The 57671-nt window shown below is 65.3% G+C and carries 46 protein-coding genes, 2 tRNA genes and 1 pseudogene (2 of these 49 only partly in view); 28 read left to right on the forward strand and 21 right to left on the reverse strand.

The genetic code is table 11. The features are described from left to right. From VH326_RS01335 to VH326_RS01350, 4 genes are all read left to right on the forward strand, one after another. Nucleotides 1-1927 carry the 3' portion of a TonB-dependent receptor gene (locus tag VH326_RS01335; RefSeq protein WP_329629990.1) on the forward strand. It extends 245 nt beyond the left edge of the window, so 1927 of the gene's 2172 nt are visible here — the last part of the coding sequence; its start codon lies off the left edge, out of view; it ends in the stop codon at nt 1925-1927. Between the two features lie 105 nt (nt 1928-2032). Further along, a complete protein-coding gene (locus tag VH326_RS01340; protein WP_329629991.1) occupies nt 2033-2800 on the forward strand; it encodes a hypothetical protein in 768 nt (255 codons plus the stop codon). A gap of 227 nt (nt 2801-3027) precedes the next feature. Continuing rightward, the gene (locus VH326_RS01345; RefSeq protein WP_329629992.1) at nt 3028-6060 is read left to right on the forward strand and encodes an HsdM family class I SAM-dependent methyltransferase; all 3033 of its coding nucleotides are present in this window, start codon (nt 3028-3030) and stop codon (nt 6058-6060) included. Further along, nucleotides 6035-6775, forward strand: coding sequence for a hypothetical protein (locus VH326_RS01350; RefSeq protein WP_329629993.1), 741 nt, complete (start codon nt 6035-6037; stop codon nt 6773-6775). The genes VH326_RS01345 and VH326_RS01350 overlap by 26 nt, the downstream gene beginning before the upstream one ends. On the opposite strand, the pseudogene VH326_RS01355 reads toward VH326_RS01350, so the two are convergent. Next, nucleotides 6744-6984, reverse strand: a pseudogene (locus VH326_RS01355) (hypothetical protein); the annotation flags it as partial. The gene VH326_RS01350 and the pseudogene VH326_RS01355 sit on opposite strands and share 32 nt — an antisense overlap. 27 nt (nt 6985-7011) lie before the next feature. Here VH326_RS01355 and VH326_RS01360 point away from each other — a divergent pair. After that, nucleotides 7012-7278 (forward strand): antitoxin, encoded by a 267-nt coding sequence (locus VH326_RS01360; protein ID WP_329629994.1) that lies wholly within the window; start codon nt 7012-7014, stop codon nt 7276-7278. A gap of 118 nt (nt 7279-7396) precedes the next feature. Here the strand turns inward: VH326_RS01360 and lepA are convergent, their stop codons facing one another. The 3 genes from lepA to pnuC are packed head-to-tail and all read right to left on the reverse strand — an operon-like array spanning nt 7397 to nt 10386. Further along, the gene (gene lepA / locus VH326_RS01365; RefSeq protein WP_329629995.1) at nt 7397-9208 is read right to left on the reverse strand and encodes a translation elongation factor 4; all 1812 of its coding nucleotides are present in this window, start codon (nt 9206-9208) and stop codon (nt 7397-7399) included. Between the two features lie 42 nt (nt 9209-9250). Beyond that, the gene (locus VH326_RS01370; RefSeq protein ID WP_329629996.1) at nt 9251-9784 is read right to left on the reverse strand and encodes an AAA family ATPase; all 534 of its coding nucleotides are present in this window, start codon (nt 9782-9784) and stop codon (nt 9251-9253) included. Then, nucleotides 9781-10386 (reverse strand): nicotinamide riboside transporter PnuC, encoded by a 606-nt coding sequence (gene pnuC, locus VH326_RS01375; protein WP_329629997.1) that lies wholly within the window; start codon nt 10384-10386, stop codon nt 9781-9783. The genes VH326_RS01370 and pnuC overlap by 4 nt, the downstream gene beginning before the upstream one ends. Nucleotides 10387-10574: 188 nt before the next feature. Between pnuC and VH326_RS01380 the strand changes: the two genes are divergently transcribed. The 6 genes from VH326_RS01380 (at nt 10575) to VH326_RS01405 (ending at nt 18189) form a co-directional block, all read left to right on the forward strand. Beyond that, a complete protein-coding gene (locus tag VH326_RS01380) occupies nt 10575-11321 on the forward strand; it encodes a penicillin-binding protein activator LpoB (RefSeq protein ID WP_329629998.1) in 747 nt (248 codons plus the stop codon). 67 nt (nt 11322-11388) lie between these two features. Then, nucleotides 11389-12687, forward strand: coding sequence for an FAD-dependent oxidoreductase (locus VH326_RS01385; RefSeq protein ID WP_329629999.1), 1299 nt, complete (start codon nt 11389-11391; stop codon nt 12685-12687). A gap of 105 nt (nt 12688-12792) precedes the next feature. Next, a tRNA-Pro gene (locus VH326_RS01390) sits at nt 12793-12869 on the forward strand. Nucleotides 12870-13023: 154 nt separating this feature from the next. Then, a complete protein-coding gene (locus VH326_RS01395) occupies nt 13024-16425 on the forward strand; it encodes an autotransporter domain-containing protein (protein WP_329630000.1) in 3402 nt (1133 codons plus the stop codon). Between the two features lie 145 nt (nt 16426-16570). Next, on the forward strand, nt 16571-17752 hold the full coding sequence (locus VH326_RS01400; protein WP_329630001.1) for an SET domain-containing protein: 1182 nt from the start codon (nt 16571-16573) through the stop codon (nt 17750-17752). 212 nt (nt 17753-17964) lie between these two features. Continuing rightward, nucleotides 17965-18189 carry a hypothetical protein gene (locus VH326_RS01405; RefSeq protein WP_329630002.1) on the forward strand — a complete coding sequence of 75 codons (225 nt, stop codon included), beginning with the start codon at nt 17965-17967 and terminating at the stop codon, nt 18187-18189. Nucleotides 18190-18313: 124 nt separating this feature from the next. On the opposite strand, the gene VH326_RS01410 is transcribed toward VH326_RS01405, so the two are convergent. The 4 genes from VH326_RS01410 to VH326_RS01425 form a co-directional block, all read right to left on the reverse strand. Beyond that, a complete protein-coding gene (locus tag VH326_RS01410) occupies nt 18314-20188 on the reverse strand; it encodes a CHASE4 domain-containing protein (protein ID WP_329630003.1) in 1875 nt (624 codons plus the stop codon). Continuing rightward, a complete protein-coding gene (locus VH326_RS01415) occupies nt 20188-22074 on the reverse strand; it encodes a GGDEF domain-containing response regulator (RefSeq protein ID WP_329630004.1) in 1887 nt (628 codons plus the stop codon). The genes VH326_RS01410 and VH326_RS01415 overlap by 1 nt, the downstream gene beginning before the upstream one ends. 72 nt (nt 22075-22146) lie before the next feature. Then, nucleotides 22147-23037 carry an ROK family protein gene (locus VH326_RS01420; RefSeq protein ID WP_414714239.1) on the reverse strand — a complete coding sequence of 297 codons (891 nt, stop codon included), beginning with the start codon at nt 23035-23037 and terminating at the stop codon, nt 22147-22149. Between the two features lie 114 nt (nt 23038-23151). Further along, nucleotides 23152-23970, reverse strand: a complete 819-nt coding sequence (locus VH326_RS01425; RefSeq protein ID WP_329630006.1) for a CoA ester lyase — start codon at nt 23968-23970, stop codon at nt 23152-23154. A 61-nt stretch (nt 23971-24031) separates the two neighbouring features. On the opposite strand from VH326_RS01425, the gene VH326_RS01430 reads away from it, so the two are divergent. Together VH326_RS01430 and VH326_RS01435 are read left to right on the forward strand one after the other, a co-directional pair. Further along, the gene (locus VH326_RS01430; protein ID WP_329630007.1) at nt 24032-25216 is read left to right on the forward strand and encodes an acyl-CoA dehydrogenase; all 1185 of its coding nucleotides are present in this window, start codon (nt 24032-24034) and stop codon (nt 25214-25216) included. Between the two features lie 130 nt (nt 25217-25346). After that, nucleotides 25347-26462 (forward strand): CaiB/BaiF CoA-transferase family protein, encoded by a 1116-nt coding sequence (locus VH326_RS01435; protein WP_329630008.1) that lies wholly within the window; start codon nt 25347-25349, stop codon nt 26460-26462. Nucleotides 26463-26474: 12 nt separating this feature from the next. Here the strand turns inward: VH326_RS01435 and VH326_RS01440 are convergent, their stop codons facing one another. Both VH326_RS01440 and VH326_RS01445 read right to left on the reverse strand, forming a co-directional pair. After that, a complete protein-coding gene (locus VH326_RS01440; RefSeq protein ID WP_329630009.1) occupies nt 26475-27767 on the reverse strand; it encodes a sugar MFS transporter in 1293 nt (430 codons plus the stop codon). A gap of 77 nt (nt 27768-27844) precedes the next feature. Beyond that, nucleotides 27845-28645: a class III extradiol ring-cleavage dioxygenase gene (locus tag VH326_RS01445; protein ID WP_329630010.1), complete on the reverse strand. Its 801-nt coding sequence runs from the start codon at nt 28643-28645 to the stop codon at nt 27845-27847. A gap of 78 nt (nt 28646-28723) precedes the next feature. Between VH326_RS01445 and VH326_RS01450 the strand changes: the two genes are divergently transcribed. The 8 genes from VH326_RS01450 (at nt 28724) to VH326_RS01485 (ending at nt 39199) form a co-directional block, all read left to right on the forward strand. Next, nucleotides 28724-29260: a (2Fe-2S)-binding protein gene (locus VH326_RS01450; RefSeq protein WP_329630011.1), complete on the forward strand. Its 537-nt coding sequence runs from the start codon at nt 28724-28726 to the stop codon at nt 29258-29260. Between the two features lie 237 nt (nt 29261-29497). Beyond that, complete coding sequence (locus tag VH326_RS01455) at nt 29498-30373, forward strand: RcnB family protein (RefSeq protein ID WP_329630012.1); 876 nt, start codon at nt 29498-29500, stop codon at nt 30371-30373. Between the two features lie 85 nt (nt 30374-30458). Further along, complete coding sequence (locus VH326_RS01460; protein WP_329630013.1) at nt 30459-31151, forward strand: 2OG-Fe(II) oxygenase; 693 nt, start codon at nt 30459-30461, stop codon at nt 31149-31151. A gap of 43 nt (nt 31152-31194) precedes the next feature. Beyond that, nucleotides 31195-32952 carry a single-stranded-DNA-specific exonuclease RecJ gene (gene recJ / locus VH326_RS01465; RefSeq protein ID WP_329630014.1) on the forward strand — a complete coding sequence of 586 codons (1758 nt, stop codon included), beginning with the start codon at nt 31195-31197 and terminating at the stop codon, nt 32950-32952. Between the two features lie 47 nt (nt 32953-32999). Next, a tRNA-Glu gene (locus tag VH326_RS01470) sits at nt 33000-33074 on the forward strand. 225 nt (nt 33075-33299) lie between these two features. Beyond that, nucleotides 33300-34517 carry an efflux RND transporter periplasmic adaptor subunit gene (locus VH326_RS01475; RefSeq protein ID WP_329630015.1) on the forward strand — a complete coding sequence of 406 codons (1218 nt, stop codon included), beginning with the start codon at nt 33300-33302 and terminating at the stop codon, nt 34515-34517. A gap of 6 nt (nt 34518-34523) precedes the next feature. Next, a complete protein-coding gene (locus tag VH326_RS01480; protein ID WP_329630016.1) occupies nt 34524-37700 on the forward strand; it encodes an efflux RND transporter permease subunit in 3177 nt (1058 codons plus the stop codon). Continuing rightward, nucleotides 37697-39199 (forward strand): efflux transporter outer membrane subunit, encoded by a 1503-nt coding sequence (locus tag VH326_RS01485; protein WP_329630017.1) that lies wholly within the window; start codon nt 37697-37699, stop codon nt 39197-39199. Before VH326_RS01480 ends, VH326_RS01485 begins: the two co-directional genes overlap by 4 nt. Nucleotides 39200-39235: 36 nt before the next feature. Here the strand turns inward: VH326_RS01485 and wrbA are convergent, their stop codons facing one another. Both wrbA and VH326_RS01495 read right to left on the reverse strand, forming a co-directional pair. Next, entirely contained in the window at nt 39236-39838 is a 603-nt protein-coding gene (gene wrbA, locus VH326_RS01490; protein WP_329630018.1) for an NAD(P)H:quinone oxidoreductase, read from the reverse strand. A 94-nt stretch (nt 39839-39932) separates the two neighbouring features. Continuing rightward, the gene (locus tag VH326_RS01495) at nt 39933-40649 is read right to left on the reverse strand and encodes a pirin family protein (protein ID WP_329630019.1); all 717 of its coding nucleotides are present in this window, start codon (nt 40647-40649) and stop codon (nt 39933-39935) included. 95 nt (nt 40650-40744) lie between these two features. Between VH326_RS01495 and VH326_RS01500 the strand changes: the two genes are divergently transcribed. The 3 genes from VH326_RS01500 (at nt 40745) to ctrA (ending at nt 43559) form a co-directional block, all read left to right on the forward strand. Continuing rightward, the gene (locus VH326_RS01500; protein ID WP_329630020.1) at nt 40745-41653 is read left to right on the forward strand and encodes a LysR family transcriptional regulator; all 909 of its coding nucleotides are present in this window, start codon (nt 40745-40747) and stop codon (nt 41651-41653) included. Then, nucleotides 41650-42687, forward strand: coding sequence for an AI-2E family transporter (locus tag VH326_RS01505; protein ID WP_329630021.1), 1038 nt, complete (start codon nt 41650-41652; stop codon nt 42685-42687). Before VH326_RS01500 ends, VH326_RS01505 begins: the two co-directional genes overlap by 4 nt. 170 nt (nt 42688-42857) lie before the next feature. Beyond that, on the forward strand, nt 42858-43559 hold the full coding sequence (gene ctrA / locus VH326_RS01510) for a response regulator transcription factor CtrA (protein ID WP_299429046.1): 702 nt from the start codon (nt 42858-42860) through the stop codon (nt 43557-43559). A gap of 76 nt (nt 43560-43635) precedes the next feature. On the opposite strand, the gene VH326_RS01515 is transcribed toward ctrA, so the two are convergent. The 3 genes from VH326_RS01515 to VH326_RS01525 all read right to left on the reverse strand — a co-directional run bounded on the left by VH326_RS01515 (nt 43636) and on the right by VH326_RS01525 (nt 47116). Then, nucleotides 43636-44430: a uracil-DNA glycosylase family protein gene (locus VH326_RS01515; RefSeq protein ID WP_329630022.1), complete on the reverse strand. Its 795-nt coding sequence runs from the start codon at nt 44428-44430 to the stop codon at nt 43636-43638. A 158-nt stretch (nt 44431-44588) separates the two neighbouring features. Beyond that, on the reverse strand, nt 44589-46253 hold the full coding sequence (locus VH326_RS01520; RefSeq protein WP_329630023.1) for an amidohydrolase: 1665 nt from the start codon (nt 46251-46253) through the stop codon (nt 44589-44591). After that, nucleotides 46250-47116, reverse strand: coding sequence for an NAD(P)-dependent oxidoreductase (locus tag VH326_RS01525; RefSeq protein ID WP_329630024.1), 867 nt, complete (start codon nt 47114-47116; stop codon nt 46250-46252). Before VH326_RS01525 ends, VH326_RS01520 begins: the two co-directional genes overlap by 4 nt. A 54-nt stretch (nt 47117-47170) precedes the next feature. Here VH326_RS01525 and VH326_RS01530 point away from each other — a divergent pair, with 54 nt between their 5' ends. Continuing rightward, on the forward strand, nt 47171-48403 hold the full coding sequence (locus tag VH326_RS01530; RefSeq protein WP_329630025.1) for a threonine ammonia-lyase: 1233 nt from the start codon (nt 47171-47173) through the stop codon (nt 48401-48403). On the opposite strand, the gene VH326_RS01535 is transcribed toward VH326_RS01530, so the two are convergent. Beyond that, the gene (locus VH326_RS01535) at nt 48400-48885 is read right to left on the reverse strand and encodes a hypothetical protein (RefSeq protein WP_329630026.1); all 486 of its coding nucleotides are present in this window, start codon (nt 48883-48885) and stop codon (nt 48400-48402) included. The two genes, VH326_RS01530 and VH326_RS01535, sit on opposite strands and share 4 nt — an antisense overlap. 255 nt (nt 48886-49140) lie before the next feature. On the opposite strand from VH326_RS01535, the gene VH326_RS01540 reads away from it, so the two are divergent. Then, entirely contained in the window at nt 49141-49944 is an 804-nt protein-coding gene (locus VH326_RS01540; protein WP_329630027.1) for an arginyltransferase, read from the forward strand. Between the two features lie 2 nt (nt 49945-49946). Here the strand turns inward: VH326_RS01540 and VH326_RS01545 are convergent, their stop codons facing one another. From VH326_RS01545 to VH326_RS01560, 4 genes are all read right to left on the reverse strand, one after another. After that, nucleotides 49947-50636 carry a transglutaminase domain-containing protein gene (locus tag VH326_RS01545; RefSeq protein WP_329630028.1) on the reverse strand — a complete coding sequence of 230 codons (690 nt, stop codon included), beginning with the start codon at nt 50634-50636 and terminating at the stop codon, nt 49947-49949. Next, nucleotides 50636-51571, reverse strand: a complete 936-nt coding sequence (locus VH326_RS01550) for an alpha-E domain-containing protein (RefSeq protein ID WP_329630029.1) — start codon at nt 51569-51571, stop codon at nt 50636-50638. Before VH326_RS01550 ends, VH326_RS01545 begins: the two co-directional genes overlap by 1 nt. After that, complete coding sequence (locus tag VH326_RS01555; RefSeq protein ID WP_329630030.1) at nt 51571-53043, reverse strand: circularly permuted type 2 ATP-grasp protein; 1473 nt, start codon at nt 53041-53043, stop codon at nt 51571-51573. The genes VH326_RS01550 and VH326_RS01555 overlap by 1 nt, the downstream gene beginning before the upstream one ends. Nucleotides 53044-53115: 72 nt before the next feature. After that, nucleotides 53116-55110, reverse strand: coding sequence for a protein-disulfide reductase DsbD family protein (locus VH326_RS01560; RefSeq protein WP_329630031.1), 1995 nt, complete (start codon nt 55108-55110; stop codon nt 53116-53118). A gap of 77 nt (nt 55111-55187) precedes the next feature. Between VH326_RS01560 and VH326_RS01565 the strand changes: the two genes are divergently transcribed. Both VH326_RS01565 and VH326_RS01570 read left to right on the forward strand, forming a co-directional pair. After that, nucleotides 55188-56819, forward strand: a complete 1632-nt coding sequence (locus VH326_RS01565; RefSeq protein WP_329630032.1) for an alkaline phosphatase family protein — start codon at nt 55188-55190, stop codon at nt 56817-56819. Continuing rightward, complete coding sequence (locus VH326_RS01570) at nt 56816-57169, forward strand: VOC family protein (RefSeq protein ID WP_329630033.1); 354 nt, start codon at nt 56816-56818, stop codon at nt 57167-57169. Before VH326_RS01565 ends, VH326_RS01570 begins: the two co-directional genes overlap by 4 nt. On the opposite strand, the gene VH326_RS01575 is transcribed toward VH326_RS01570, so the two are convergent. After that, a protein-coding gene (locus tag VH326_RS01575) for a right-handed parallel beta-helix repeat-containing protein (protein ID WP_329630034.1) crosses the window boundary here: on the reverse strand, nt 57166-57671 show its 3' portion. The gene runs 442 nt beyond the window's last position; the window shows 506 of its 948 coding nt (coding positions 443-948); its start codon lies off the right edge, out of view; its stop codon occupies nt 57166-57168. The genes VH326_RS01570 and VH326_RS01575 overlap by 4 nt on opposite strands.

Below are 57671 nucleotides of genomic sequence, written 5' to 3' on the forward strand. Positions count from 1 at the left end.
GGGCGGCGTCGATCGCAATCTCGTCCAGGTGCTGGTGCAAGTGCCTGGCGTCACGCTCGACAGCTATGGCGCGGTCCATGTCCGTAACGAGCATGCCAATCTGCAGTATCGCTTGAACGGCGTGATCGTGCCGGAAAGCATTTCCGGGTTCGGGTCGACCTTCGACCCGCGCATCGCCGATTCGATCGACCTGCTGACCGGTACGCTCCCGGCGCAATACGGCTATCGCACATCGGGCGTGGTCAGCCTGAAGACTCGCTCCGGCGCCTTCGCCAATGGCGGCGATATCGGCTATTACGGCGGCAGCCGCGGCACCATCGAGCCGAGCGCCAGCGTTCGGGGATCGAGCGGCGGGCTGAACTATTTCGCGTCGGGCAGCTATCTGCAGAACGATCTGGGGGTCGAGAACCCGATTTCGTCGCGCGACGCGATCCACGACCGCACGCGCCAGTATCGTGGCTTCGGCTATCTCTCCGATATCGTGTCGGAGAGCAGCCGCCTGACCGTTTTCGGCGGCGCCTCGATCGGCTATTTCCAGATCCCGGACAATCCCGGCCAGCCGGGCGCCTATACGCTGAATGGGGTTTCGAGCTTCGATTCGGCCAGGCTCGACCAGAACCAGCGCGAGATCACCTATTACGGCGTCCTCGCCTACCAATATGCGGGCGGGCCGTTCAACCTCCAGATCGCGCCGTTCGTGCGCTATTCGCAAACGCGCTTCACCCCCGATCCGCTGGGCGGCGATCTCATCCTCAGCGGCGTTGCCGATCGCTCGCTTCTGTCGAGCCTCACCGCCGGGGTTCAGGCCGACGGCAGCTACAAGCTGTCCGATGCGCACACGCTGCGCTTCGGGATCTTCTTCCAGAACGAGCGCACGCGGTCGATGGTGGCGTCGCGCGTGTTCGCGGTCGACGCTAACGGAGGCCAAACCTCCGACGTTCCGTTGTCGATCATCGACACGGGCGGGCGCGACGGCCAGCTCTACGGCATCTATCTGCAGGACGAATGGTCGCTGACTCCGACCCTGACCTTGAACTATGGCGCCCGTTTCGACGCGGTCCGCGCCTATACGCGCGAGCAGCAGGTCAGCCCGCGCGTCAATTTGGTGTGGAAGCCCGGCGACGGCACGACGTTCCACCTCGGCTATGCGCGCAACTTCACCCCGCCGCCGCAGGAGCTGATCGCGGCGCCGACGCTCGCGCTGTTCGCCGGCACGACCAAGCAAACCGAGATCGGCGCCGCCGGTCCGGTGCGCGCCGAGCGCGAGCATTATTTCGACGGCGGTTTCCAGCAAACGATCGCGCGCGGATTCAAGATCGGCGTCGACGCCTATTACAAGATCAAGCGCAACCTGCTCGACGAGGGGCAGTTCGGTCCCTCGCTGGTGCTCTCGCCGTTCAACTACGCCAAGGGCTACGCCTGGGGCGTCGAGCTGAGCGCGAACTACACCAGGAAAGCGCTCGATCTCTACGCCAACGTCGCGCGCGGGCAGGAGAAGGGCAAGGCCATCGTCTCCAGCCAGTATTTCTTCGCGCCCGACGAGCTGGCGTACATCGCCAACCACTACATCTTCACCGACCACTCGCAGCGCTGGACGGCGTCGGGCGGCGCGAGCATCACGATCGGCGACGGGATCGGCAAGCTCGTCCCCACGGTCGACTTCCTCTACGGCGACGGCCTCCGTGCCGACGAGCCGGCGGGGATCGTGCCGAACGGCGGCAAGCTGCCATCCTATTTCACCGCCAATTTCGGCATCGCGCAAAACCTCGACGGGCCCGGCGTCCTAAAGGGCGTATCGATCCGCCTCGACGTGACGAACGTGTTCGACAAGGTCTATCTGCTCCGCGACGGCTCTGGCGTAGGGGTCGGCGCGCCGCAATATGGCGCTCGGCGCGGGGTCTTCGCGGGTATTCGAAAGACGTTCTGAGGACATGCCGCGCCGCCGCTTCGGACCGCGGCGGCGTTGCCATCAGTGCGCGGAGTGAAACTTTTCATTTTCCTACACGAACCTATTTGGTTTATGACAGTGCGGATGAAGAACCTCACCCCCACGCAACCCGCGGTCCCCGACTTCACCCCGGTCCCGCGCAAGTACCGCTATGATGGCTGGACCGCCGAGCGCCAGCGCGGCTTCATCCACGCGCTGGCGGAGACCGGATCGGTCAAGGCCGCGTGCGCGCGGATCAACATGAGCAGCGAGGGCGCCTATTACCTCCGCCGCCAGCCCGGCGCCGACGAATTCCGCGCCGCCTGGACCGCAGCACTCGATCACGGCGTCCAGCGCCTCACCGACATCGCGATCGACCGCGCGACGGAGGGCGTCGCCATCCCGATCTTCCACGACGGCGTGCAGGTCGGCGAGCGCCGCTGGTTCAACGACCGGCTGCTGATGTTCATCCTCAAGCACCACATCCCGCACGTCTACAGCCCGCCCCAGCTCAAGACCGGCACCCAGCATGTCGAGACGCTGCGCCGCGAATGGGAGAACGAGCAGTTCATGGAGCGACACCGGCGCGGCGAGCAGGCGACCGCCAACATCTGGCGCAAGATCGACGCGATCCGCGGCCACTTCCTCTCCGGCCTGGTCGGCGATCCCGCCAAGCGCGCCGCGTGGGATCTGATCGTCGGCCCCACCGACTGGACCGCGGTGGACGGCTGGGACGGCGAGGCCCCGACCGAGTTCGACGGCGACAACATGACTTTGCCGAGCACCATCACCACGCTTGCGGTGCAAGTGGGGGTGGGCGAACGGATGAGCGACCTGATGTTCGCGCGGGGTGGGGATGAGGACGAGGAGTAGCGCGCGGGCCGCCGCCTGAGCGGAGCTTGGAAGGCGCACCAGCCCCGCGCCCGGCCGACGGCCGGCCGGCAAAGCCGTGTCGATCGACGACGCGGCTTTGCCGCGGCGGGGTGTGGTGGAGCCCGTTCACTGTTCGTACTTTTTTTGCTTTCCGAACCCACCCGACAGCCATATAGATAACGCGAACCCCGCGCGGCGGGGTTTTTGGCGCTGGTCGGAGAGGAACGATGAATTATTTGTCATCCTGGCTCGACCACTTAGGATATCAGGGTTCTGAAAACCTGATTTCGACAGAACATCCGAAAAATGATCGACCATATTCCGCTGAGATCGAAGACATGTTGTCTGCCTCACGTGGGATCGGCGCATCCCATGTCTATTGTGTCGGGGACGTTCCGGTAGTCTGCTTTTTCGCTGCCGCAGTGAAACCGGAATTTCATAGCCTCAAAACTTGGGCTGACCACATCAGGGCTAAAGTGTGGAATCAGGGGTTAGCCAGCGTTGTCATTATTTTCCAGGAGGACGAGCTTCTGGCGTTCTCCACGCTTCGGACGAACGATCAAGAGCTGCGTCTTGGCCTCAGCGAGGCGACACCTACAGGGCCGTGGTCTGCATATGACTTCTCCTCCAGCGCAGTTCAGCAACGACTGCCGGAATGGTTCAATCCAGAACTACGGATTGATCAACGTCTGCTGATGAATTTGAGCAAGGTTGTCAGTCAGATTCAGCAACATGGCCTGTCTCGAGAAGAGGCCGAAGCGCTGATGGCGCAGGTGATTTTTATTCTCTACCTCGAGAGTCGAGGCATTGTTGGAGATTGTTATAGGGCGAAGCATCATCTGACCTCATTTTCTACTCTCGTTACTGAAGGGGACGGCGCTGGATTGGACACGCTGATCCGCACGCTCGCGAAAACGTTCAACGGCGATTTTCTTAACGATCACGGCAACGGCCCCCCGCTGTGGCGCGACGTCAACAAGCGCGTCTTCGCCGATGTAAAGCGGTTTCTTCTTGGCGATGACCTTCTAAGCGGTCAATTTAGCTTCTGGGGATATGACTTCAGTATTATACCGGTCGAGCTTCTCTCATCCATCTACGAAAGCTTCTTGGCTGACCGCCAGCGGGATCAGGGAGCATATTATACTCCACGTCATTTAGCGACCATGGCCGTGGAGGAAGCATTTGCCCGGCCGTCTATTCCTCGAAAATTTCGTGTTTTCGATGGCGCATGCGGCTCCGGTATTTTGCTCACCACGGCATTCCAGAAAATGTTGGCAATCGCCGAAGCAGACGCCGGTCGAAAGCTGAGCTTCGCGGAACGTGTCGATATTCTAGTGCACCGTATTTTTGGAGCGGACGTCGATCCTACCGCCTGCTGGATCACGGCATTCAGCCTTTACTTATGTCTCCTTGATCGACTCACTCCGTCTGACGTGGCTGTTCTGCAAGAAGATAAGGACGTCACGTTACCACCGCTCGTGAGCGCGAAGATAGGCCATGGAAACATCATGGCGGGTAAGGCAGGCGACTTCTTTGGTAAAGAACCTAAAGATAAATTCGATATATTAATATCAAATCCGCCTTGGAAAGAACAACGTGGAAGCGTTGCACCATTCGAAAAGCTAATTGTAGATAAGTATCATGGCGCGTCGATACCGGACCGGCAGATTGCCGCCGCTTATGCCTACGTCGCGACACGTCGTGTTAAAGTTGGCGGGACGATTGCTCTCGTTCTCCCCCTTAATCTCTTAATTGGCTTGGAAAGTTATCGATTCCGGCAAGCTCTTCTGGAGCTGGTTAGCATAGATCGCATAATTAATTTTGCGGATCTGAGACACTTACTTTTTCCAAAGGCAAAGAATGCTTGTGCGCTAATCATAGCACACCCGAGGAAAAAGGCGAATGGGCGGATAATCGCACCTGCCGAAATGATAGAGTATCTTTCGCCTAAGGCGGACCCTCGCCTCGCCTTAGGGGCGGTGACTATTACACAAAACGATCGTTCGTTAGTATCCCCGTTGGAGGTATATAACCATCCTAGCGTGTTCATACAAAACTATTGGGGCCGTGAGGAGGATACAGCCCTTCTGAGCAGGATCGAGAGATTTGGTACTGTTGGCTCCGCAGTGGCTCAGCGACAATGGTCTTCTGCTAAGGGCTTTCATAAGACCGATAATAACAACCACGCTATCCCCCTGGATCGCCCAGACATGCGGTGGCTAGCTGAACTCCCATTCTTAGCAACGCGTCAAATGCCAATCGATCATCCGTTGCTCGATCAGGACGCGATAATGCCATTGGTGCGAGAGAAGTTCAAGGAGGTGGCCACTCCGGGTGGCTGTAAAGGCGCGCTGTTTGATGGTCCTCGCGTGATATGGCGCAATGGTCTGTCGAGAGGACTACAGGTACGAGCCTTCTACTCTGACCGCCCTTTCGCTTTTCAACACACTGCCTGCTGCGTTGGAGGCCCGAAAGAAGACGCAGAAGTTCTACAGTTCCTTAGTATCTATCTAAGATCCGAGCTGGCGACGTACTTCATAATTCTTTCAAGCTTTTCAGCTATTGCTGACCGTCAGGCGGTGAGCAAGACGGAGGTGCTGAACCTGCCGTTCATACTGCCCGCACATCATCCCAACCCGAAGCTGGCAAATGATGTTATCTCCGAGGTCGCTGAATTGTTTCAGCGGCTAGCCGCGATTCCAGATTGGCTGCGCAAATTGGAATACGAGGGGTGTTCCGACTGGCTAGAACAACGGGTCCTCGCCTACTTCGGCGTAACAGCGGACGAAGCAGACCTGGTACGACAGACCGCAAGGATTGTAGCTCCTTCGCTTCAACCTACGTCGTATAAAGGGCTATCTACCCCGTTGAATCAACGCCCCTCTGTTGAGTTTATGTCCAGCTATCTTTCTACTTTGACGGACACGCTGAAAAACTGGCAGATTGCGCGGGGAGGGCGAGGTTCTTTCAAAGCTGAAAATCTTTTTTACGACGAAGATAGGAGGTTGGGAGCTGTGCACCTTTGGGTCGGGGACCGACCGGCAGCTAAAACAGAGTCGTTGAAGAATTTGGACCTTTACAGGAAAGGTGCGGGCCAAACTGGGCACATTTTGGAGGTACCGGACATCATCCTTGCGGAGGGGCGCAGCATATATTTGATAAAGCCTATGCAAAACAGGTACTGGGGCGTGCGCGCCGCATTAGCAGATAGCGAGCGCATTTTGGCCGGTTTAGATGCCGCTTCACATAGCCGGTTCTAACTCGCTTGCCGGTATCGATGCGGAATGGCTTGAGGCCATCCCGCCGATGTCGCTATCCCGCGTTCTCGACTACGTGGTCGCTACTTGGCGTGCTCTCGTGAAGGAATGGCCAAACCAGCACTGTTTTTCAAATTCGGAGCCCATCTTATCGCTCAGCTTGGGGCAACGCTTAAATGAGTTGAAGCGGAAGCGGAAAGCTGGAGTCAGCGGCGCGTTTCTCGCCGAAGCGTTAGAGCCGGTCCGGGACGGTGGGGTTGTTCAACAGCACGGTCGCACGGACATCAAGTTCGTTTTAGGTGATATAGGGGCACCGGAACTCATTATTGAGTGCAAAAAGCTCGACGGCACGGGCGCAAAGCGCACTCTATATTGTACTGAGGGGATCGCCCGCTTCGTATCCGGAAAGTATGCAGCAGACTACGGTCACGGTGTTATGCTTGGGTTTTGCCGAAATTCGGCTAGTCAGGAAAGTACTTATCTGCAAAACCTGCTCGGAACCTCTGCGATCGTGGCGACCTGCAATTCTCTTCCGTTCGGCGGAGGGCACTTTACGTTGCACCCGTCCGAGATATGCCCGACCTTGGCAAGCTTCGATACAAGGCACAAACGATCGGATTGTGTCACGCCCTTTCAGATCGCGCACCTTTTACTCGATGCGCCTGAGTTGGTCGGCGACGGAACTCCTACTTCTCCCCCATCCTTAGCGCTGCAATAAACGCCTCCTGCGGGATGCTCACGCTCCCGTATTCGCGCATCTTCGCCTTGCCCTTCTTCTGCTTGTCGAGCAGCTTGCGCTTGCGCGTCGCAGCCTGTCCTCGACAGCGATCGGGGATCGCCGCCATAGCATTTCGCGGTCACGTCCTTGCGCATCGCGCTGATCGTCTCGCGCGCGATCACCTTGCCGCCGATCGCGGCCACGGGTATTTACGCGTCAATCCCATGGAGACGACCATGGCCGTGCACCAGACCAAGACGTTCAAGTCCGGTAACAGCGTCGCGGTGCGATTGCCCAAGGGCTTCGGGTTTGCGCCCGGCACGCCGGTGACGATCCAGCGCAACGGCGACGCGCTGACGATCAGGCCGGCGAACGATCCGGCGGAGGCACGTCGCAAGCTAAGGCAGCTCGTTGCCGATCTGCGCGCGATCGGCCGGGCCGGCGAAATTCAGGGTCGTGACGAGGTCGGGATAGAGTTTCCAGATCGCCCCGGACTATATTGACGATGGGGCGCCTGCTCGACACCGGCGTGTTCATCGCGCTGCGCGAGGCATGGTAGGGCCGGCGAGACGCTGATCCTCGGCTAACTCGGCGATTGCTGCGCAATCCCCGTCCATAGCCTCAGCCCTCATCCCCCATCCTCAACGCCGCGATAAACGCCTCCTGCGGGATGCTCACGCTCCCATACTCGCGCATCTTCGCCTTGCCCTTCTTCTGCTTGTCGAGCAGCTTGCGCTTGCGCGTCGCGTCGCCGCCATAGCATTTCGCGGTCACGTCCTTGCGCATCGCGCTGATCGTCTCGCGCGCGATCACCTTGCCGCCGATCGCCGCCTGGATCGGGATCTTGAACAGGTGCCGCGGGATCAGTTCCTTGAGCCGCTCGACCATGCCGCGCCCGCGCACTTCCGCCGTGCCGCGATGGACGATCATGCTGAGCGCGTCGACCGGCTCTTCGTTGACCAGGATGCCCATCTTGACCAGATCGCCCTCGCGATAGCCGATCTGGTGATAGTCGAAGCTGGCATAGCCCTTCGACAGCGATTTCAGCCGGTCGTAGAAATCGAACACCACTTCGTTGAGCGGCAGTTCGTACGTCGCCTGCGCGCGGCCGCCGACATAGGTCAGGTTCCTCTGGATGCCGCGCCGGTCCTGGCACAGCTTGAGGATCGAGCCGAGATATTCGTCGGGGCAATAGATCGTCGCCTCGATCCACGGCTCGGCGATGCTCTCGATCTTGTTGGGCTCGGGCATGTCGGCGGGGTTGTGGAGCTCGATATGCCCCTGCCCATGCGTCAGCTCGATCTGGTACACCACCGACGGCGCGGTGGTGATCAGGTCGAGATCGTATTCGCGCGTCAGGCGCTCCTGGATGATCTCGAGGTGCAAGAGCCCGAGGAACCCGCAGCGGAAGCCGAAGCCGAGCGCGGCGCTGGTCTCCATCTCGAAGCTGAACGAGGCATCGTTGAGGCGAAGCTTCGAGATCGACTCACGCAGTTTCTCGAAGTCGTTGGCGTCGACCGGAAACAGCCCGCAGAACACCACCGGCTGGACTTCCTTGAACCCCGGCAGCGCCTCGGCCGCGGGGCGCTTGGTGTCGGTCAGCGTGTCGCCGACGCGCGCTTGCGCGACATCCTTGATCTGCGCGGTGATGAAGCCGATCTCGCCGGTGCCGAGCTCGGTCAGTTGCTCGATCTTGGGGCGGAAACAGCCGACGCGGTCGACCAGATGCTGAGTCCCCGCCTGCATGAAGGTGACTTGCTGGCCCTTGCGCAGGATCCCGTCGATCACGCGGATCAGGATGACGACGCCGAGATAGGGGTCGTACCAGCTGTCGACCAGCATCGCCTTCAATGGCGCGGCGGCGTCGCCCTTGGGCGGGGGGATTCGCTTGACCACGGCTTCGAGCACGTCGGGGATGCCGATGCCCGATTTGGCGCTGGTCATGACCGCGTCGGAGGCGTCGAGCCCGATCACTTCCTCGATCTCGTGGCGGACCTTTTCGGGCTCGGCGGCGGGGAGATCGATCTTGTTGATCACCGGCACGATCTCATGATCGTGCTCGATCGACTGATAGACGTTCGCCAGCGTCTGCGCCTCGACCCCTTGCGCGGCATCGACCACCAGCAGCGCGCCCTCGCACGCCGCGAGGCTGCGGCTCACCTCGTACGCGAAGTCGACATGGCCGGGCGTGTCCATCAGGTTGAGCGTATAGGTCTCGCCGTCTTGCGCGGTGTAGGACAGGCGCACCGTCTGCGCCTTGATCGTGATCCCGCGCTCTTTCTCAATGTCCATGTTATCAAGGACTTGCTCGGACATTTCGCGCGCCGACAGGCCCCCCGTGGCCTGGATCAGCCGGTCGGCCAGCGTCGACTTGCCATGGTCGATATGCGCGATGATCGAGAAATTGCGGATCTTGTCGAGGGGTGTGGTCATGTCGGCCGCGCCGATAGCAGGGCCCGCGCGAAAGCCAAAGCGTCAGGCCTCAGCGATCGAATTCTCGGTGCCGAGGATCGCGCGCAGCGCGGTCAGATAGCGCTGCTCGCCTTCGCCGCCGATCAGCACCCAGCGCACCCCACGCCGCTCGAGCACTTCGCGCGACAGGTCGAAGAAGCGCTGGCGCCGCTCGGGATTGCCGAACATCCGCGTGCCGTCCTCGACCCACGGCAAGTCGATGTCGAACAACAGATAGAGGTCGGCGGTCCCGGTCCAGGCGTCGAACCAGGGATCGTGCTTGCCGTACAGCATCTCCGCCCAGACCTGAGTCATCAGCGGATCGGTGTCGAGGATGACGGGGGTGCGCCCGCTGGCGACGGCGGAGCGAGTCTGCGCGTCGTGCGCCTGCGCGATCGCGACGAGATCGGCCATCGTCCAGCCGGTCCCGAACGCCTCGGTGTAGGTGCGGCCATACTCGACCACGCAGGCCGACCCGAAATGCCGCGCCAGCTCGGGCGCCATGGTCGACTTGCCGGTGCTTTCGGGGCCGTGCAGGCAGATCGAGCGGAGCTTCATGCCCGCGCCTCATGCCGGGCCGCCTGCCAGCGCGCCAGCCCCCAAATCGCGAGGCCCAGCAGGACAACGTACAGTCCGGTCGTGATCCACAATGCCTTGGCGGCGTAAAGCCCGATCGAAAGCACGTTCGCGACCATCCACAGCCACCAATTCTCGAGCTTGCGCACCGACATGAGGATCTGCGCGGCGACGCTGGTCATCGCCACGCCAGCATCCCACCACGGAAACGAAGCGTCGGTCAAACGGTGCATCAACCAGCCCCAGGCGGCGACCGCGGCCACGATGCCGGCCAGCCACGCAAGACGCTCGCCATTGCGCAGCCGCTCGACCACGACTTCGCCCGCCTCGGCCCGCGACTTGCGCCACTGCTGAAGCCCGTACAGCTGCACGACCAGGAAAAAGACCTGGAGCAGCATGTCGCTGTAGAGCTTGGCGTGAAAGAACACCCAGCCGTAGATCGCCACCCCCACGATCCCGAACGCGTAGTTCCAGATACTTCGTCGCGTGATCAGCCAGACGTTGACGAGGATCAGTAGCGCCGCGACGCCCTCGACCGCCGACATCTCGCTCAGGAACTGGCGAACGATGTCGAGCGAGGTCATGCGCGCAGCGATAGCGCACGCACTCCATGACGCAAATCGCCTATTTTGCCCCCGTCCCGGCTGATATTCGAGGCCGAGGTGCGGGAACGGGGGTCGCATGAATTCCCGCATCGGTGCCCCGCACCGGCAATGGCCGGGCGACACATTCGGGTCATCGGCCGCACCGAGTGCGGCGACAGGGAGGTTGCATGCGCAAGATGATGATGGCGGCCGCGACGGCTGCAATGATGATGGCGGCCACAACGCCGGCGGCCGCGGGCGGCGACAAGTCGTCGGGGCGCAAGGCACAGGACGCTGGCATGGCGCAAATGCCGCATTGCGCGCGATCGCTCGGCACGATCTCGATCGTCGAACCCGACAAGCAATGGTGGGTCGACTATCAACTCGGCAGCCCCGAAGCGATCCTCAAGGTGTTCGTCCAGGAATCGGGATGCTTTACGCTGGTCAATCGCGGCCGATCGATGGCGAGCCGCAACATGGAGCGCGCGATGGCCGACAATGGCGAGCTGCAGCGCGGATCGAACATGGGCAAGGGGCAGGTGCGCGCGGCCGACTTCTTCCTCGAACCCAATATCGTCAGCTCGAACAACAATTCGGGCGGCAGCAACGTCGGTGGCGCGATCGGCGGCATCCTGGGACGCCGCGGCGGACTGATCGGATCGGTCGGATCGCTCGCGGGCGGAATCAACATCAAGAAGGGCGAGGCGAACGTCACTCTGTCGGTCGTCAACGCGCGCACCACCGAGGAGTCGGTGGTCGAGGGCTACTACCGCAAAACCGATGTCGGTTTCGGCGCGGCGACCAGCGCCGGCTGGTGGGGCGGCTTCGCGGCGGCCGGCGGCGGCGGATATCAGAACACGCAGATCGGCCAAGTCATCGTGCTCGCCTATCTCGACGCCTATTCGAAGCTGGTGCGGCAACTCGGCGGCGGCTGACCGCCCTTCCTCGCTTGCCATGATGGAGCGTGGCGCTAGGTTCCCGGGCGGATAAGCGGGAGGGGCCATGCGCCACGTTGCCATTATCGGGTCGGGGCCGGCGGGCTATTACACCGCCGAAGCTTGCCAGAAGCAGTTCGGCGATGCCGTCCGCGTCGACATCGTCGACCGCCTGCCAGTCCCCTATGGCCTGATCCGCAGCGGCGTCGCGCCCGACCATCAGTCGATCAAGGGCGTCAGCCGGCGGTACGAGGCGACGGCGCTGAGCGATAATGTCCGCTTCGTCGGCAACGTGACCGTCGGCAAGGATGTGAGCATCCCCGAACTGCTCGATCTCTACGACGCCGTGGTGATGGCGACCGGCGCGCCCGCCGACCGCCCGCTCGGCATCCCCGGCGACGATCTGCCCGGCGTGGTCGGCTCGGCCGCGTTCGTCGGGTGGTATAACGGGCACCCCGACTTTGCCGGGCTGGCGCCGGTCCTGAGCGGCCCCGGTGCGGTCGTGGTGGGCGCCGGCAACGTCGCGCTCGACGTCGCGCGGATCCTCGCGAAGACGCCGCAAGAATTCGCGGGATCGGACATTGTCGGGCATGCGCTGGATCATCTCGGCGGCGCGGCGCATGAGACGATCACCATCCTCGCGCGCCGCGGGCCGCACCAGATCGCGATGACGCCGAAGGAGTTGGGTGAGCTTGGCCACCTCAGGCGCGCCACGCCGCGCGTCGACCCAGCCGACTTGCCGCCCGAGGCCGAGGACGCGCCGCTCGACCCCGGGTTGCGAAAGTCGGTCGCGCACTTGCGAAGTTTCGCTACCGCGGCCGAGGCCAAGCCGATTACGATCGACTTCGACTTCTACGCCATGCCGGTCCGCATCGAGGGCGAGGGCAAGGTCGAGCGCGTGATCGTCGAGCGCACCGCGATCGGTGCCGACGGTAGCGCGCGCGGCACAGGTGAGACCTATGCCGTCCCCGCCGCTTTGGTGGTCAGCTGCATCGGCTACCGCACCCCCCCGATCGAGGGTGTTCCATACGACGCCAAGCTCGGACGCTTCGCCAATCAAGATGGGCGGATTGGCACCGGCCTCTACGCGGTCGGCTGGGCGCGGCGCGGGCCGACCGGCACGATCGGCACCAACCGTCCCGACGGATTCCAGATTGCCGAGCATATCGCCGCCGATACGACCGGGGACAGCGGCAAGGCGGGCCGCTCCGGCCTCGACGCCCTGCTTGGCGAACGCGGCACCGACATCGTCACCTTTCGCGACTGGCAGAAGATCGAGGCGGCCGAAATCGCGGCGGCTCGCGACGGATCCCCCCGGGAGAAATTCACCAGCATCGATGCGATGCTCGCGGCGCGCGGCGGCTGACCCGAGCAAACCCCATTCCCCCGCTTGCACCCGTTCCCCGCCATGGCTATAGGCGCGCCTCCAGCGACCGGCAGGCCCGCAAAGAGGTGCCGCCCGGTACTCCGTCGGGGAGTAGCTCAGCCTGGTAGAGCACTGCCTTCGGGAGGCAGGGGCCGGAGGTTCGAATCCTCTCTTCCCGACCATTTCGCGGCTGAAACATAGCGCGACATTTAAGCAACGCTGAAGAATACTTGGCCTCGTCGCGCATCAATAGGCTTGAGCAGCGCGCGTGCCACCGTTAGCGAGTTGACCATCCAGAAAAAATCCCGCGTGGGGCGGGTTTAGTGGGGGATCAACATGTCGTTTTCGACCGCGCGCCCGTCGGCGCGTCTTCGTACTGTTCTGTTCACGTCGGCCGCGATTGCCTCGATGGCGATCGCAGGGACCGCCCGCGCGCAGAGCGTCGCCACGCCGAACCAGCCGGACGGCTCATACCTCCAGGCGCAGGGCAATGTCCCGGAGGGTTCGATCCTCGAACCGCAGAGCACTCCGCCGGAAGCGTCGACACTGGAGCCGCAGGTCGTCATTTCGCAGCCGGGCACCCCGACCACGGCGCGCGATGCAAACGACGTCACCGGTATCGGTGAGATGATCATCGACCAGAAGAACGGCTTTATCGGGCTGTGCACCGGTACGCTGATCAACCCGCGCACCGTCATTTTCGCATCACATTGCGTCAACGAAAATCCGTCCGATACCGCGTTCATGAACCCGTGGGGCTATGGTACCGGCCCGGGTCAGTTGCCGATCGCCTTCGGGTTCCGCGCGAATAACAACGCCGCCGGAAATTCCGCGTTCGGGCAATGGTTGGGCAATTACAAGACCAACGTCGCCAACTACATCTACAACGTCAATCAAGTCAGCTATAACCCGGCCTCGACCACGCTGGGGCTCGGCAACAACTTCCTCCAGGGCGACATCGCGATCGCGACGCTCGACACGCCGGCCGCCAACGTCCCGACCTGGGCGATCCTGCTGTCGCAGCTGCCCGTACCGGGAACGACCGCTGGGGTCCCCGGCACCGGCTATCACGTCACGATCGCCGGCTATGGCGACTCGGGCACCGGCAACACGGGCGATACTGCGGGCGTCGATTTCCGCCGCCGGATCGCCGAGAATTATATCGGCATCCTCGGCTCGCTCGACGATCAGGATACGTTCCTGTTCGGTGGCCCCGACGGCCTGGCGCAGAACCTCTATCAGCTCGACTTCGACGATCCGCGGCGCGGCACGCTCAACGCGAGCATCTACGACTTCAACGTGTTCAAGGACATCGCGCTGCCCAGCGAAGGCATCACCGCACCCGGCGATTCGGGTGGTCCGCTGATCCTCGACAACACCTATAACCGGAAGCTGGTGATCGCCGTGTTGTCGGGCGGCGACCGTTTCTACGGCGCGCAACGTTCGGCGAGCTACGGCACGACGTCGTTCTACCAGCCGCTCTATCTGTTCTGGGACTGGATCGCGGCGAACAACAATTATCACTATGTCGGCACCAAGGCTGGCGACGCCAACTGGAACGATGCCACCCACTGGGTCAGCAACATCGATCCGAACTACATGACGATCGTCGGCGGCAACCTGGTCAACGGCGTGCCGACGACGCTCGGCGACGGGGTCAACGGCACGTCGGGCAAGTTCGGTGAAGTTTGCTTCGACACAGCCTCCAGCAGCGACTGCTACAACCTTTCGACCGGCGTCGAGACCTACACCGTTGGCGGGGTCACCCAGACGTTCCAGTACGCACCCGCGGGCGGCGCGCCAGGCACGAGCCCGCTCCCGACGGCGACGCTCGACAACGGCCTTCCCGGCGCGACCAACTTCGTACCCAATGACCGCGATCCGAACGCAACCACGCAGACGCGCGCGGCCTATTTCGACGTGACGCTGGGCGCGGCGGGAACGACCACGCTCGACACCTCGGTGACGATCGACCGCCTTACGGTTGCCGGATCGGCGTCCAAGCTCAACGTCACGTCCACCGGGTCGCTGCGCAGCCTGATCGACATCACGCAGCTCGGCGGCTTGGTGACTGCCAACGGCACGATCACGTCGGTCGGGGACTATCTGCTGTTCGCCGGCGGCATCCAGGGCAGCGGCCGCATCAACGCGCCGTTCCTGACCAGCGTCACCGGGATGATCGCACCTGGCACCGTGGGTACGACCGGCACGCTGACCGTCGGGGGCAATCTGATCCTGTCGTCGGGCAACGTCTACATGGTCGATCTCGCGGGCAACAACGTGTCCGACAAGATCGCGGTGGTGGCCAACGGCACCAGCACCGGCATGGCCAACATTGGCGGTACCGTGTTGTTCTCGCCGACGGCCGGTTCGACGGTGCGTTTCGGCGACAACTACACGATCCTGACCGCGGCGGGCGGTGTCACCGGCACCTTCGCCACCCCGGCGGCGATCAGCGCGATCCTGCGCCCGACCTTCACCTACTCGGCCAACGCCGTTAACGTTCAGGTGGTCGCAGGGACCTATGCCAGCGTCGTCGCCAACACGCCGGTGCAGACCGCCTATGCGCAGCTGCTCGATCAGAACCGTGCGCTCAACTATAATGGTTTGAGCAGCGTCTACGGCGTGCTCGATCTTGCTACCGTGGGCTCGATCCAATCGACGCTCGAGAGCTGGGCGCCGCGCAGCGAGCAGCTCGGCTACCAGCTCGACCGCGTCGCGGTCGACAACATGTCGCGCTTCTATAACGAGCGCACCGGCATGCTCGGCAGCGGTCAGAATGGCGGTACGGTGGCGATGATCGGCCAACCGCTCGCCGTGCTCGCCGGGGCGACCACGCCGGGCATGGCGACCGACGCGCTGGCGGCGGGCCAGGACGGCACGACCACCGCGGTTGCGCCGGCGAAGCTGCCGTCGAACATGAGCGCGTATATCGCCGGCGGCTATCTGCGCGGCAATGCCACGCCGATGCCGACCGCGATTCCGATCGGCGGCCGCAACGATTTCGACGGCTATTACTTCGCCGGCGGGCTCGAGGCGGATCTCGGCGGCGGCAGCGGCATCGGCGTGTCGGGGGCGTACACGCATCTCGACGGCACGACGATGTCGGGCGGCGCCAAGACCGGGCTGGTCCAGTTCACCGTGTACGGCAAGAAGGCGCTGGGCGGTAAGGCGGTGATCGACGGCCAGTTCGGCATCGGCTCGCTCAACGCCAAGACCGTTCGCACCGCCTCGCTCGGCGGCACGAACTACACGTTGCGCAGCAGCTCGCAGCCGTTCGTGATCAACGGCGAACTCGGGATCAGCGCCGGGTTCGACCTGGGTTCGGTCCGGCTCGCGCCGCGCGCCGCGATCCGCGGCGCCTCGATCGGGCTCGACGACACGCAGGAATATGGCGGGCCGATGGCGCTGCGTATCCACCGTCGTTCGCTGCGCTCGCTCGAAGGCCGTTTGGGTGCAACGCTCGATGGCGGGCAGAAAATCCATCCGTACCTGTCGGGCTATTACGTCCACGACTTCCAGGATGGCCGCGCTTCGTTCGGCGCCAACTTCGCGGGCGGCGTCGGCCCCAACGCGCTGTTCGCGCTGAGCAGCAAGGACAAGGATTGGTTCGAAGTGAGCGGCGGTCTGGCGATCGACACCGGTCCGGTGACGCTCTCGGTTGGCGCCGATACCACGATCGCCCGCAACGATGTCGACAATCAGAGCTATCGCGGTTCGATCAAGTTCCGCTTCTGATCGATCGTCTCTCTGGACAAGGAATTGGGCCGCTTCCCTTCGGGGAGGCGGCCTTTTTCTGGGCAACACAAAAAGGAATCGAATGTCAGCTACTTAGCGACTCGTTGGAATCGCTAGGCTTTCGAATGGACGGATTCCTGGCATCATGGTAAACGCCGCGTTGCGCATGGTCGCGCGACGCGGGGGGTGGATGGTCCAAGCCTGGTTCCTGGTGGCGCTCGCCGCGAGCTTCGCGGGCTATGCGGCGTATCTGGTCGGCTTGCGCCGCAACCTGGTCGAGCCCAACCGCGCGTCGTGGCTGATCTGGTCGGCGGCGACTGCGGTCGAGGCGTCGACCTATGCCGCGGTCAATCCCGCCGGCTTGCAGCGCTGGGTGTTCCTGTTCGCCACCGTCGCCTGCATCGCCATCACCGTCGCTTTGTGGCGCCGCTCCGCCTGGAGCCCGCCGTCCCGCACCGAAAGCATTTGCATCGCGACCAGCCTGGGCGCGCTCGCAATCTGGGCAATGTTCCGCGACGCATTCTGGGCGCACATGTTGGTGGTGGCCGCCGTTCCCGTCAGCTTCTGGCCGACCTGGGCGAGCGTGTGGGGCGACCGCAAGCGCGAGCGTTCGCCGGCCTGGGGGCTATGGACGCTTGGCGACATGGCGACCTTGCTCGTCGCTGCGCGCACGCCCGGCAGCCCGGTCGGCGAGTATGCCTACATCCTGGTCGAATTGCTGTGCCACGCCAGCGTGTGGTTCATGATCGGGCTGGCGACGATCAATCCGCTGCGTTCGCTCGGCTTCCGCAACGGCCGCTTCTTCGTGCTCGACGCGGTGCGCACGCCGGCGAATCTGTTCAAGGTCGGCGAGGCTCATCTCGGCAAGGCGGTGTTCGCCGCGCAAGGCTTTGCCGAGGGCGACCGCCTGATCGAATTCACCGGCCGCCGCTTCCGCGCCGCGCGCATTCCCAGCCTGATGCGCGGCGGCTCCGACCGCTTCGTCCAGGTCACGCCCGACCATTATATGGGCCCGTCCGGGCGGATCGACGACCTCGTCAACCACAGCTGCGCGCCGACCGCCGGGCTGCGCTTCGCCGACGACGGCGTCTACCTCGTCGCGATCCGCGCGATCGCTGCCGGCGAGGAAATCACCTGGGACTATTCGACCACGCTCGCGCAATCGAACTGGCACATGATCTGCCAGTGCAAGAGTCCCGATTGCCGCCGAGTGATCGGTAACTTCGCGACGCTCAGTCCCGAGCGGCAGGAGTGGTTCAGGGCGCGCAATCTGGTCGCGCCGTATCTGCGGCGGAAGGACAGTCTGAGGCGCGATCGGGCGGCATGAGCCGACCGCTGAGCAGAATCACTCTTTCTCTGATCGGCCGCGAGGTGACTGCAAAAATTTCCAGGGAAAGCCTCCCCAGACGAACGCCAAAGCCGTAACGATACATGAACTTTTCTACTGGCATTTAGTTTACTTGCCGGTTGGGCTTTTCGTTTAATCTCAATTGCTGGGCACCCCATGGGGTAGGCCGAACTAGAGCAAGGAAGTCGACGATGACTGCAGCTTATATTGAACATCGCCCGAGAAGCACCGACCCTCCGGCCGAGACAAATCACTACACCATAGTGGTCAATGGTCAGGACAACGGCACATTTACTACGCAGAAGGCGGCAAAGGACAAGGCTTGTGCCGACGGATATGATCCAGTCCATGTCGCGCGCGTCCGTCATCTCCAGAATCGCGATCAGCCCGATCACTGGCGCAAGGACCCTTGCTGACAATCTCGCTCGTGAGCTGCTCGGCAGTTCACGAGCGAGAGGTTAGCTCGAATTGGGGTGTCAGTTTCGCATTAGCCTGAATGTTTCGCGGTCGGTTCATAGACTTTGGATTGGGCTCCCGCTCTCAGGCCGCAAGGTCCGTCTTTTCCGGTTGAGCCCTCGGCGCCCGCAAAACCAACCGCGCCACCGCGCCCATCCCCGCGCCTTCGCTCTCCAGGCTCAGGGAGCCCTCCATCGCGGTCATCGAATTGGCGCACCAGTGCAGCCCGAGCCCGCCCGATTTGTGCGCGCGCGTCGAAAAGCCGCGCTGGAACAGTTGTGGGGCGTTGCCGGCGTCGAAGCCTTCGCCGCTGTCCTGGATCGCGATCTCGACCGTCCCCTGCCCGGTCTCGACAATTGTCACGTTGATGCTGCCCGACCCGCCACTGGCGAGGATCGCTTCGGCAGCGTTCGAAAACAGATTGCCGACCACCTGGCTGAGCAGAACGCGGTTGGCCATCACCGGGTGTGATTTGGCGGGGAAGTTGAACGCGATCGAGCTGCCGTCGCCCGAGTGCCGCGCGATCGTCGCGTTCTGTGCGATGATCTGGGTCGCGTCGCATTGCTCGAGCGGCGGGCGTTCGTGCGCGAGTTGCTGTTGCGCGCCGATGATCTCGAGCACCTGACGCATCGCGTCGCGCCCGACCTGGAGTTGATCACGGCGGTCATCGCGTTGCTTGTCCTCGGCATCGAATGCGGCCGCCACGAACGAAACGAGCTTCTGGCGCCGGTCGGGCGTGGCGTCGCTCGCGATCAACTCGGCGAGCGAGCGCTCGATCAACGCGCGGTCGACCGGTGCCGCCTGCCCGATCCCCGCCGACAGGATCGTCGACACCGGATTGAGCGCGTTGCGCACGTTGTGCATCACCGCGACCGCGCTTTCGGAGCGGCCTAGCGCGAAGCTCTGGACCTCGACCTGCTCGCGCAAATCCTTGAGCTGAACCAGCATCGAATTGAAGCTGCGGCCGAGCGAGGCGATCTCGTCCTGGCGCTTGGCATCCTCGGGCAAGACCGAGAGCGATCCGCTGTCGCGCACGCGCTGCATGTGTCCCTCGACCACGCCGAGCGGCTTGAGCACCAGCCGCGCGATCATCCGGCTCAGCACCGCGAGCACCACCGCGAGCAGGATCGTCGAGCCGAGCACGGCGAGCCACAGCATGTGGCGGCCGAGCAGCGAGACGTCGCGCGGCACCGCAAAGCTTGCGGCGGCAACCGCGGCGCCGTCGGCGCCCGCTACCGGCACCGCGATTTGCAACATCTCGCGATCGGTGGTGACGACCGGTCCGACGGCGGCGGCGGGATCGAGCCGCGCCTTGACCTGCAACAACTGTCCAAGCTGGTCGGACGTGATCCGCCGCACCATGACGACGTACCCGCGTGGCGTGCCGCTGCCGTCGCTCCTGCGGACCTGCGCGACACCGACCGCGGCGACGACGTTCCCAAGCCGCAGATAGAAATGCCCCGAATGGCCGCCCTTCATCGCGGCATCGAGCCGCGTGGATCGGATCGCGGCGACCATCGCATCGCGCAGGTCGACATTCTCCGCGCTGGTCCTGGAATCGATCCAACGCGCGATCACCAGGCCCATGTCGGGGCGCAGATAGGCCATGCCCTCGACATCGAGATTGGCCATCGCCAGCGGCGAGAAGCTCTCTTGTTCGAATGCCTTGGTCGGGTGCTCGATATAATCGTAGCTCGAATTCCAGTCGCCATAATCGCGGACTGAATTCTCGACCTTGGTGGCGAAATCGGACAGCGCAGCGCGGGTGCGCTCGACATGTCCGTCGATCGACTGGCGCTCGAGCGCGTTGAAGCTGGGGGTTATGACGGCCGCTAGCAGCAAGGTCAGCGCGACGGACCCGACCAGCCCGACGCCGGCCAGGATAAAGAGCAGCTTGCCGCCGAGCGACGCCCCCCGTGCGCGCTTGAGGATGCGCGCGATCGCGCCACCCCGCGGCATTACCCGTTGGTCCCGTTACCCGTCAGGATCGCGAATTCGTCGCCATCGAGATCGTCCTTGCCGCCGATATAGCGCGCATTGGCCATCTCGGCCGCCGCCTCGGCCGGCACCGGTCGCGAGAAATAATAGCCCTGGAGATGACTCGCGCCCGCCAGCCGCAGCGCCTGAACTTGCGCTTCGGTCTCGACTCCCTCGGCAACCACGCCCAGTCCGAGCGCCTTGCCGAGATGGACGATCGAATGGACGATCGCCGCCGATTCCTTCTCGCGGCCCATGCCGTCGATGAAGCTCTTGTCGATCTTGAGGCAATCGAGCGCGAACTTGCGAATGTTGTAGAGCGACGAATAGCCCGTGCCGAAGTCGTCGAGCGCAATGCGGAAGCCCATCTGGCGCAATTTGTAGAGCGTCTCGGCGGCGCGCTCGGCATTGTCGAAGATCGCGGTCTCGGTGATCTCGATCTGGACTCGCGCGGGGGCGATCCCGGCACGCTGGACTCGCTCCATCACGTAGCCGACGAAATTCTGGCGACGAAATTGGCGCGGACTGAAATTGACCGAGACGTACTGCCCCGGCCATTGGTCGAGCACCTTCAACGCTTCGTCGAGCACCCAATCGCCGAGTTCGTGGATGAGGTTCGATTCCTCGGCGATCGGAATGAACAAAGCTGGGCTGATCGGCCCGAATTCCTCCGTCTGCCAACGCAGCAGGGCTTCGAAGCCGACAACCTCCATGTCGGCGCCCGCGACGATCGGCTGGTAGGCGAGGCTCAGCTCGCCACGCTCGATCGCCTGGCCCAGCCCGCCCTCGATACGGCGGCGGAAACGGACGCTTTCGTCCATCGATTCGTCGAACGCACGGACCACGCCGCGCCCCGATTTCTTGGCGTGATTGAGCGCCAAATCGGCGCGGCGCATCACGTCCACGGGATCGCGCCCGTCCTCGCCCTCGACCACCACGACGCCGATCGATGCCGCGCCCTGCACCGAATGGCCGAGAATACGAAAGCTCGACGCGCAGGCCGTGACGATGCGGTCGCACGCCATCACCGCGGCTTGCTCGCCGGCCGTTTCGAACAGCACGCCGAATTCGTCACCCCCAAGTCGAGCGACGATCGCGCCTTCGGGAACGTTCTTGTGCAGGATGTCGCAGATCGCGCGGATCAACTCGTCGCCCGCCAAATGCCCCAGTGTGTCGTTGACCAGCTTGAAGCGATCGAGGTCGACCATCGCGGTGGCGAACATGCCGCCGTCGCGCGATTTTTCGGCCAGCGCCTTCACGAATGCGAGCCGGTTGGGCGCTTCGGTCAGCGAATCGTGCGTCGCGAGGTGCAGCGCCTTCGATTCGTTCGCGGCGAGCTCGGCCGATTGCTCGTGGAGCTTGGCCATCGCCGCGGCGAGGTCGCGATCGAGCTGCCAGCGTTGCCCAAGAGCGGTTGCGGTCTGAACGACCTCGGCGATCTCGAACGGCTTGGCGATGTAGAAGATCTTGTCGGCGGGGCCGGCCGCCTTCGAAATCTCGATCGGCGAGAAATCGGAAAAGCCGGTGACGATGACGAGGTTGATGTTGGGATCGATCGCGCGGATTCGCGCAGCGGTTTCCTTGCCGTCGATGCCGGGCGGCATGCGAACGTCGATGAAGGCCACCGCGAACGGCACGCCTTGGGCGATCGATGCCTCGACCTCGGCAACGGCGTCGAGCCCTTGCATGCAGTGAACCGCATCGAAATCGATCACGTCGTCAATGGCGGGCGGGGTCGGCGCGTCGTCGCCGAACAGCTCGGCTGCCATGCCGCTCAGCACTTCGGCGCCCGCATTCTCCACCGGCGCGAAGCAGCGCCGATACGAGTCGTGCATGGCCGGTTCGTCGTCGACGATCAGAATTCGCACCGTGCGCTACCCCTCGCTTGGCGTCGCACACACGACGCCCCAATGTCCTTTCGCGGGGGTAAGCAGCGAGGGTTAAGGCGCCGTAAACGATCTTCCGTCGAGTGCGTGCTGGCCGAGCAGGACCGCGCCCAACGGCCCCGCTTCCGCGCCCAACGCCGCGGGAACGATGTACTCATCCAAACTGCCGAGCAGAGAACGATCGCCGTAGCTTCCCAGACTCGCGTCAAGCATCCGGCGCACGATCGGCAACAGCCACGGCACGCCGAGCGACACGCCGCCCCCGAAGACGATCCGGCGCGGGATGCCGGTGAGCACGAGCGCGTGGCATAATTGCGCAATCGGATGCGCGACTTGCGGCCAGATCGGCGAATGTTCGGCGATCTGATCGGCGCTGACCCCCGCTCGCGCCTTGATCGCGGGACCGGAGGCGAGCCCTTCGACGCAATCGCCGTGGAAGCTGCAAATCCCCGGCCAATCGTCCCCGGCCATTCGCACCGGGCGGACATGCCCCATCTCCTGGTGAGTCATCCCGACCACCGGCTTGCCGCCCGCGATCAGCCCGACGCCGACCCCCGTCCCGATCGTGACATAGGCATGATCGGCGAGCCCCTTGGCGGCTCCCCATTCCCCTTCGGCGAGCGCGGCGCCGACCACGTCGGTGTGAAACCCCGTCGGCACGCCGTAACGCCGCTGCAGCCGACCGGCGACATCGGTGTCCGCCCAGCCCGGCTTGGTCGTCGCGGTGATGTGGCCGTAATTCGCCGCATGCAGGTCGATGCCGACTGGTCCGAAGCTGGCGATGCCGATCGCGTCGAACCCCCGCCACCCGTCGAGCGCCGCTTCGATCTCCGCCATCGTGGTGTCGGGGTCGGTCGTGTCGACGCGCGCATGCTCGACGATCGTCCCGTCGCGCGCGAGCGCGCACAGACACTTTGTGCCGCCGAGCTCGACCCCGGCAATCAGCACGGCCTAACCCAAGACATACACGCTTTCCCGGCGAAGGCCGGGATCCAGTATCGGGTCGTTCGCGACTGGGCCCCGGCCTTCGCCGGGGAAGCGTTGAAGGGACGGCGACAATTATTCACCCGCCATCCTCAGAATCCTCTCCGCCTGCGCCAGATGCAGCGCCTCGACCATCTTGCCTTCGACCTGAACCACGCCGCGGTCGCTGGTCGCGAACGCATCGCGCACCTTGATTGCCCAGGCCAGCTCATCCGCGCTCGGACTGAACGCCGCGTTGCAGACTTCGATCTGGCGCGGGTGGATCAGCGACTTGCCGTCATAGCCCATCGCCGCCGCTGCTTCGCATTCCGCACGCAGCCGCACATCGTCGGAGAAGTCGTTGCACACCCCGTCGAGCGCCACCAGCCCGCGCGACCGCGCCGCCCCCAGCACCATCGCTTGGACCGGCGACAGCCATCCGCGATCGGCTCCGCGCCGCGCCCCGAGCTCAAGCGCGAGGTCGTTGACGCCGAGCACGAACGCCGCCGCGCCGGCCTCCGCAATGTCCTGCAGCCTTCCGAGCGCCTCGCAGGTCTCGATCATCAGCCATAACGGCTTGTCGCCGATCGCCTCGCGATAGCGCGCGACATCGGCGGCGTTGCGCACTTTCGGCACCAGCACCGCATCTGCGCCGCTCGACCCCGCGGCCGAGAGGTCATCCGCGCCCCAATCGGTATCGAGCGAATTGACCCGGATCACCGTCTCTCGCGCGCCGAACCCTTCCCCCGCCGCCGCGACCGCCGCCGCCCGCGCATCCACCTTCGCGTCCGGCGAGACCGCGTCCTCAAGGTCGAGAATGACGACATCGGCCGCGAGGCCGCGTACCTTTTCGATCGCGCGCGCATTGCTCGCAGGAAGGAACAATGCGCTGCGGCGGGGGCGGAAATCGCTCATCGCTTTTCCTTGCCTCAAGCCGCGCGGCGGGACAATGCGGTGGCGACCAAGGAGACGCGTCATGGCCGGCATGGGACATTTCGACTGGGCGGACCCGTTCCTGCTCGAGGAACAGCTGACCGAGGACGAGCGCATGGTCCGCGACACCGCGCGCGCCTATGCCCAGGACAAGCTTGCACCACGCATCATCGACGCGTTCGCCAACGAGACTAGCGACCCGTCGATTTTTCGCGAAATGGGCGAGCTCGGGCTGCTCGGGCCGACCATCCCGGAGGAATATGGCGGGGTCGGCGCAAGCTACGTCGCCTATGGCTTGGTCGCGCGCGAGGTCGAGCGGATCGACAGCGGCTACCGTTCGATGATGAGCGTGCAGTCCAGCCTCGTGATGTTTCCGATCTACGAATACGGCTCGGAGGAGCAGCGGCGCAAATACCTGCCCAAGCTGGCGACCGGCGAATTCATCGGCGCGTTCGGGCTGACCGAGCCTGACGCCGGCTCGGACCCCGGCGGCATGACGACCAAGGCGACCAAGACCGCCAACGGCTATTTGCTGTCGGGTGCGAAGACTTGGATCAGCAATTCGCCGATCGCCGATGTGTTCGTGATCTGGGCCAAGTCCGACGCGCATGGCGGCGGCATTCGCGGCTTCGTGCTCGAAAAGGGCATGAAGGGGCTGGCGACGCCCAAGATTGAGGGCAAATTGAGCTTGCGCGCGTCGATCACCGGGATGGTGTTGATGGACGGCGTGGAGGTCGGCGAGGATGCGTTGCTGCCCGATGTGCAGGGCCTGAAGGGCCCGTTCGGCTGCCTCAACCGCGCACGTTACGGGATTAGCTGGGGCAGCATGGGCGCCGCCGAATTCTGCTTCCATGCAGCACGGCAATACGGGCTCGACCGCAAGCAGTTCGGCACGCCGCTCGCCGGGCGTCAGCTCTACCAAAAGAAGCTCGCCGACATGGAAACCGAAATCGCGCTCGGGCTTCAGGCCAGCTTGCGCGTCGGCCGCTTGATGGACGAAGGCAAGTTCGCCCCCGAGATGATCTCGATCGTCAAACGCAACAATGTCGGCAAGGCGCTCGATATCGCGCGGATGGCGCGCGACATGCATGGCGGCAACGGGATCAGCGGCGAATATCAGGTGATGCGGCACCTGATGAACCTCGAGACGGTCAACACGTACGAGGGCGCGCATGATGTTCATGCGCTGATTTTGGGGCGGGCGATCACGGGGATCGCAGCGTTTTAGGATTGCGCCATAATTTTACGCTTCCCCGGCGAAAGCCGGGGTCCAGGATCGGGGCAAGTGGTTTGAAGGTAGCGCCAACCCATCGGAGCCTTCCCAACTGGACCCCGGCTTTCGCCGGGGAGGCGTAAAGGTGAAGGACGCACCATTAAAGGGCCTCAAGGTGCTCGAGCTCGCGCGCATCCTCGCGGGGCCGTGGGCTGGGCAAGTGCTCGCCGATCTCGGCGCCGAAGTGATCAAGGTCGAAAGCCCCGCAGGCGACGATACGCGCACATGGGGTCCGCCCTTCATCGAGAACCCCGACGGCAGCCGCGACGCCGCATATTACCACGCCTGCAATCGCGGCAAATCGTCGGTCGTCATCGACTTCACCACGCCCGAGGGCCAGGCCGAAGTCCGCCGCCTCGCCACTGAGAGCGACGTGCTGATCGAGAATTTCAAGGTCGGCGGCCTCGCCAAATACGGGCTCGACTACGCCAGCCTGTCGGCACTCAACCCGCGCCTGATCTATTGCTCGATCACCGGCTTCGGGCAAGACGGCCCATACGCGGCCCGGCCCGGCTACGACTTCATCATCCAGGGCATAAGCGGGATCATGGACTTGACCGGCGAGCCCGATGGCGCGCCGCAGAAGATCGGGGTGGCGATGGCCGACATCGCGACCGGACTCTATTCGGTGATCGGCATCCAGGCGGCGCTGATCCAGCGCGACAAGACCGGGCGCGGCCAGCAGATCGACATGGCCTTGCTCGATACGATGACCGGGGTGCTCGCCAATCAGGCCGCCAACTACTTCGCGAGCGGCGTCACGCCGCCGCGCGTCGGCAACGCGCACATGAACGTCTCGCCCTACGCGGTATTCCCGACGAGCGACGGCTGGTTCATCTTGGCGGTAGGCAACGACGCGCAGTTTCAGCGGTTCTGCGGAGTCGTCGGGATCGCACCCGAGGAGCGCTGGGCGACGAATGCCGGCCGCATCGTCCATCGCGAGCCGCTGTTCGCCGCGATTCGAGCAGCGACCGCGACATTCGAACGCGACGATCTGCTCGCCGCGCTCGAAGCGGTTGGCGTGCCGGTCGGCCCAATCAACACCGTCGAGCAGGCGCTGACCGACCCGCAGGTACAGGCGCGCGGGATGGTGGTGAAGGGCGAACGCCTCGACGGCCTGCGGACCCCGATCCGCTTCTCCGACGCCGATCTCGTCCTCGGCCGCCCGGCACCCACGCTCGGCGAGGCGCAGCGCGACTAGAGCGGCTGCGAGTTAGGCCGCCGGCCGCCGGGCGTAGATGCCGTACATCAGGATGATCGCATAGCAGACCGCCGGCAGCGCCAGCGCGAATCGCAGGCTCGATGCGTCCGCCAACATGCCGGTGAGCGGCGGGATCACCGCACCCCCGACGATCGCCGTCGACAGAATCCCCGACCCTTCCGCCGCGCGCCGCCCGAGCCCCTCGCATGCCAAGGTGAAGATCGTTGGGAACATGATCGAATTCATCAAGCCGACCGCGAGCAGCGACCAGCCCGACACCGCGCCGACGCTATTCGCCGATACCAGGATCAGCGCGATGCTGCCGGTGGCGACCGCCGCCAGCACCTTGCCCGGCGAAACGTAGCGCAGCACCAGCGCGCCGAGGAATCGCCCGACCATCGCCCCGCCCCAATAATACGCAACATGCTGGCCCGCAGTCACCGCATCGAAGCCGAGTGCGCTCTTCTGTTCGAGATAATTGACGATCAGCGATCCGATCGCGACTTCCGCTCCCACGTAAACGAAGATGCACGCCGCGCCGAACGCAAAGCGCGGTCGCTTGAGGAGGTCGAGCGAGCGGAGGATGCTGCCGCCGCGGTCATGCGTATCGGGCAAACGGTTGCGCCGGGTCCAGACCACTGCCGCGACGATCACCAGCGCGACGGCGAGCGCGAGATAGGTGTGGACCACCGCCTGGGTCTCGGCGGTGCGATACGCGCTCAGCGCTTCGCCGGTCAAAGCCTTGGCGTCGACCTTGGCCAGCCCTCCGAGGATGAGCACCGATCCCACGATCGGGAAGATCGTCGTGCCGAGCGAGTTGAAGAATTGGGCGAAGGTCAGCCGGCTGTGCGCGGTGCGCGGCGCGCCGAGCAGCGAGATCAACGGGTTGGCGACGACCTGGATCGTCGTGATCCCGATCGCCAGCACGAACAGCGCGAGCAGGAATACGATGAACTTGCCCGACGACGAAGCCGGAATGAACGTCAGGCACCCCGCGGTCATCAGCAGCAGCCCGATCGATGCAGTGCGCATATACCCGGCCTTGCGGACGATCGCGGCGGCGGGGATCGAGAACACCGCATAAGCGGCGAAGAACGCCGCCTGCACCAGCAGCGCACGGCCGTAATCCAGATCGAACAGATCCTTGAGCTTGGGGATGACGATGTCGTTGAGGCTGGTGATGCCGCCGAAGATGAAGAACAAGGCGAACACGAAGACGCGCAGATCGGGCGCATCGACGCCGTGATCGGCATCGCCGGTCGCGGCCGGATTGGTCGATGCGGTCGCGCTCGTGTCCATCGCCATCGACATCTCCATTGCCCGGCTGAATCCAGTTGGGGAGGGTGATGGCCCAGCGGAGCGCTAGCCGCAATCGCGGTTAATCAGCCGAAGCGGTAGCCCGACACCGTCCAGCCCAGCACGACGTCGTGAAAATCGCGCACCGCCGCGTCGCCCCCGCCGGCACCGAGCGCGATCATCAGCGGCAACAGATGCTCCTCGCGCGGATGCGCAAAACGGGCGTGCGGCAAGCCATCCCACGCGGCGACGCGCGCGGCGCGCTCCGCCGGATGGGGCTCGGTCACCGCATCGGTCAGCGACGCGTCCCACTCGGCCGACGGCGCGGTCGCCTGCGCGCCGCGCACGCGCAGATTGTGAAAGCTCATCCCCGATCCGACGATCAGCACGCCTTCGTCGCGCAACGGCGCGAGTGCGCGGCCGATCGCGATATGGTCGGCCGGATCGAGATCGGCACGCAGCGAGATTTGCGCGAGCGGAATATCGGCGTCAGGGACCGCGACCTTCATCGGCACGAACACCCCATGATCCCAGCCGCGCTGGCTTTCCGCGCGCACGGGAAAGCGGGAGTCGCGCAATAGATCGGCCGCGCGGCGCGCCACGTCCGGCGCACCCGGGGCGTCCCACCGCAAGCGATAGGTGTGCTCCGGGAATCCGTAATAGTCGTAGAGCAGCCCGGGCCGCTCGCCGGTATGGACCGTGACCGCATCCTCTTCCCAATGACCCGACACGAGCAGGATGGCGCGAGGCCGTTCGGGCAAACTGTCGATCAGCCCGGCGAGATACGCCTGCATTGGCTGCCACATCGGATCGGGCGGGCCGCCGTTGGGGTCTATGAAGAAGCACGGGCCGCCGCCGTGCGGGACGAAGAGCGTTGGTAGGGTCATGGACAAGATATCGTTGCGCCCCGCCCCGGCAACAATCCCGCTGGCAGAAACGCGCCGTTTCCGCCTACACCGCGCGCCGTGACCAAGTTCACCGTCAACAACCAGCCGGTCGAATATCGTATGGACCCGGCAACCCCGCTGCTGTTCGCGCTGCGCGATGCATCGAACCTGACCGGAACCAAGTACGGCTGCGGCACCGGGCATTGCGGCGCGTGCATCGTCCACGTCGACGGCAGTCCGAAAAAATCGTGCCTTGTCCCGATCGGCTCGATCGAAGGCAGCTTGGTCACCACGATCGAAGGATTGTCGCACGACCGCAGCCACCCGATTCAGGCGGCGTTCCTGGCGGAGAATGTCAGCCAGTGCGGCTTCTGCATCCCCGGCATGGTGATGGCGGCAGCGGCTCTGCTCAAGGCCAACCCGCACCCCAGCGAGGACGATATCCGCAGCGGGATCACCAATATCTGCCGCTGCGGAATTTACCCGCGTCTGGTCGATGCGATCCAGCGCGCCGGGCGAATCCAGCGCGGCGAGGAAACCGCGCCCACCCCGCGCCCCGGGATTGATCCTTCCGACGCCGCACGCGTTGTTCCAGCGTTGACACCGGCGCCTTGATGATCGGCTCTCGCCGATGGGCGGTGCCGGCCCGCTCCCCCACCCGACCGCCCAGCAAGTGTATTCTATGGGTGGTCGGGTGGGGGAGCGGGCCGGCACCGTCTGTTCAGCGCAGCGGAACCAAAAGCCAAACCTTTCATTTCGCTGACGGGTCAATTCAGAAATGGGTCATCGCGACTCGGGCAAAAGGCATTCATCGTAGGGCCGGCTCGTGCGCCGGCAGATGGAGTGATAGGGATGCGTAAGACACTTATTCTAGCACTGGCGACGGCGGCGGCGATCGTGCCGGCGATGGCGTCGGCGCAGGACCGCGGCGACTGGCGCGGCCGCCGTGGCGGCGATTCGAGCTCGAGCCAGCCGCGCGACAATGGCGGCGGACGCCGCGGTCGCGACACCAGCACCGCGACTCCGACGCCGACGCCGGCCCCCGCGCCGCGCGCCAATAGCGACGGCGCTCGCTACGGCAGCTGGGCGGGCCGCAACGCTGGCCGTGACGGCAGCTTCTCGGCGCCTAGCGACAACGGTCAGGCTCAAGCGCAGGCGCAAGCCCAGGCTCGCGCACAGGCTCAAGCGCAAGCTCAGGCTCAAACGCGTAGTCGTGACCGCGGCAGCAACAGTTACGGCGGGCGCTACGGCAGCTGGGCAGGCCGCGATGCGGGCCCGGACGGCAGCTTTTCCACTCCAAGCGCCAACGACCAGGCGCGCAGCCGTACCAACAACAATCGTTGGACCGGCAACAACAACCAGCGCGGCGACCGCAACGGCGGGAGCTGGCGCGGCAGTGACGGCAACCGCGGCGGCACGTGGAATCGCGATTGGCGCGGCAACAACCAGTATAACTGGCAGAGCTATCGCTCGTCGAACCGCAACGCCTTCCGCCTGCCGCGCTACTATGCGCCATACGGCTGGAACTACGGCTATCGCCGCTTCGGGATCGGCTCGGTGCTCGAAAGCCTGTTGTTCAACCAGAGCTACTGGATCGACGATCCCTACAATTATCGCCTGCCGGAGGCGTACGGCGAGTATCGCTGGGTGCGCTACTACAACGATGCGTTGCTGGTCGACATCTACAGCGGCGAAGTGGTCGATGTGGTGTACGACATCTTCTACTGAGGCGAACGATCGTCACGCGGGTCAGGGCTCGGGGATTTTCCCCCGGGCCCTTGCCTTTTTGGGGCAGCTGTGAAGAGAAGCCGGCATGTTCGGCAGCAAGAAAACCGGCCCCGGTGCGCCTTCCAAGGAACGCGCACGGCTCGGCCAGACGGTCGGCGCGCGGCTGGAGGCCGATCCCAACGTCCGTGCGGCGCTGGTCGGCGGCGCACAGGCTTATTGTTATCCCGATTTCCTCGACGCGGCGCAGTGCAATACGCTGATCGCCATCATCGACAGCAACCGGCGGCCGTCGACCCTGCTGTCCGACCGCCCCGAGCAGGACGATTATGGTTTCCGCACCAGCGACAGCTGCGACATGGATCGCTACGCGCCCAACGTCGCGGCGATCGACACCGCGATCGCCGACTTGCTCGGCATCCCGCCCGAACGCGGCGAGACGATCCAGGGGCAGCGTTACGCGCCCGGCCAGCAATTTCGCGCGCATCACGATTTCTTCCACGAAAACCAGAAATACTGGGCGGAGATGCAGCGCTGTGGCGGGCAGCGCACCTGGACCGCAATGGTCTATCTCAACGATGTCGAGGAAGGCGGCGCGACCTGGTTCCCGGAAGCGGGCTTGCGCGTCGCGCCGCGGCGGGGGCTGCTGTTGGCGTGGAACAACATGTCCGCCGACGGTCGCCCCAACCCGCTGACGCTCCACGAGGGCATGCCGGTGGTGAAGGGCGTCAAGTACATTATCACCAAGTGGTTCCGCGAAGGCGCTTGGCTGCTGAGCTGACACTGGATCAACGGGCCCGGCCGCCCTAGGGTCGCGGCTTGGCATGACCGACATCGTCCTCAACATCACCAGCTCGATCCTCGGCCAGCCATGGCGCTGGCGTGCGCTCGCCGCCGACGCCCGCGATCCCGGGTTCCGCCCGGACGACTTGGTCACGCAATTGCTGCTCGCGCGCGGCGTGACGCGAGACGACATCGACGCCAATCGCGCGCCCAGTATTCGCGGCTTCATGCCCAACCCGTCGATCTTCAACGACATGGACAAAGCGGCTCGGCGGCTCGCCGACGCTGTCGAAGTCAAAGAGGCTGTGACGGTATTCGGCGACTATGACGTCGACGGCGCGACTTCGGCGGCATTGATGATCCGGCTGCTGCGCGGGCTCGGTCTCGATCCGCAAGCGTACATCCCCGACCGCTTGATGGAAGGCTATGGCCCGTCGGGCGAGGCGTTGGTGCGGATCGCTCAAGGGGGGGCGGACCTGATCGTCACGGTCGATTGCGGCGCGCAAGCCTTCGAGGCGCTCGACATGGCGCGCGGCGCCGGGGTCGACGTGATCGTGGTCGACCACCACCAATGCGCGAGCGCCCTGCCCTACGCGCTTGCTTTGGTGAACCCCAACCGGCTCGACGAGACCGAGGGCAAGCGCCACGGCCACCTCGCCGCGGTCGGCGTCGCGTTCCTGCTCGGCGCGGCGTTGCTTCGCGAGTTGCGCGGGCGCGGTTTCTTCGCGGACCGCGCCGAGCCGAAGCTGCTCGACCTGCTCGACCTCGTCGCGCTCGGCACCGTTGCCGATGTCGCGCAGCTGAAGGGCCTCAACCGCGCGTTCGTCGCGCAAGGCCTGAAGGTGATGGCGCGGCGCAAGAATGTCGGGATCGCCGCTTTGGTCGAGGCGTCTCGGCTAACTCGTGCCCCCACCTGCAGCGACCTCGGCTTCGCGCTCGGTCCGCGGATCAACGCGGGCGGCCGCGTCGGGCGCGCCGATCTCGGCGTGCGGCTGCTGACGACCGAGGATCCGCAAGAAGCGCGCACCATCGCGGTCGAGCTCGACCGCCTCAACGAGGAGCGCCGCGCGATCGAGGCTGTGGTGCAGCAGGAGGCCGAGAACCAGCCTTGCGGCCGGGCGGTCGCGGTTGTTGCCGGCAAGGGCTGGCACCCCGGGGTGATCGGAATCGTCGCCGGGCGGCTCAAGGAGCGGTTGGGCATTCCCGTGCTCGTCATCGCAATCGACGAGCAAGGCGTCGGCAAAGGATCGGGACGATCGATCGCCGGGGTCGACCTCGGGGCGGCGGTGCTCGCCGCCAAGGAAGCCGGGCTGCTCGTCGCGGGTGGCGGGCATGCGATGGCCGCAGGGCTGACGATTGCCGAAGAGCGCCTCGCCGAATTCGCCGCGTTCCTCGACGAGCGGCTAGCAGCGGCGGTGACACGGTCGAACGCCGACCGCGCGCTGCTGGTGGACGCGCTGCTCGCGCCCGGCGGAGTCACCCCCGATTTGTGCGAAACGATGGACGGCGGCGGCCCCTATGGCATGGGCTGGCCGGCGCCGCGCGTGGTCGCGGGCCCGTTTCGGCTGATCAAGGTCGACGTCGTCGGCAACAGCCATGTCCGCGCGATCGTGTCGGGCGACGATGGGCGCAGTCTCAAGGCGATGGCGTTCCGCTCGGCCGACACTTTGCTCGGTCAGGCGCTGCTCCAGGCCGCACCGCACCGCAAGCTTTGGCTCGCCGGGCGGCCCAAAGTCGACGACTGGGGTTCGCGTCCGGCGGCCGAGCTTCATCTCGACGATGCCGCGTGGGCGGACTAGCTTGACCCGACGCGCGGCTTTCCCTAACCGCCGTCCGCACCCAAGATGGCCCCTTCGTCTAGTGGTTAGGACGCGGCCCTTTCACGGCTGAAACACGGGTTCGAGCCCCGTAGGGGTCACCAAAGACTCAAACGCCGCGGGGCGGCGTTTGAGTCTTTGGTGACGGGAGCGCAAGCGACCTCACCCCATTCTGCATCGACCACGCCGCGGCGCGCCGAGCCGCGGACCGTGAAGCGTGGAACGCGCCGCAACGTCCATCCAATAATTTCAGTCGCGCGGTCGCAACCGACAACTTTTGCGACAAAGCCGCGTTTGACACCGGACACTCGCGGAACCAGTAGCCCATCATGCATTCGATCGCAGGCCGACAGGGATCGGCGCGCCCCCTCATCGCCGCGTCACTCGCGTTGCTCGCGCTGGCGGGGTGCAGCGCCAAGGACGACAGCGCGACCGGCGGCCGCCGCGGACAGCAGGCCACGCCCGAAGTCGGCTATATCGTCGTCCAGTCGACTTCCGTGCCGCTGATCACCGAGCTTGCCGGGCGGACCAGCGCATTCCAGACGGCCGAGGTGCGCCCGCAAGTATCGGGCATCATCCGCCGCCGCTTCTTCACCGAAGGGTCGTACGTCAAGAAAGGGCAACCGCTCTACCAGATCGACCCCAGCCTCTATCGCGCCGCTGCCAATCAGGCGTCCGCCAACCTCGCCAGCGCGCAGGCGCAGGCCGACGCGGCGAGAATCAAGGCCAACCGCTACCGTCCGCTGGCCGCCGAGCAAGCCGTTGCCGCGCAGGATTACACCGACGCCGCCGCCGCCGCGCGCCAGGCCGGCGCTTCGGTCGACCAGAACCGCGCGGCGCTCGAGACGGCGAAGATCAACCTCAAATTCACCACCGTCCCCTCCCCGATCAGCGGGAAGATCGGGCGCTCGCTGTTCACCGAAGGCGCGCTGGTCACCAACAGCCAGACCGATCCGCTGGCGACGATCCAGGCACTCGACCCGATGTACGTCGATATCCAGCAAAGCTCGACCGAGCTGCTGTCGCTACGCCGCGCGCTCGCCAATGGCGGGGCCACCCCAGCCAGCGCGGCGGTGCGGCTCAATCTGGAAGATGGGAGCGACTACGCCTTCACCGGCACGGTCGAGTTTGCCGAGGCGATGGTCGACACCGCGACCGGAACGGTGACGCTGCGCGCGCGCTTTCCCAATCCGCAAGGCTTGCTCCTCCCGGGCATGTTCGTCCGCGCCAACTTCGCGCAGGTGACCGACCCCAACGCCTTCCTGATCCCGCAGGTCGCGGTGACTCGCGACGCCAAGGGCAACCCGCAAGTCTATGTCGTGGGCGCGGACAACAAGGCGGTGGCGCGCCCGGTCACCACGACGCGCACCGTCGGGGCCAATTGGGTCGTCACCGCCGGGCTCAAGCCGGGCGACAAGGTCGTCACAGAGGGTGTCGGCAAGGTGAAGCCAGGCCAGCCGGTCAAGCCCGTTGCGGCGGGGTCGCCCCAGCGCATCGTACCACCAAAGAAGGATCAGGCCGGGGCCCGCAGCGGCAAGGCGGGCTGACCGGGCATGTCGAAGATATTCATCGACCGCCCCATCTTCGCATGGGTGATCGCGATCATCATCATGCTGGTCGGGCTGGGCAGCATCTTCACGCTGCCGGTCGAGCAATTCCCCGACATCGCCCCGCCGAACATCAACATCCGCGCAAGCTATCCCGGTGCGTCCGCCGAGACGCTGGAAACCAGCGTCGCCCAGGTGATCGAGCAACAGCTCCAGGGGATCGACGGACTGCTATATTTCAGCACCAATTCGTCGTCGCGCGGATCGGTGTCGATCAGCGTGACCTTCGACAAGGGCACCGATCCGGACATTGCGCAGGTCCAGGTCCAGAACAAGGTGCAACAGGCGCTGAGCCGCTTGCCGCAGCAGGTCCAGCAGCAGGGGCTGACGGTCACCAAGTCGAACCCGGACTTCCTGCTGATCGCCGCGATCTACGACACCACCGATCGCAGCAGCAACATCGATGTGTCGGATTATCTCGTCACCAACCTACAGGATTCGATCGGCCGGTTGAAGGGGGTCGGCGACATCAACGTGTTCGGATCGCAATATGCGATGCGGATCTGGCTGAACCCCGACAAACTCGCCGCGGTCGGGCTGATGCCGGGCGACGTGGTCACCGCAATCACCGCGCAGAATGCAGAGGTCGCCGCCGGCGAGATCGGCGCGGTGCCCAGCGGCCCTGACCAATATCTAGACGCCACGGTTACCGCGCAGTCGCGGCTGTCGACCCCGGCACAATTCGCCAACATTATCCTCAAAAGCCAGCCGGACGGATCATCGGTGCGGCTGGCCGATGTCGCCCGAATCGAACTCGGCGCGGAAAGCTATGCGGCGACCAGCCGGGTCAACGGGCACCCGGGCGCCGGTATCGCGGTCAGCCTGGCACCGGGCGCCGACGCGCTGAGCACCGCCGAACTGGTCAAGAAGGAGATCGAAACCGCGTCGAAAAGCTTCCCGACCGGCTACGCTTATGACTTTCCCAACGATTCGACGACCTTCATCAAGCTGTCGATCACCGATGTCGTAAAGACGCTGTTCGAGGCGATCGTCCTCGTGGTCATCGTCATGTTCGTGTTCCTGCAAAGCTGGCGCGCGACGCTGATCCCGACGATCGCGGTGCCGGTGGTGCTGCTCGGCACATTCGGCGTGTTCGCCGTCGCGGGCTTTTCGATCAACACGCTGACCTTGTTCGGGCTCGTGCTCGCGATCGGCCTGCTGGTCGATGACGCGATCGTCGTGGTCGAGAACGTCGAGCGCGTGATGCACGAGAATCCGGGCATGAGCCCGCGCGACGCAACGATCCAGTCGATGGGCGAGATCCAGATCGCGCTGGTCGCGATCGCGCTGGTGCTGTCGGCGGTGTTCCTTCCGATGGCCTTCTTCGGCGGCTCCACGGGGGTGATCTATCGCCAATTCTCGCTGACGATCGTGTCGGCGATGGTGCTGTCGGTGATCGTCGCGCTGATCCTCACCCCCGCCCTGACCGCGACCTTGCTCAAGCGCCAGGAGGACGAGAACCACGACACCTGGGTCTATCGCAAGACGTTGCGCGCGCGCGAAGGGTTCAATCGTAATTTCGAGCGGCTGGTCAATTGGTACACCGGCACGGTCGCGCGCGTGGTCGATCGCAAATGGCTTTTCCTTGGGATCTACGCCGCGATCATCGTCATCCTGGTGTTGTTGTTCGTCCGGCTGCCGACCGGCTTCCTGCCGACCGAGGACCAAGGCTTCGCGCAAATTCAGTTCAATCTGCCCGGCGGCGCGACGATCAACCGCACGCGGGAGGCCCAGCAACAAATCGAGGATTATTTCACCAAGAACGAGGGCAAGAACGTGTCGGCGATGCTGACCGTCGCGGGCGCCGGCGGCGGGGGCGGCGGCGGCCAGAATGCCGGCCGCGGCTTCATCGCGCTGACGGATTGGAAGGATCGCAAGGGAAGCGAGAATACCGCCGACGCGATCACTCGCCGCGCCACCCGCGCGCTGAGCGGGCTGCGTGACGTCGAGTTCTTCGCCACCGTGCCGGCCGCCGTGCGCGGGCTCGGCCAGGCGTCGGGGTTCGACATCCAGCTGGAGAATACCGGCGGGTTGACGCGCGACCAGTTCCGCGAGGCGCGCGACAAGTTGCTGGCCGCCGCGAAGGCCGACCCCGACCTCAACGCCGTCCGCCTGGCCGACCTGCCCGATCAGCCGACGCTCAGGGTCAACATCGATCCGCAGAAACTGTCGGTGCTCGGGCTCAACCAGACCGACGTCAACTCAACGCTGTCGACCGCTTGGGGCGGGCGCTACGTCAACGACTTCAACGACCGCGGCCGCGTGAAGCGCGTTTATGTCCAGGGCGACGCGCCGTATCGCGCCGCGCCCGAGGATATCGGCAAGTGGCAAGTCCGGGGATCGACCGGCCAGATGGTGCCCTTCTCCTCATTCGCGACTACCGGCTGGTCGAATGCGCCGACCTCGCTCGGGCGTTTCAACGGCATCGCATCCTACGGCATTTCCGGTCAACCGGCCCAAGGCAAGAGCTCGGGTGAAGCGCTCCAGAAAATGGAGAGCCTCGCCGCGCAAATCCCGGGCGTGTCGGTCGCGCTGTCGGGCGCGTCGTTCCAGGAGCGGTTGGCATCGGGCCAGGCCCCGATCCTGTATGGTCTATCGCTGCTCGTCGTGTTCCTGTGTCTCGCCGCGCTCTACGAAAGCTGGACGATTCCGGTGGCCGTGCTGCTGGTGATCCCGCTCGGACTGGTGGGTGCGGTCTTCGCGGTGACGCTGCGGGGACTGCAGAACGACGTCTATCTGCAGATCGGTCTGCTGACGACGATGGGCTTGGCAGCGAAGAACGCGATCCTGATGATCGAGTTCGCCGAACAAGCGGAGAAGCAGGGCAAGCGCGTGATCGACGCCGCGCTGGAAGCCGCACGCATCCGGCTTCGTCCGATCCTGATGACCAGCTTCGCGTTCATCTTCGGCGTGCTCCCGCTGGCGATCTCGACCGGTGCTGGCGCCAACAGCCGGATCGCGATCGGCACCGCGGTGATCGGCGGGATGCTGACCGCGACAATCCTCGCGGTATTCTATATCCCACTATTCTTCGTGCTGGTCCGCCGCACCACGCGCGACGCGTTGAAGCGGCTGCACCACGAGCACCCGGCGCCGCCACCCGAACCGGAGGCCGCCGCATGATCCGCCGTGCCGTTACCCTGACAGCGATCGCCAGCCTCGCCGCCTGCTCGCTCGCGCCGCATTATGTCCGCCCCGACGCGCCGGTGCCGCCGAGCTGGCCGGTCGGCGACGCTTATCTGCGCAGCAGCGAAGCGAGCCTGCCGGCGGTGCGCTATCAGGACATCTTCCGCGATCTGCGGCTTCAGGCGATCATCGCCCAGGCGCTCGCCAACAATCGCGACTTGCGCGTCGCCGCCGCCAATATCGCGATCGCGCGCGGGCAGTATCGAGTCCAGCGTGCCGAGTTACTGCCCGAGGTCGACGCCAGCGGCGGCCTGACCGCGCGCAATAGCGGGAGCGGCACAACGGGGACTACCGCGAGCGGCGGCACCGGAACCGGCACCACCGGGTCGACAGGCGGCGGCACCCGCACCAGCTTCGACGCCAATGTCGGGATCACCTCGTTCGAGCTAGATCTGTTCGGCCGGGTCCGCTCGCTGACCAGCGCGGCGCAGGCCCGCTATTTTGCCACCGAAGCGGCGGCGCGCGCGACTCGGCTGACGCTGGTCGGCGACATCGCCGATGCCTGGCTGACCTATGCGTCGGACAAGAGCCTGCTCAAGATCGCGCAGGATACCGCGACCAGCGCGCAGCGAAGCGTCGACCTGACCCGGATGCGCCTCAACGGCGGCATCGCCCCGCGCACCGATTTGCGGCAGGCGCAACTCGTGCTCGACACCGCCAGGGCCGACCTCGCTCAGCAGACCACGGCACTCGCGCAGGACGTCAACGCGCTGCAATTGCTGGTCGGGGCACCGGTCGATCCCGCGCTGCTCCCCAATTCGATCGACGAAGCGTCGGCGACCCTTGCCGAACTGCCGGCGGGGCTCGATTCGACGGTGCTGCTGCGCCGCCCCGACGTGGTCGAGGCCGAATACCAGCTGCGCGCCGCCAACGCCGAGATCGGCGCGGCGCGCGCCGAACTGTTCCCGCGCATCACGCTGACCGGGCTGCTCGGCTTGGCCAGCAACGCGCTCGGCGCGCTGTTCGGAGGTGGCGCGTTCAACTGGCAGGCCGGTGCCAACGCCAGCTACCCGATCTTCCGCGCCGGCGCCGGGCGCGCCAATGTTGCTATTAGCCAGGCGCAGCGCGACGCTGCGGTCGCGACCTACGAAAAGACCATCCAGACTGCTTTTCGCGAAGTGTCCGATGCGCTCGCGCGGCGCGGCACGATCGGCGCGCAACTGACCGCGACACGCGATGAGCGCGACGCGGCGGCGGACAATTATCGGCTGTCGGATGCTCGCTATCGCGGGGGCATCGACAACTTCCTGCAGAGCCTCGACGCGCAGCGCTCACTCTATTCAGCGCAGCGGACGCTGGTGACAACGCAGTTAACGGCCGCCAGCAACCTGGTCACGCTGTATCGCACGCTCGGCGGCGATTCGCTGGTCGAGGCAAGCAACGCCGGACCGCAGCCGCTGACGCCCGACCCGGTGCCGATTACCCGGACCAAGTAGAGACGCTCCCCGGCTTGGGCCGGGGAGCTTCCAGACTTAGCCGAACAGCTTGGTCGCGACTTCCGCGACTCGCTTACCTTGGTACCTAGCGCCGCCGAGATCGACCTCGCTCGGCTGGCGGCTGCCGTCACCGTCGGCGATGGTCGTCGCGCCGTAAGGCGAGCTGCCATGAACTTCCTTGACGCCCTGCTGACCGGGATAGCCGTAATCGAGCCCGACCACCGTCAACCCGAAGTGCAGCAGGTTGGTGATGATCGAGAACAACGTCGTTTCCTGACCGCCGTGTTGAGTCGCGGTCGAAGTGAACGCCGCGCCGACCTTGCCGTTGAGCGCGCCGGTCGCCCACAGCCCGCCGGCTTGGTCGAGAAATGCCGCCATCTGACTCGACATCCGCCCAAAGCGTGTCGGCGAACCGATCACGATCGCGTCATAGTTGCCAAGCGCGTTGATGCCCTCGATCACCGGGTGCGCGATATCGGCCTTGAACCCCGCCGCTTGCGCGACCTCGGGCGGTGCAGTTTCCGGCACGCGGCGGATGTCGACCTCGGCACCGGCCGAGCGTGCGCCCTCGGCGATGGCGTCGGCCATCTGCTCCATGTGACCGTAGGAGGAATAATAGAGGACTAGGACCTTGGGCATGTTCATCTCCGTCGCCCCGGCGCAGGCCGGGGCCGTTGGATAGTAGTCGTGCTCGAATCGTGAGCGGCCCCGGCCTGCGCCGGGGCAACCTTGGTTATTCCGCGTCGACCAGAACGATCTCGCTCGGTTCGAGTGCCGTAATCGTCACCGTCTGGCCGCCCGTCAGCGCGGCGCCGTCGCGTGCCTCGAAGCGAACGCCGTCGATCTCGATCGCGCCGGTGGCGGCGACCAGGTAAGCATGGCGGCCATCGCCGACCGTGTGGGTCAGCGTCTCGCCCGCCGCGACCGTCGCGGCCATGACGCGCGCTTCGGCGCGGATCGGCAATGCATCGGTATCTTCGGCAAAGCCGCTGGCGAGCGTCACGAACTGGCCACTCCGATCGCCCTTGGGGAATGGCTTGGCGCCCCAGCTGGGGCTGCCACCGATCCGCTTCGGCTCGATCCAGATCTGGAACAGCGTCGTCTTCTCGGGCTCGAGATTATACTCGGCATGGCGCACGCCGGTGCCCGCGCTCATCACTTGGACGTCGCCGGCTTCGGTGCGGCCGACATTGCCCATCGAATCCTGATGCGTGATCGCGCCGCTGCGGACATAGGTGACGATCTCCATGTCGCGATGCGGGTGCGGCGGGAAACCCGAGTTCGGGCCGATCTCATCATCGTTCCACACGCGGATCGCGCCCCAGCTCATGCGATCGGGGTCGTAATAGTCGGAAAAGCTGAAATGGTGCCGCGCGTTGAGCCAGCCGTGGTCGGCATGGCCGAGGCTCGCGAATGGGCGGCGCTCTATCCGGGTGTCGGTATCGATCATCGTGCATCTCCTTGCTTGCCGCCAAGATAGGATTGCGGCGCCCGACGTAAATGGAAACGATTGAAACGGATTGTTTCGTGATTTAGCTTCGCGGCATGCGGCTGCCCGATTTCGAAGCTTGGGCGATCTTCGCCACCGTCGCCGAGCACCGCTCGTTCAGCGGCGCGGCCGAGGCGCTCGGCGTGTCGAAGGCGACGATCTCCAAGGCGATCACGCGGCTCGAAGCGTCGCTCGGCACTGCTTTGTTCCACCGTACTTCGCGTCGGCTGACGCTGACGCCGTCGGGCGAATCGCTCAACGCCAACGCGCAACGAATCCTCGCCGAGGGCCAGGCGGCGGAGGAAAGCGCGCACGACGCCGCGAGCGCGCCGGCCGGCCTCATCCGCATCGCCGCGCCGATGACGTTCGGGATCAGCCACGTCGCGCCCGCCATTGCCGATTTCATGGCGGCGCATCCCGCGGTCAGCATCGACCTCAGGCTGTCCGACGCCAAGGTCGACATCGTCGCCGATCGCTTCGACATCGCGCTCCGCATCGCCGACCTGCCCGACAGCAGCCTGCGCGCGCGCCGCCTTGCGCCCGTCACGGCGCGCGTCGTCGCCTCCGCCGTCTATCTCGAACGGCGCGGCCGGCCGAGGCACCCGCTTGAACTCGGGGAGCACGATATCTTCGCCTATGCGAACGTGCCGACCACGACCTGGACCTTCCGCGGTCCGGGCGGCGAGGACGTCGCGGTGCGCCCCAATGGCCGGTTCAGCAGCGACAATGGCGATGCCATGCTGCCGCTGCTCCACGCCGGGCTCGGCATCGCGCGGCTGCCCGATTTCATCGTCGACGCCGATATCGCGGCAGGACGCCTCGAAGCGATCCTGCCCGAATGGTCGGGTCCGCCGATCGCGCTCCACCTCGTCACTCCGCCGAGCCCGTTGCGGCCGGCGCGAGTCGAGCTATTGATCGAATTCCTCGCGGAGCGGTTCCGCCAGCTCTGTGGAGCCCGGACATGAAGCGCCTGACGCCCGACGCCGATGATGCGCGCTTCATCCGCCGCGTCGTCCTGCTGATCGTCATCGGCGCGATCACGATTGCGCTGTATCGCGCCGGGGATTTGCTGATCCTCGCGTTCGGGTCGATCCTCGGCGCGATCACCATTCGCGCGGTCGCAGCGCGTTTTCGAAAGCATCTGCACTTGCCGCACCGGCTGAGCCTCGCGCTGGCGATGCTGACCGCGCCGCTCTTCGTCGCTTTTCTGATATGGCTGCTCACCGTCCAGTTCGGCACGCAAATCAACGCGCTGATCGCGGAGACTCCGATGCTGATCGATCGGCTCGCGGCGTGGATGGCGCAATCGACCCTCGGCGCCAAGATCGTCGATGCTGCGCGCGCGGCCTATGCCGGCAGCCAGGCCGCGCAAGACGTCGGTGCCGTCGCGCGGACCGGCGCGACGGTGGTGCTCAACGTCGTCCTGCTGGTAGTCGGCGCTTTGTTCTTCGCGGTCGAGCCGCGCCGTTATCGCAACGGGCTGCTGTTGCTGGTTCCAAAGAACAAGCGGCCGGCGTTCGGCGACGCGCTCGCCGACCTCGCGCGTACGCTGCGGCTGTGGCTGCGCGCGCAGCTGTTGCTGATGACGATTATGGGGGTGCTGATCGGGCTCGGATTGTGGATTTCAGGCGTGCCGTCGGCGGCGGCGCTCGGCCTGCTCGCTGGGATGAGCGAGTTCATCCCCTATATCGGACCGACCGTGGCGATGCTCCCCGCGCTCGGGCTCGCCGCAGCCACCGGCACCGGTCCACTCGTCGGCGCAATCGCAACCTTCGCCGTTGTCCGCCTGGTCCACGACAACGGCATTACGCCGTACGTTCAGAGCCGCGTCGTGCAAATCCCGCCGGCGGTCACGCTGTTCGCAATCGTCGCGATGGGGCTGATCTTCGGGGTGATCGGCTTAGTCTTTTCGGCGCCATTGCTGGTCGCGATCTACGCGCTGACGCGCAGCCTCTACTTGCGTGAAACGATCGGCGAGGACTTGCCCCGTCCCGATTGACTCGATCCGTGAATCGAGTCCTCCGCTTACCCGATTCGGCGCGACTCGCGGAGTCAGGCCGGTTAGCGAAGAATTAACCTTTGTCCTTCAGACGTGCTTAGGTTAATGGAACGTGTCGCAGCGCGCCGTCATCGGGGACGGTGCCACGCGAGATACGGGGGAATTGTCGCATGCGCGTGCTGCTGATCGAGGACGAGCCGACGACGGCCAAGGCCATCGAGCTCATGCTCACCACCGAAGGCTTCAACGTCTATTCGACCGATCTGGGCGAAGAGGGGTTGGACCTCGGCAAGCTCTATGATTACGACATCATCCTGCTCGATCTCAACCTGCCGGACATGCACGGCTATGACGTGCTCAAGAAGCTGCGCGTCGCTCGCGTCCAGACGCCGGTGCTGATCCTGTCGGGCATTTCGGAGATGGATTCGAAGGTCAGGAGCTTCGGCTTCGGCGCCGACGACTACGTCACCAAGCCATTCCATCGCGAAGAGCTGACCGCACGCATCCATGCCGTCGTCCGCCGCTCGAAGGGCCATTCGCAGTCGGTGATCAAGACCGGCAAGCTAGCGGTCAACCTCGATGCCAAGACCGTCGAAGTCGACGGCGCCCGTGTCCACCTGACCGGCAAGGAATATGCGATGCTGGAGCTGCTTTCGCTCCGCAAAGGCACCACGCTCACCAAGGAAATGTTCCTCAACCACCTCTATGGTGGGATGGACGAGCCCGAACTCAAGATCATCGACGTCTTCATCTGCAAGCTGCGCAAGAAGCTCAGTCTGGCGACCGACGGCGAGAATTACATCGAGACCGTCTGGGGCCGCGGATACGTGCTGCGCGAACCCGACGAAGTGGTCGAGGCCAAGGTCGCCTGACCTAACCAGTTTCACGGGGGATGGGCCGCGGCGTCGCAAGACACCGCGGCCCTTTTCGTTTTTCAGGCGCTCGTCATCAAAGCGCGTTCCAGACTATCTGGGTCTCGAAATTAGGGCTGGCGCCGCGCTGGCTCTGAGTGCCGCCACCGGTGCCATGCCATGAAGGCAATCCAAAGGGCAGGTCCCGCCGCGGAACGTCGGTATGCGGCATGGCTCCGCTTGTGGCATAGGGGGTTGTGTCGACATGCCCGCCACTGTCCGGCGCGATCACGGCTTGCGCGGCGGCAAAGTGGCTGTTCCAGTCTGCCGCGACCCCGCTCGGCGAGGTCGGGTGCATGACGTGAATGATCGGGAGACTGCCGCGTCCGGGCCAGTTGATCGCGCTGGTGTTGGCATAGGAGCCGAACGCGATGATCGCAGTCAGGCTATTGGTCGCCTTGGCATGATCGAACAGGCTGTTGCGGTATGCCATGATCGTCGCGTCGGTCGCCATCGTCGGGGTCAGCGAGGCGCTCTGGACGCCGAACAGGAACGTGTTGAACATGACATACGAACGAGTCAGCCCCAGCTTGGCGAGAAAATTCTGCGCGATTTGCCCCGCTTGGCCGACAAAGGCGCGACCTGCGAGCGTTTCGTCGGTCGCGGGATCTTGGCCGATCACCAGCACGCGTGCCGTGCCGTCGAGCCGGCCGCGATAGAAAACCGGGCCAAACCGCGTGTGAAACGGCGCCTGTGGATAATTCCTGTAATAGTCGAGCGGCGCGTTTTGAAACAGCCGCTCCCAGGCGCAATTGGGGCCGGCGTCATGTTGCGGATAAAACAAGGCGCAAATCAGACGATCGATCGTTAGCGAGTCCAAAGTGTCGATCACTTGGGGGTGCAAGATCGCGTGAAGATCGTTTGGCATAAACTTCCCAGTCTTTCGCTATACGACAAATCGTCGATACGATCGACGAGTCGCGCATCGCCTATTTAAACAGAAAAACGGCGACGTCGCGCGATCATTGCACGAAAGGATCGGTCCGGTGGTTACCCTGCCTTTCGTGTATAGACCTTGTACCCGCCGACCCAGGTCTCCTCGACCTTGGTCGCGCGCAGGTCGGTGGGGCTCGACAATAGTGGGTCGCGGTCGACGATGATGAAGTCGGCGGCCTGGCCGACCGCCAACCGGCCGAACTTGTCCTCGGCGAACCCGGCATAGGCGCCGCCTTCGGTAAACGCCCACCATGCCTGCTCGCGAGTCACGCGCTCTTGCGGGCGCCAGCCGCCGAACGGCTCGCCACTGGCGTCCTGGCGCGTGAACGCCGCCGCCCAGCCCGCCCAGGGGTCGGGGCTTTCGACCGGATAATCGCTGCCGAACGCCAGCGGCACGCCGTTCCGCAGCATCGTCGCCCAGGCATAAGCACCGTTCAGCCGATCCGCACCCAATCGCGCCTCCGCCATTTTCATATCGGAGGTGGCGTGGGTGGGTTGCATCGAGGCGATGACGTGCAGGGTCGCGAAACGCGGCAGATCGGCCGGATCGACGATCTGGGCATGCTCGATCCGCCAGCGGCGATCGCCCTTGTACGTGTCCTTGATGGCGTCGATCGCGTCGAGCACCTGGCGGTTCGCCTTGTCGCCGATCGCGTGGACCGCGACTTGCCAGCCATCCATGCTCGCGCGCACCATCAGATTCTGCAGCACATCGTCGGTCATGAAACCGGCGCCGGACTGACTGGGGGCGTCGCTATAAGGCTTGAGCAACCACGCCCCGCGCGAGCCGAGCGCGCCGTCGGCGAACAGCTTGACCCCTGCCATCCGCAACTTGCCGCCGTACAGCCACGGCGTCGGGCTGCTACCGCCGACGCGGATTGCGGTGTCGACGCCCAGCCCATAGCTCATGATCCGCACCGCGAGAGCGCCGCGGTCGCCCAGACGACGCATCGCCAGCCAATCGTCGATTGAGGTTCCCATGTCCGACGTCGCGGTGATACCGAATGCGAGCAAGATCTCCTGCGCCTTGGCCAGCGCGAGATCGCGGTCCTTGGGCAGCGGCTGCGGCACTGCCTTCTCGATCAGGGTTTGTGCCGAGTCGACGAACACGCCGGCCGGTTCGGCCCCGATCTTCTCGATTCGTCCCCCGGGAGGCGTGGCGGTTTTGGCCGTGACACCCGCCGCTTTGATCGCCGCGCTGTTCGCCCAAGCCGCGTGGCCATCGGCGCGTTCGAGCCACACCGGGCGGTCGCCCACCGCTGCATCGAGGTCGGCGGCAGTCGGGAAGCGCCCGAGTCCCCATTTTTCCTGGTTCCAGCCGCCGCCGATGATCCATTTCTTGTCGGGATTGGCCTGAGCGTAGGCGGCGATCCTAGCCTTCGCTTCGTCGAGCGACTTGGTGTCCGACAGATCGAGCTCGAGCGCGCGAAAACCAAGCTCGAGCACATGCCCGTGCGCATCGATGAACCCGGGCAGCAACGTCCGGCCCTTCTGGTCCGACAGCCAGTCCGGACGCGCCGGCCGCTTCTCCCCCGATTGCAGCAGCCGCGTGACCTTGCCGTCCTTGCCGATCAAAATGCCGGTAAAATGAATGACATTGCCGTTGGCATCCATGCTGATGCCGTTGACGTTGTCGACCAGCCCGTCGGCCAGAGCCGGCGTCGCGACGAGCGAGCAAGCGACCGCCGCCGCGACAAGTTTGCGAATCGAACCAATCACTTGGGCAATCTCCTGACGAGCGCGCTGGTGTCCTGCCGCGCGCCTCCCATCTTCTGCACTTCGGCGTAGAATTGATCGACCAGGGCGGTCATCGGCAGCAGCGCGCCGATGCGCCCCGCTTCGTCGAGCGCGAGCCCGAGATCCTTGCGCATCCAGTCGATCGCGAAGCCAAAGTCGAATTCGGCCTTCGCCATCGTTCCCCAACGGTTGACCATCTGCCAGCTTTGCGCGGCGCCGCCCGATACGGCTTCGAACACCTTGTCGAGATCGAGTTCGCTCGCCTGAGCGAAACGCAGCGCTTCGCTCAGCCCCTGCAGAACCCCGGCGATGCAGATCTGGTTGACCATCTTGGTCGTCTGCCCCGCGCCTGGTCCGCCGACATGGACGATCCGCGCGGCATAGGCCTGCATCAGCGGCTCGGCGGCGGCCATCGCTTCGGCGGAGCCACCGCACATGATCGAGAGCTTACCGTTCTCGGCGCCCGCCTGCCCGCCCGATACCGGCGCATCCACTGCCATGAATCCGCGGGATTCGGCCTCACCCGCCAAGCGCCGCGCAATGTCGGCGGAAACTGTGGTATGATCGATGAATACGGCACCGGGCCTCATCGTGCCAAATGCGCCGTCCTCACCCAACGTCACCACGTGAAGATCGTCGTCATTGCCGACGCAGGTCAGCACCGCGTCCTGATCGCGCGCTGCTTCGGCCGGAGTGGCGGCAACCACGCCGCGGTGCTGCGCGATCCACGCTGCCGCCTTCTCTGCAGTGCGGTTGTAGACCGTGACGTCGTTTCCCGCCTCCGCCAGATGCCGCGCGATCGGGGCGCCCATCACGCCCAATCCGATAAATGCTAGCCTTGCCATCCGCGGCGCATAAGCATTGTTCCTTCGCCACGCCAGATGGTCTAACCCGCCGCCATGCCTGCCCCCCTCCTCCCGATCCCAGTGACGATCGACGACATCCGCACCGCGCACGATCGCGTTCGCGCCAATATCGTGCGCACGCCGACGCTCATCAGCAAGACCCTGAGCGACCTGACCGGCGCCACCGTCTATCTCAAGTTCGAAAATCTGCAGTTCACCGCCGCGTACAAGGAGCGCGGAGCGCTCAACACCTTGCTCCAGCTCGACGAAGCGGCGCGCGCCAAGGGCGTGATCGCAGCGTCGGCGGGCAACCACGCGCAGGGGCTCGCCTATCACGCCCACCGGTTGGGTATTCCGGCGACGATCGTGATGCCGACGAACACCCCGACGGTGAAGGTCGTCCAGACCGAAGGGCATGGCGCCACGGTGATCCTGGAGGGAGACACATTTGACGCCGCCTATGCGCACGCGCGCGAATTGGAAGCCGAGCGCGGCTACACCTTCGTCCACCCGTTCGACGATCCGCGTATCGTCGCCGGCGCGGGCACCACGGCGATCGAGATGCTCGAGGACGTCCCCGAAATCGACACATTCATCACACCGATCGGCGGCGGCGGGCTGATCAGCGGGATGGCAGTCGTCGCCAAGGCGGCCGACCACCCGATCGAGGTGATCGGGGTCGAGGCCGAGCTGTTCCCGTCGATGTACAACCGCATCAACGGTACGCAATATCCGTGCGCCGGGGATACGCTGGCCGAGGGCATTGCGGTCAAGGAACCCGGGGCGATCACCAGCAACATGGTGCGCCAGTTGGTCGACGAGATCCTGCTGGTCAGCGAGCGCAGCCTTGAGCACGCCGTCAGTCTGTTGCTCCAGATCGAGAAATCCGTGGTCGAAGGCGCCGGCGCGGCGGGACTCGCGGCATTGCTCGATCATCCCGAGCGGTTTGCCGGGCGCACGGTCGGGATCGTGCTGTGCGGCGGCAACATCGACACGCGGCTGCTCGCCAACGTGCTGCTCCGCGATCTTGCGCGATCGGGGCGGCTGGCGCGGCTCAAGGTACGGCTCAAGGACCAGCCGGGCGCGCTCTATGCGCTGTTCCGCATTTTCAACGAACAGCGCATCAACATCATCGAAGTCTACCATCAGCGCATCTTCACCTCGCTTCCGGCCAAGGGGCTGATCACCGAGATCGAATGCGAAGCGCGCGACCGCTCACATCTCGACCGCCTGATCGCCGCGCTCAAGGACGCGGACTACGAAGTGAGCGCGATCGAGCTAGCCTAGCGCACGCCGGCCGGCCGCAGGATCGCGCCAGTCGCGCGGCGGCCGAGCGCGTTGACCTCCTCGACCACCTGGAACAGGTCGCGCCAGGCGGGGAGCGACGCGGCTTCGGGCTGCAGCGTGACGCTATGCGTCCGCCCCAATTGCCGCCGAGTCAGCGCGCACTCGACCCCGTCGGCGATCCGCCGCGGCAATCGCGAGCTGGTCCGCCGATCAAAGCGCGCGATGTCGAGCTCGCGCATGATCCGCGCCACTTCGCCGCGGCTCGCGCGTGCGGTCTTCACCTCGGGCGCGCGCCGCGTGACCTTCGCGATCCGGCCGCTCGCCAGCACGCGCACTTGCTCATACCGGCCATCGAACCCGCCGGTGCAGACCGTCTCGACATAATCGACCCCGCGCGGCGCGAAAGGCAGCGACGGCGGCATCGTCTGCGCCGCGGCAGGCGCAGCAACAGCGACCAGAGCAGACAGGGTAATCAAGCGCATCGGGGCATCTCCTTCGCCGGCCGGTCTAACGCGGGCTGGCTGAACCGCGGCTTGCGACAAAGCGAATCGGGCGTGCGGCGGACCGCCTTGCGCGCGCGAGTCCGGCGGCTGTATCATCAGTCTCGACGCGCATTGCCGTCGCTCCTCCACCGCGTTAACCTTCTTTGATGGTAAAGCCGCTTTTCATCATGCGCGGCTTGATTCATGGTGTGCTCGATCGCCGGCCGCGCCGGCATTGAAAGGGTTCGATCCGCGGTGACTGCGCAATTTCGTTTTCCGCGTTTCTTCGTGACGTCGCCGTCGCCGTGCCCCTATCTGCCGGGCCGCCAGGAGCGGAAGGTGTTCACCGAATTGAACGGTCCGCACGCCGGCGAATTGAACGACGCGCTCGGCCGGATCGGCTTTCGCCGCAGCCAGTCGGTCGCGTACCGGCCGAGCTGCGCGGGATGCTCGGCCTGCGTGTCGGTGCGAGTCGTCGCGGCCGATTTCAAGCCCAATGCCAGCCAGCGCAAATTGCTCAAGCGCAATGCCGATCTCGAAGTCACCGCGTGCAACCCCTGGGCAACCGAGGAGCAGTTCGCCCTGCTCCGCCGCTACCTCTCGGCGCGCCACCCTTCGGGTGGGATGACGATGATGGACGATGGCGACTATGCCGACATGGTCGAGCAGTCGCCGGTCAATTCGGTGGTGGTCGAATATCGCGAACCCAGCACCAACGGGCGGCCCGGACGGCTGGTCGGCGCGTGCCTGACCGATCAGCAAGCCGATGGGCTCAGCATGATCTACAGCTTCTTCATCGCCGATGAGGAGGCGCGGCCTGGGCTCGGCAACTTCATCATCATGGACCACATCCTGCGCGCGCGGGCCGCTGGCCTCGCCTATGTCTATCTCGGCTATTGGGTGAAGGGGTCGGCGCGGATGGCGTACAAGACTCGCTATCGCCCGCTCGAGGTGCTCGGGCCGAACGGCTGGACGTTGCTGACCGACGAAAGCGCGAGCTATTCGCCGCCGGTCCACCCGGTCGAGCATGCGCTTGCGCTGTCGGGCGAGCTAGCCTGATCTCAAAACGCGCCGCTGACGGCCGCGACGCCCGCTAGATCGAGGCCGCTCGCGACCCGCGCATGGTCCTCACCCGCCGATAGCGCGGTGCTCGGGTCGAACCCGATCCAGCCGAACTCGGCGACATATGCCTCCGCCCAATGGTGCGGGCGCGACGCCGTCCCGTCCGCCAGATAGCCCGACACGCATCGCGCCGGAAACGCCAGCCGCCGCGCCGCCGCGACGAATGTCTCCGCCAGCACCGCGCTCGTCGCACCCTCCGCACGCCGGTGCAGCGCGCCGTTGAGCAGATGCAGCCGGTCGATTGCCCCCATTTCTCCATCGCCCGCTTCCGCCGCGAGCGCGGCGAGATCGACAGCGTCGCTTGCGGCGCTGCCGGGCCGGAGGAACAGTGCCGGCGGCAACGCCTCGGGATGCGCGGCGCTCAGCACGCCGCTCGACGGGCCGGTAAACACTTCGCCCGTGACATGAATCTCGATGCCGTCGAGCGGCCCCTCGGCATAGAGCATCGTCAGCACGTTGCCGAAGCCGTCGCGGCCGTGGCGCAGCCGAGCGTCGCAATCGGGACTGATCCGCCATCCCGTCACCGTCTGGTCGTGATAATCCTCGGGGGTGACTCGGAGCGCGAGGGTCACGCGGGCCAAGGTAGCGGTGAAGTCGACGGTCAGGATATGGTCGACCGCGATCCGCATCAGGCGAACTTGAACTGCCGGCCAATGGCGTGATGAAGCCGCGCATTCTCGTCAAGGAAATCGTCGAGATATTGGTGCAGCCCGCCCAGGATGACGTCGGCCGACCGCACCTTCATCATCCGTGCGTGCCGTGCGCGCGCCAACCGGTCGGCCTCGCCGTGGTGCCCGGTGCGCTTGGCGAGGTGCGAGAGGAATTCGACTGCTTCGTCCGCCGAGGCCGCCAGGCTGCGCGGCAATTCGTGCCGCGCGATCAGCAGATCGATGACGTTGGCCGGGGTCAGCCCGTCGGAATAGAGCCAGCGATACGCGGTCACCGCCGACACGGTCTGAAGGATCGTCGTCCATTGGTCGCGGTCGACCACGCCGCCGACCGGTTCGCCCTCGGGGAGCAGGATATGGTACTTCACGTCGAGCAGCCGCGCGGTGTTGTCGGCGCGCTCGATCGCCTGGCCGAGCCGGATGAACCAGGTGGTCTGGTTGCGCAGCATGCGGTGGATCGCACCCTCGAACCCGCGAGTCTCGGCCTTGACCGCTTCGATGAGGTTGATCGTAGCGCTGGCGCCGCCGGGCGACGAACGCCCGTCGAACACCAGCCAGGCGCGGTTGATCGCGGTCCAGGCGTCGCGGCTGAGCGCGGTGCGGACGGCACGCGCGTTGGTCCGCGCCTTGTCGAGGCAGCTCAGGATCGACCCCGGATGCGTGCTGTCGAGCGTCAGGAATCGCGCGACAGATTGCTGGCCAAGATGCGCGCCACGTGCAGCGAATGCCTCGCTGGCGTCGGTCACCGCGAGCGCGCTGCCCCACGCCAACTCCCCTGCTGGGCGCGGCGAGAGGACATCGAGCCGCACCGTCGCCTCGACCAGTCGTGCGGCGAAATCGGCGCGCTCGATATAGCGCCCGAGCCAATAGAGCGACGAAGCGGTGCGCGACAGCATCAGCCCTGCACCTGCGATTGCCCTTGGCTCCGGCTCGCCCCGTCGTCCATCAGCACGAAGCTGTCCTTGGTCCCCCCGCCCTGGCTCGAATTGACCACCAGCGACCCTTCGCGCAGCGCCACGCGCGTCAGGCCGCCAGGCACCACTTGGATGCCTTTCGATCCGGTCAGCACGAACGGCCGGAAATCGACGTGGCGCGGCGCCAGCCCCTGTTCGGCCAGGGTCGGCACGGTCGACAGCGCCAGAGTCGGCTGGGCGATATAGCAATGCGGCCTGGCGATCAGCTCGGCGCGGAAGCGCTCGATCTCGTCCTTGCTCGCAGTCGGTCCGACCAGCATGCCGTATCCGCCCGACCCATCGACCAATTTGACCACCAACCGGTCGAGATGATCGAGCACGTATCGGAGCGCGTCGGGCTCGCGGCAGCGGAAAGTCTGGACGTTTGGCAGCTTGGCGTCGGCGCCGGTATAATAGCGGACGATTTCGGGCATGTAGCTGTAGATCGCCTTGTCGTCGGCGATGCCGTTGCCCGGCGCGTTGAGCAGCGCGACGTTGCCCGCCGCATAGGCCGCGATCAGCCCCGGCACGCCGAGCATCGAATCGGGACGGAACACCAGCGGATCGAGATAATCGTCGTCGATCCGGCGGTAGATGACGTCGACCTTCACGCGACCCGCGATCGTCCGCATCCAGACGATGTCGTCGTCGACGATCAAGTCGGCCGCCTCGACCAATTCGACCCCCATCGAATCGGCCAGGAAGCTGTGTTCGTAATAGGCCGAGTTGTAATGGCCCGGGGTCAGCACGACGCATACGGGGTTGCTTCCCGTGCCTTCGGGCGCGACCGACTTCATCGTTTCGAGCAGCCGGTCGGGATACGAATCGACCGCGGCGATGCGGAATCGGCGGAACAACTCGGGACAGAGCCTCAGCATCGCCTCGCGATTTTCGAGCATATAGCTGACGCCCGACGGCGTACGCGCATTATCCTCGAGCACGAAGAAATCGTCGGGGCCAGTGCGCACCAGATCGATGCCGCAGATATGCGCCCGAACGCCGTGGGGTGGCCGGATGCCGGCAATTTCGGGGCGAAACTGCGGATTGCCGAAGATCAGGTCCTCGGGCAGCACCTTGTCCTTCAGGATCCGCCGCTCGCCATAAATGTCTTCGAGGAACGCGTTGATCGCCTCGACGCGCTGGACGAGGCCCTCGCTGAGCCGCTCCCATTCGCTCGCCAGGAACACGCGCGGGACGATGTCGAACGGAATGATCCGCTCGCTCGCATCCTCGTCGCCATAGACCGCGAAGGTGATGCCGAGTTGGCGGAACGTCGCTTCGGCAGATTGCTGGCGACGGCGCAGCTCGGCGGCGTCGGTGGTATCGAGCCAATCACCGAGCGCGGCGAGTTCGGCGCGCGGTTGGCGCGACCCGCCGTCCCCCATGATCTCGTCGAACGCCGGCTTCAGCCCCATCGATCCCCCAAAAGCGCCGCACGCGCGCGCAGTTCCATATGGCGATGAGTTGTTGCGCCGCACTAACGTTGGTTACAACTGTTTCAGCATCGACGGCGTCAGCACTTGGGGCAGCACGCGCGGCTCACCGCCGCCCGCCGGGTAATAGAGATAGAGCGGCACGCCGGCGCGATTATGCGCCTCGATGAAGCGGCCGAGCACGGGGTCGCCATCGGTCCAGTCGCCGACCAGCACCGCGACGTTGTTCTTCGCGAACGCCGCCTGGACGCCGGCATTGTCGATCGCGACGCGCTCGTTGACCTTGCAGGTCAGGCACCAGTCTGCGGTGAAATAGGCGAACACGGGGCGGTTTTGTGCGCGCAAGCTGGCGAGCTTCGCTTCGCTGAACGCTTGGTCGCTTGCCGGCGCTTTTGGCATGGGCCGTTCCAGCCACACCGCGGCGCCAGCGATCAGCAAGAGCATCGCGATGGCCGGCACGCCGATAGCCAACCCGCTTGCCTGCTTGCGCCCGACCGCCCACAGCACGATGCCGAAGCCAAGCGCGGCGAGGAGCGCGAGCGCCATGCCATCGACCCCGGCTTGCCGCCCGAGCAGCCAGGCGAGCGCGACCGCAGTCATCCACATCGGGATCGACAGGACGCGGCGCAGCGTATCCATCCATGCGCCGGGCCTGGGGAGCTTGCGGCGCACCGCGGGGACGAAGCCGAGCAGGAGGAATGGCAGCGCGAGCCCCAGCCCTAGTCCCGCGAACACCGCCAACGCCGCGATCCACGGCAGCACCAACGCTGCTCCCAACGCCGCGCCCATGAACGGGCCGGTGCATGGCGTCGCGACGAACGCGGCGAGCGCGCCGGTCGCGAACGCCCCTGCCCCGCCGCCGCGCGCGGCGAACTTGGGCGTTGGCAGCTCGAACGCTCCTGCGAAGTTGAGAGAGATCCCCACCGTCAGTAGCAGCAGCAGCACAACGACACGCGGATCCTGCAGCTGGAAGGCCCAGCCAACCGCGCTGCCAGCCGCGCGCAACGCAAGAATGGCTCCGCCCAGCGCCAGGCACACCGCCACCGCGCCGCCGGTGTAGGCGAGCGCTTCGCCCCGCGCGCGCGCTTCGTCTCCGGCGCGCGCGAGGCTCAGCGCCTTGAGGCCGAGGATCGGGAACACGCACGGCATGACGTTGAGGATCAGCCCACCAAGCAACGCACCCGCGAACGCCAGCAGGATCGCGCTCAGCCCACCGCTCGGCACGATGGCGGCGACCGTCCCGGGCACCGCGCGAACGCTCAGCGCGCGACCATCGACCGTCAGCACGCCATCGATCGGTCCGGTCGCTCCCTTGGGCTTGGTCGTGACGATCAGGCGGTCGCCATCGCGTGCGACCGCTTGGGGCGCGGCGTCGTCGATCGTGTCCTTCGCCAGCGGGTAGAAATAGGCGCCGGCGCCAGCGGCCGTCGCCGGATAGGGAATTGCGATCCGCATCGTGCCGCCCGCCACCTGATATGTCGCGGTCGCGCCGAGCGACCGCGGCAAGGCGCGCCGCCAGCCGTCGAACTGCGCGCGCGTTGCCGGATCGATCGCGCCGTCGCCAACGGCCAACTCGGTCGTGAGGTCTGCGTTTTCGGGAACGCACAAGCTTGCGGTGCAGACGAGGTAGGTCAGGTGCAGCTTGATCGGCAGCTTGGTCCCGACCGCCAGTCCCGCCGGCACCGTCAGCGTCACGAGTGGCGCATAGGGCCGCTCGAACACGTAACTCATCAGCCCGGACACGAGCAGCCGCTGCGGCGCCGGGTAGACGGGTTCGCCGGCCGTCATCCCCCCGGGCAGCGTCCAGTCGAACTTGGTGGCGAAGCCCGAATCGCCCGGATTCTGCCAATAGCCGTGCCAGCCCGGCTGCGGCTTGGTCTCGAGCGCGAGCGTGACGGTGCCGCCCGCCTTGGGCGTATCGCTTTCGGCGACCATGGCGATGCGCAAATGCGGCGGCGGATCGTCGGGCGAGCCTTGCGCGCGCGCCGGCGCCGCCCATGCGCTCAGCGCGAGCATCATCGTCACGACAATGAAACTCAGCGCGCGCATCGCTGTCCCTTGCCACCCCGTGGCCGCGAGCGCCATAGCGGCGCCTCAGCCTCGCGCTTATCCTTGGAGTCTTGCCGATGCGGTTCCTGTCCTTCCTGCCGTTGGCCCTGCTCTTCGCCAGCCCCGGAACCGCGCAGGACACCGCCCCGTCGGCCCGCGCGCCCAAGCCGAAGCTGGTGGTGGTGATCTCGATCGACCAATTCTCCGCCGACCTGTTCGCGCAGTATCGCAACCGCTTCACCGGCGGGTTCGCGCGGCTGCTCGACGGGGCGGTGTTCCCGAGCGGATATCAAAGCCATTCGGCCACCGAGACCTGTCCCGGCCATTCGACGATCATGACCGGCGACCGTCCCGCGCGCACCGGAATCGTCGCCAACGAATGGTACGATTTCGCCGGCGCTCGGCCGGGCGAGGTCTATTGCATGGAGGACGAACGGCAGGGGACGTACAAGGATTACGTTGCCTCCGACCTCCACCTGCGCGTGCCGACGCTCGGCGAGCGGATGAAGGACGCCGACCCCGCCGTCCGCACCGTGTCGGTGGCGGGCAAGGACCGCGCGGCGGTCCTGATGGGCGGGCACAAGATCGACGAGCTCTGGTTCTGGCGCGACGGCAAGGGGTTCATCTCCTATGCCGGCCGCGCTGTCCCCGCCTCGGTCGCCCGCGCCAACAGCGTCGCCTGGAGCGCGATCGACAAGCCCGGCGCCGCTTTCGCCGAACCCGCCTGGTGCAAGACGATCGACCGCCCGATCCTGGCCAATGGCCGCACCGTCGGCGCCGGCCGCTTCGAGCGTGCGGCCAAGGCGGAACCCGCATGGAAGGCTTCGCCCGTGTTCGACAGCGCGATCTTCGACCTCGCGACTAGCATGGTCCGCGACATGCGGCTTGGCCGCGGCCGATCGACCGACATCCTGACGATCGGCGCGTCGGCGACCGATTATGTCGGGCACACGTTCGGCACCGAAGGGTCGGAAATGTGCATCCAGCTCGCCAATCTCGACCGCACGCTCGGCAAGTTCTTCGCGATGCTCGACGCGACCGGGGTCGATTACGTCGTTGCGCTGACCGCCGACCATGGCGGCAACGACATTCCCGAGCGTGAGCGCGAACGCGGCGTGCCGGGCGCGGCGCGAGTCGCCACTGCGTTGCTGCCCCGCGTGGTGGGGACCGCGATCGCGGGCGATTTCGGGCTCAAGGGTCAATTGCTCTATGGCGTGGTCAACGGCGACATCTGGATCGATCCTGCGCTGTCGCCCGCCGACCGCACGCGAGTCCGCGACGAAGCGGCGCGCCGCTATCGCGCCAGCCCGCAGGTCGCGGCGGTGTTCACGCACGACGAACTTGTCGCCGCACCGCTTCCTGCCGGTCCGCCAGAGACATGGAGCCTGATCCAGCGCGCCCGCGCGTCGTTCGTTCCGGAGCGGTCGGGCGACTTGCTGGTGTTCCTGAAACCCCGCATCACCGCAATCACCGTCAAGAACGACCCGACCGCCGCGATTGCCACTCACGGCAGCATCTGGGATTACGACCGCCGCGTGCCGATCCTGTTCTGGCGACGCGGCATGAAGGGGTTCGAGCAGCCGCTGTCGGTCGAAACGGTCGACATCGCGCCGACCCTCGCCGGATTGCTCGGCTTCCCGCTCGCGCCGGGCGCGGTCGACGGACGCTGCCTCGATCTCGACAACGGCCCAGGGAGCACGTGCCGATGAAGTACGCCATGCGCCGCGTGATCCTGTTCACGCACAACTTCGCCGCAATGCGCGACTTCTATAGCGATACGTTCGGTCTGGAAATCGTCGAGGAGGATGACGGCTGGGCCGACATGGCGGCGGAAGGGTGCAACATCGCGATCCACGCCGCCGGCACCAAGGTCACGATCGGCCCCGACTTCGAAGGTCCGCACAAGATCGTGTTCCACGCCGACGACGTCCACGAGGCGCGCGCCGACGTGATCGCGCGCGGCGTCGCGATAGGTGAGGTCCAGGTGTTCGGCGACCTTCGCCTTTGCGACGGCAGCGACCCCGACGGGAACCGGTTCCAGTTCTCCAACCGGCCCTAGCGCTGCTCGTACATCCGGATCCCCGCGGCGAGCTTGTTCGCGCCGACGGCGAGCGGATCGCGTCCGACATTGGCGACAAACGCCGGGCTCTTGTCGAACCCCGGTGCGAGCGTCGCGACGTTGTCGACCACCTTGAGCCCCGCTGACGGATAGGTCTGGCCCTCGGCCGCGACGACGATGAAGCCGCTCCAATTCTCCTTGTGCGAGCCGTCGGCGAAGGTGTTGCGCGCGATCAGCCCGGTGCCGCCTTCGCACAGGTCGATCATGTAATTGGTCTTGCGCCCGGCGCTGTCGTCGAAGCTGTTGTCGGTTACGACCAAGTTGGGCACGCGCAGCTTGACATAATGCCCGCCGCGCCCGCGCTCGAACCGTGAACGCGTGATCGTTACCGACCCGTGGTTCGCAAGGTAGATCGAATGCGCGCAATCGGTCGCGTCGTCGCAGGTGCCGAGCCCGGAGAAGGTCGAACGGTCGATCACGATCTTCTGACCCGTCGGCTGCC

This window comes from Sphingomonas sp. (genome assembly GCF_036269755.1).
GTDB lineage: Bacteria > Pseudomonadota > Alphaproteobacteria > Sphingomonadales > Sphingomonadaceae > Sphingomonas.

Coding starts and splice junctions, on each gene's coding strand:
- recJ (WP_329630014.1), top strand. CDS start 31,195: ATGACCGACATCGTCCTCAACATCACCAGCTCGATCCTCGGCCAGCCA.
- VH326_RS01570 (WP_329630033.1), top strand. CDS start 56,816: ATGAAGTACGCCATGCGCCGCGTGATCCTGTTCACGCACAACTTCGCC.
- VH326_RS01550 (WP_329630029.1), bottom strand. CDS start 51,571: ATGCTGTCGCGCACCGCTTCGTCGCTCTATTGGCTCGGGCGCTATATC.
- VH326_RS01565 (WP_329630032.1), top strand. CDS start 55,188: ATGCGGTTCCTGTCCTTCCTGCCGTTGGCCCTGCTCTTCGCCAGCCCC.
- wrbA (WP_329630018.1), bottom strand. CDS start 39,838: ATGCCCAAGGTCCTAGTCCTCTATTATTCCTCCTACGGTCACATGGAG.
- VH326_RS01410 (WP_329630003.1), bottom strand. CDS start 20,188: ATGCCGCGGGGTGGCGCGATCGCGCGCATCCTCAAGCGCGCACGGGGG.
- VH326_RS01460 (WP_329630013.1), top strand. CDS start 30,459: ATGTTCGGCAGCAAGAAAACCGGCCCCGGTGCGCCTTCCAAGGAACGC.
- VH326_RS01350 (WP_329629993.1), top strand. CDS start 6,035: ATGCCGCTTCACATAGCCGGTTCTAACTCGCTTGCCGGTATCGATGCG.
- VH326_RS01485 (WP_329630017.1), top strand. CDS start 37,697: ATGATCCGCCGTGCCGTTACCCTGACAGCGATCGCCAGCCTCGCCGCC.
- VH326_RS01380 (WP_329629998.1), top strand. CDS start 10,575: ATGCGCAAGATGATGATGGCGGCCGCGACGGCTGCAATGATGATGGCG.
- VH326_RS01480 (WP_329630016.1), top strand. CDS start 34,524: ATGTCGAAGATATTCATCGACCGCCCCATCTTCGCATGGGTGATCGCG.
- VH326_RS01560 (WP_329630031.1), bottom strand. CDS start 55,110: ATGCGCGCGCTGAGTTTCATTGTCGTGACGATGATGCTCGCGCTGAGC.
- VH326_RS01500 (WP_329630020.1), top strand. CDS start 40,745: ATGCGGCTGCCCGATTTCGAAGCTTGGGCGATCTTCGCCACCGTCGCC.
- VH326_RS01445 (WP_329630010.1), bottom strand. CDS start 28,645: ATGACCCTACCAACGCTCTTCGTCCCGCACGGCGGCGGCCCGTGCTTC.
- VH326_RS01440 (WP_329630009.1), bottom strand. CDS start 27,767: ATGGCGATGGACACGAGCGCGACCGCATCGACCAATCCGGCCGCGACC.
- VH326_RS01530 (WP_329630025.1), top strand. CDS start 47,171: ATGCCTGCCCCCCTCCTCCCGATCCCAGTGACGATCGACGACATCCGC.
- VH326_RS01340 (WP_329629991.1), top strand. CDS start 2,033: ATGAAGAACCTCACCCCCACGCAACCCGCGGTCCCCGACTTCACCCCG.
- VH326_RS01400 (WP_329630001.1), top strand. CDS start 16,571: ATGGTAAACGCCGCGTTGCGCATGGTCGCGCGACGCGGGGGGTGGATG.
- VH326_RS01475 (WP_329630015.1), top strand. CDS start 33,300: ATGCATTCGATCGCAGGCCGACAGGGATCGGCGCGCCCCCTCATCGCC.
- VH326_RS01555 (WP_329630030.1), bottom strand. CDS start 53,043: ATGGGGCTGAAGCCGGCGTTCGACGAGATCATGGGGGACGGCGGGTCG.
- VH326_RS01495 (WP_329630019.1), bottom strand. CDS start 40,649: ATGATCGATACCGACACCCGGATAGAGCGCCGCCCATTCGCGAGCCTC.
- VH326_RS01430 (WP_329630007.1), top strand. CDS start 24,032: ATGGCCGGCATGGGACATTTCGACTGGGCGGACCCGTTCCTGCTCGAG.
- ctrA (WP_299429046.1), top strand. CDS start 42,858: ATGCGCGTGCTGCTGATCGAGGACGAGCCGACGACGGCCAAGGCCATC.
- VH326_RS01505 (WP_329630021.1), top strand. CDS start 41,650: ATGAAGCGCCTGACGCCCGACGCCGATGATGCGCGCTTCATCCGCCGC.
- VH326_RS01405 (WP_329630002.1), top strand. CDS start 17,965: ATGACTGCAGCTTATATTGAACATCGCCCGAGAAGCACCGACCCTCCG.
- VH326_RS01385 (WP_329629999.1), top strand. CDS start 11,389: ATGCGCCACGTTGCCATTATCGGGTCGGGGCCGGCGGGCTATTACACC.
- VH326_RS01525 (WP_329630024.1), bottom strand. CDS start 47,116: ATGGCAAGGCTAGCATTTATCGGATTGGGCGTGATGGGCGCCCCGATC.
- VH326_RS01455 (WP_329630012.1), top strand. CDS start 29,498: ATGCGTAAGACACTTATTCTAGCACTGGCGACGGCGGCGGCGATCGTG.
- VH326_RS01395 (WP_329630000.1), top strand. CDS start 13,024: ATGTCGTTTTCGACCGCGCGCCCGTCGGCGCGTCTTCGTACTGTTCTG.
- VH326_RS01535 (WP_329630026.1), bottom strand. CDS start 48,885: ATGCGCTTGATTACCCTGTCTGCTCTGGTCGCTGTTGCTGCGCCTGCC.
- VH326_RS01545 (WP_329630028.1), bottom strand. CDS start 50,636: ATGCGGATCGCGGTCGACCATATCCTGACCGTCGACTTCACCGCTACC.
- VH326_RS01360 (WP_329629994.1), top strand. CDS start 7,012: ATGGCCGTGCACCAGACCAAGACGTTCAAGTCCGGTAACAGCGTCGCG.
- pnuC (WP_329629997.1), bottom strand. CDS start 10,386: ATGACCTCGCTCGACATCGTTCGCCAGTTCCTGAGCGAGATGTCGGCG.
- lepA (WP_329629995.1), bottom strand. CDS start 9,208: ATGACCACACCCCTCGACAAGATCCGCAATTTCTCGATCATCGCGCAT.
- VH326_RS01345 (WP_329629992.1), top strand. CDS start 3,028: ATGAATTATTTGTCATCCTGGCTCGACCACTTAGGATATCAGGGTTCT.
- VH326_RS01425 (WP_329630006.1), bottom strand. CDS start 23,970: ATGAGCGATTTCCGCCCCCGCCGCAGCGCATTGTTCCTTCCTGCGAGC.
- VH326_RS01370 (WP_329629996.1), bottom strand. CDS start 9,784: ATGAAGCTCCGCTCGATCTGCCTGCACGGCCCCGAAAGCACCGGCAAG.